53 protein-coding genes, 1 tRNA gene, 2 pseudogenes and 1 riboswitch (2 of these 57 running past the window's edge) are annotated in these 57,671 nt (G+C 24.7%); of the genes and pseudogenes, 28 read left to right on the plus strand and 28 right to left on the minus strand.

Annotated elements, in window-relative coordinates:
* The 3 genes from KYD98_RS05345 to KYD98_RS05355 form a co-directional block, all read left to right on the plus strand.
* Positions 1 to 614 carry the 3' end of a heme NO-binding domain-containing protein gene (locus KYD98_RS05345; RefSeq protein WP_219778565.1) on the plus strand. It extends 1,186 nt beyond the left edge of the window, so the window shows 614 of its 1,800 coding nt (coding positions 1,187-1,800); its start codon lies off the left edge, out of view; it ends in the stop codon at positions 612 to 614.
* A 163-nt stretch (positions 615 to 777) separates the two neighbouring features.
* Positions 778 to 934, plus strand: a riboswitch (SAM riboswitch).
* Between the two features lie 95 nt (positions 935 to 1,029).
* Positions 1,030 to 2,340, plus strand: a complete 1,311-nt coding sequence (locus KYD98_RS05350) for a Na+/H+ antiporter NhaC family protein (protein ID WP_219778566.1) — start codon at positions 1,030 to 1,032, stop codon at positions 2,338 to 2,340.
* Positions 2,341 to 2,650: 310 nt separating this feature from the next.
* Positions 2,651 to 3,565 (plus strand): MBL fold metallo-hydrolase, encoded by a 915-nt coding sequence (locus tag KYD98_RS05355; protein ID WP_219778567.1) that lies wholly within the window; start codon positions 2,651 to 2,653, stop codon positions 3,563 to 3,565.
* 124 nt (positions 3,566 to 3,689) lie between these two features.
* Here the strand turns inward: KYD98_RS05355 and KYD98_RS05360 are convergent.
* A tRNA-Cys gene (locus tag KYD98_RS05360) sits at positions 3,690 to 3,764 on the minus strand.
* A gap of 260 nt (positions 3,765 to 4,024) precedes the next feature.
* Between KYD98_RS05360 and KYD98_RS05365 the strand changes: the two genes are divergently transcribed.
* A complete protein-coding gene (locus KYD98_RS05365; protein WP_219778568.1) occupies positions 4,025 to 4,528 on the plus strand; it encodes an ATP-binding protein in 504 nt (167 codons plus the stop codon).
* 47 nt (positions 4,529 to 4,575) lie between these two features.
* Here KYD98_RS05365 and KYD98_RS05370 read toward each other — a convergent pair whose 3' ends face one another.
* Positions 4,576 to 4,938: a YccF domain-containing protein gene (locus KYD98_RS05370; RefSeq protein ID WP_219778569.1), complete on the minus strand. Its 363-nt coding sequence runs from the start codon at positions 4,936 to 4,938 to the stop codon at positions 4,576 to 4,578.
* A gap of 460 nt (positions 4,939 to 5,398) precedes the next feature.
* Between KYD98_RS05370 and KYD98_RS05375 the strand changes: the two genes are divergently transcribed.
* From KYD98_RS05375 to KYD98_RS05385, 3 genes are all read left to right on the plus strand, one after another.
* Positions 5,399 to 6,487, plus strand: coding sequence for an HD-GYP domain-containing protein (locus tag KYD98_RS05375; protein ID WP_219778570.1), 1,089 nt, complete (start codon positions 5,399 to 5,401; stop codon positions 6,485 to 6,487).
* A 166-nt stretch (positions 6,488 to 6,653) separates the two neighbouring features.
* Positions 6,654 to 7,085, plus strand: a complete 432-nt coding sequence (locus KYD98_RS05380) for a DUF4489 domain-containing protein (protein ID WP_219778571.1) — start codon at positions 6,654 to 6,656, stop codon at positions 7,083 to 7,085.
* A 104-nt stretch (positions 7,086 to 7,189) separates the two neighbouring features.
* Positions 7,190 to 7,774, plus strand: coding sequence for a DUF4489 domain-containing protein (locus tag KYD98_RS05385; RefSeq protein ID WP_219778572.1), 585 nt, complete (start codon positions 7,190 to 7,192; stop codon positions 7,772 to 7,774).
* A gap of 96 nt (positions 7,775 to 7,870) precedes the next feature.
* Here KYD98_RS05385 and KYD98_RS05390 read toward each other — a convergent pair whose 3' ends face one another.
* Both KYD98_RS05390 and KYD98_RS05395 read right to left on the minus strand, forming a co-directional pair.
* The gene (locus KYD98_RS05390; protein ID WP_219778573.1) at positions 7,871 to 8,983 is read right to left on the minus strand and encodes an amidase domain-containing protein; all 1,113 of its coding nucleotides are present in this window, start codon (positions 8,981 to 8,983) and stop codon (positions 7,871 to 7,873) included.
* A gap of 30 nt (positions 8,984 to 9,013) precedes the next feature.
* Entirely contained in the window at positions 9,014 to 9,925 is a 912-nt protein-coding gene (locus KYD98_RS05395) for a M15 family metallopeptidase (protein ID WP_219778574.1), read from the minus strand.
* Between the two features lie 354 nt (positions 9,926 to 10,279).
* Here KYD98_RS05395 and KYD98_RS05400 point away from each other — a divergent pair, with 354 nt between their 5' ends.
* The gene (locus KYD98_RS05400; RefSeq protein ID WP_219778575.1) at positions 10,280 to 11,443 is read left to right on the plus strand and encodes a class I SAM-dependent methyltransferase; all 1,164 of its coding nucleotides are present in this window, start codon (positions 10,280 to 10,282) and stop codon (positions 11,441 to 11,443) included.
* Positions 11,444 to 11,579: 136 nt separating this feature from the next.
* Here the strand turns inward: KYD98_RS05400 and KYD98_RS05405 are convergent, their stop codons facing one another.
* A complete protein-coding gene (locus KYD98_RS05405; protein ID WP_219778576.1) occupies positions 11,580 to 13,079 on the minus strand; it encodes a phytoene desaturase family protein in 1,500 nt (499 codons plus the stop codon).
* A gap of 265 nt (positions 13,080 to 13,344) precedes the next feature.
* Here KYD98_RS05405 and KYD98_RS05410 point away from each other — a divergent pair, with 265 nt between their 5' ends.
* Positions 13,345 to 13,764 (plus strand): hypothetical protein, encoded by a 420-nt coding sequence (locus KYD98_RS05410; RefSeq protein ID WP_219778577.1) that lies wholly within the window; start codon positions 13,345 to 13,347, stop codon positions 13,762 to 13,764.
* Between the two features lie 122 nt (positions 13,765 to 13,886).
* Here KYD98_RS05410 and KYD98_RS05415 read toward each other — a convergent pair whose 3' ends face one another.
* Entirely contained in the window at positions 13,887 to 14,849 is a 963-nt protein-coding gene (locus KYD98_RS05415) for a glycoside hydrolase family 73 protein (protein ID WP_219778578.1), read from the minus strand.
* Between the two features lie 410 nt (positions 14,850 to 15,259).
* Here KYD98_RS05415 and KYD98_RS05420 point away from each other — a divergent pair, with 410 nt between their 5' ends.
* The 16 genes and pseudogenes from KYD98_RS05420 to KYD98_RS05490 all read left to right on the plus strand — a co-directional run bounded on the left by KYD98_RS05420 (position 15,260) and on the right by KYD98_RS05490 (position 33,644).
* Positions 15,260 to 17,209: an ABC transporter ATP-binding protein gene (locus KYD98_RS05420; RefSeq protein ID WP_219778579.1), complete on the plus strand. Its 1,950-nt coding sequence runs from the start codon at positions 15,260 to 15,262 to the stop codon at positions 17,207 to 17,209.
* 52 nt (positions 17,210 to 17,261) lie between these two features.
* A complete protein-coding gene (locus tag KYD98_RS05425) occupies positions 17,262 to 17,450 on the plus strand; it encodes a hypothetical protein (protein WP_219778580.1) in 189 nt (62 codons plus the stop codon).
* Positions 17,451 to 17,542: 92 nt separating this feature from the next.
* The gene (locus KYD98_RS05430) at positions 17,543 to 20,806 is read left to right on the plus strand and encodes a DEAD/DEAH box helicase (RefSeq protein WP_219778581.1); all 3,264 of its coding nucleotides are present in this window, start codon (positions 17,543 to 17,545) and stop codon (positions 20,804 to 20,806) included.
* A 34-nt stretch (positions 20,807 to 20,840) separates the two neighbouring features.
* Positions 20,841 to 21,539, plus strand: coding sequence for an MgtC/SapB family protein (locus KYD98_RS05435; protein WP_219778582.1), 699 nt, complete (start codon positions 20,841 to 20,843; stop codon positions 21,537 to 21,539).
* Between the two features lie 183 nt (positions 21,540 to 21,722).
* Positions 21,723 to 22,151 carry a hypothetical protein gene (locus KYD98_RS05440; protein WP_219778583.1) on the plus strand — a complete coding sequence of 143 codons (429 nt, stop codon included), beginning with the start codon at positions 21,723 to 21,725 and terminating at the stop codon, positions 22,149 to 22,151.
* Positions 22,152 to 22,231: 80 nt separating this feature from the next.
* On the plus strand, positions 22,232 to 22,402 hold the full coding sequence (locus KYD98_RS05445) for a hypothetical protein (protein WP_219778584.1): 171 nt from the start codon (positions 22,232 to 22,234) through the stop codon (positions 22,400 to 22,402).
* A gap of 190 nt (positions 22,403 to 22,592) precedes the next feature.
* Positions 22,593 to 23,543, plus strand: a complete 951-nt coding sequence (locus KYD98_RS05450) for a Rossmann-like and DUF2520 domain-containing protein (protein WP_219778585.1) — start codon at positions 22,593 to 22,595, stop codon at positions 23,541 to 23,543.
* Entirely contained in the window at positions 23,543 to 24,370 is an 828-nt protein-coding gene (gene panB, locus KYD98_RS05455; protein WP_219778586.1) for a 3-methyl-2-oxobutanoate hydroxymethyltransferase, read from the plus strand. The genes KYD98_RS05450 and panB overlap by 1 nt, the downstream gene beginning before the upstream one ends.
* A gap of 19 nt (positions 24,371 to 24,389) precedes the next feature.
* Complete coding sequence (gene panC / locus KYD98_RS05460) at positions 24,390 to 25,232, plus strand: pantoate--beta-alanine ligase (RefSeq protein WP_219778587.1); 843 nt, start codon at positions 24,390 to 24,392, stop codon at positions 25,230 to 25,232.
* A 36-nt stretch (positions 25,233 to 25,268) separates the two neighbouring features.
* A complete protein-coding gene (gene panD, locus KYD98_RS05465; RefSeq protein ID WP_219778588.1) occupies positions 25,269 to 25,643 on the plus strand; it encodes an aspartate 1-decarboxylase in 375 nt (124 codons plus the stop codon).
* A 415-nt stretch (positions 25,644 to 26,058) separates the two neighbouring features.
* Positions 26,059 to 28,531 (plus strand): annotated as a pseudogene (gene mutS, locus KYD98_RS05470) (DNA mismatch repair protein MutS); the annotation flags it as partial.
* A gap of 110 nt (positions 28,532 to 28,641) precedes the next feature.
* Positions 28,642 to 28,821 (plus strand): annotated as a pseudogene (locus KYD98_RS18490) (hypothetical protein); the annotation flags it as partial.
* Positions 28,822 to 28,978: 157 nt separating this feature from the next.
* On the plus strand, positions 28,979 to 31,030 hold the full coding sequence (mutL, locus tag KYD98_RS05475) for a DNA mismatch repair endonuclease MutL (protein ID WP_219778590.1): 2,052 nt from the start codon (positions 28,979 to 28,981) through the stop codon (positions 31,028 to 31,030).
* A 32-nt stretch (positions 31,031 to 31,062) separates the two neighbouring features.
* Positions 31,063 to 31,992, plus strand: coding sequence for a tRNA (adenosine(37)-N6)-dimethylallyltransferase MiaA (gene miaA, locus KYD98_RS05480; protein WP_219778591.1), 930 nt, complete (start codon positions 31,063 to 31,065; stop codon positions 31,990 to 31,992).
* Positions 31,993 to 32,046: 54 nt separating this feature from the next.
* Complete coding sequence (gene hfq, locus KYD98_RS05485) at positions 32,047 to 32,280, plus strand: RNA chaperone Hfq (RefSeq protein ID WP_219778733.1); 234 nt, start codon at positions 32,047 to 32,049, stop codon at positions 32,278 to 32,280.
* 74 nt (positions 32,281 to 32,354) lie between these two features.
* On the plus strand, positions 32,355 to 33,644 hold the full coding sequence (locus tag KYD98_RS05490; protein ID WP_219778592.1) for a methionine gamma-lyase family protein: 1,290 nt from the start codon (positions 32,355 to 32,357) through the stop codon (positions 33,642 to 33,644).
* 62 nt (positions 33,645 to 33,706) lie between these two features.
* Here the strand turns inward: KYD98_RS05490 and lexA are convergent, their stop codons facing one another.
* Positions 33,707 to 34,312 (minus strand): transcriptional repressor LexA, encoded by a 606-nt coding sequence (gene lexA, locus KYD98_RS05495; RefSeq protein ID WP_219778593.1) that lies wholly within the window; start codon positions 34,310 to 34,312, stop codon positions 33,707 to 33,709.
* A gap of 161 nt (positions 34,313 to 34,473) precedes the next feature.
* On the opposite strand from lexA, the gene KYD98_RS05500 reads away from it, so the two are divergent.
* Complete coding sequence (locus KYD98_RS05500; RefSeq protein WP_219778594.1) at positions 34,474 to 34,905, plus strand: hypothetical protein; 432 nt, start codon at positions 34,474 to 34,476, stop codon at positions 34,903 to 34,905.
* A 193-nt stretch (positions 34,906 to 35,098) separates the two neighbouring features.
* Positions 35,099 to 35,614 carry a YtxH domain-containing protein gene (locus KYD98_RS05505; protein WP_219778595.1) on the plus strand — a complete coding sequence of 172 codons (516 nt, stop codon included), beginning with the start codon at positions 35,099 to 35,101 and terminating at the stop codon, positions 35,612 to 35,614.
* Between the two features lie 197 nt (positions 35,615 to 35,811).
* Here the strand turns inward: KYD98_RS05505 and KYD98_RS05510 are convergent, their stop codons facing one another.
* Positions 35,812 to 36,801, minus strand: a complete 990-nt coding sequence (locus tag KYD98_RS05510; RefSeq protein ID WP_219778596.1) for a tyrosine recombinase XerC — start codon at positions 36,799 to 36,801, stop codon at positions 35,812 to 35,814.
* A gap of 705 nt (positions 36,802 to 37,506) precedes the next feature.
* Here KYD98_RS05510 and ybaK point away from each other — a divergent pair.
* Positions 37,507 to 37,983: a Cys-tRNA(Pro) deacylase gene (gene ybaK / locus KYD98_RS05515; protein ID WP_219778597.1), complete on the plus strand. Its 477-nt coding sequence runs from the start codon at positions 37,507 to 37,509 to the stop codon at positions 37,981 to 37,983.
* Positions 37,984 to 38,104: 121 nt separating this feature from the next.
* Here ybaK and miaB read toward each other — a convergent pair whose 3' ends face one another.
* From miaB to KYD98_RS05615, 20 genes are all read right to left on the minus strand, one after another.
* On the minus strand, positions 38,105 to 39,460 hold the full coding sequence (gene miaB, locus KYD98_RS05520) for a tRNA (N6-isopentenyl adenosine(37)-C2)-methylthiotransferase MiaB (protein ID WP_219778598.1): 1,356 nt from the start codon (positions 39,458 to 39,460) through the stop codon (positions 38,105 to 38,107).
* Between the two features lie 185 nt (positions 39,461 to 39,645).
* The gene (locus KYD98_RS05525; RefSeq protein ID WP_219778599.1) at positions 39,646 to 39,813 is read right to left on the minus strand and encodes a hypothetical protein; all 168 of its coding nucleotides are present in this window, start codon (positions 39,811 to 39,813) and stop codon (positions 39,646 to 39,648) included.
* Between the two features lie 347 nt (positions 39,814 to 40,160).
* Positions 40,161 to 40,484 (minus strand): DUF5661 family protein, encoded by a 324-nt coding sequence (locus KYD98_RS05530; RefSeq protein WP_219778600.1) that lies wholly within the window; start codon positions 40,482 to 40,484, stop codon positions 40,161 to 40,163.
* A 68-nt stretch (positions 40,485 to 40,552) separates the two neighbouring features.
* Positions 40,553 to 40,831 carry a hypothetical protein gene (locus tag KYD98_RS05535; RefSeq protein WP_219778601.1) on the minus strand — a complete coding sequence of 93 codons (279 nt, stop codon included), beginning with the start codon at positions 40,829 to 40,831 and terminating at the stop codon, positions 40,553 to 40,555.
* Positions 40,832 to 40,875: 44 nt separating this feature from the next.
* Positions 40,876 to 41,724 carry a GNAT family N-acetyltransferase gene (locus tag KYD98_RS05540; protein WP_219778602.1) on the minus strand — a complete coding sequence of 283 codons (849 nt, stop codon included), beginning with the start codon at positions 41,722 to 41,724 and terminating at the stop codon, positions 40,876 to 40,878.
* Between the two features lie 151 nt (positions 41,725 to 41,875).
* Entirely contained in the window at positions 41,876 to 43,783 is a 1,908-nt protein-coding gene (locus KYD98_RS05545) for a bifunctional 4-hydroxy-3-methylbut-2-enyl diphosphate reductase/30S ribosomal protein S1 (protein ID WP_219778603.1), read from the minus strand.
* A gap of 22 nt (positions 43,784 to 43,805) precedes the next feature.
* A complete protein-coding gene (gene cmk / locus KYD98_RS05550; RefSeq protein WP_219778604.1) occupies positions 43,806 to 44,465 on the minus strand; it encodes a (d)CMP kinase in 660 nt (219 codons plus the stop codon).
* Positions 44,466 to 44,574: 109 nt separating this feature from the next.
* Positions 44,575 to 45,792 (minus strand): BaiN/RdsA family NAD(P)/FAD-dependent oxidoreductase, encoded by a 1,218-nt coding sequence (locus tag KYD98_RS05555; protein ID WP_219778605.1) that lies wholly within the window; start codon positions 45,790 to 45,792, stop codon positions 44,575 to 44,577.
* A 354-nt stretch (positions 45,793 to 46,146) separates the two neighbouring features.
* Entirely contained in the window at positions 46,147 to 46,374 is a 228-nt protein-coding gene (locus KYD98_RS05560) for a DUF1653 domain-containing protein (RefSeq protein ID WP_219778606.1), read from the minus strand.
* A gap of 46 nt (positions 46,375 to 46,420) precedes the next feature.
* Positions 46,421 to 47,065 (minus strand): pentapeptide repeat-containing protein, encoded by a 645-nt coding sequence (locus tag KYD98_RS05565; RefSeq protein ID WP_219778607.1) that lies wholly within the window; start codon positions 47,063 to 47,065, stop codon positions 46,421 to 46,423.
* A 152-nt stretch (positions 47,066 to 47,217) separates the two neighbouring features.
* Positions 47,218 to 48,588: a DUF3829 domain-containing protein gene (locus KYD98_RS05570; RefSeq protein ID WP_219778608.1), complete on the minus strand. Its 1,371-nt coding sequence runs from the start codon at positions 48,586 to 48,588 to the stop codon at positions 47,218 to 47,220.
* A 159-nt stretch (positions 48,589 to 48,747) separates the two neighbouring features.
* On the minus strand, positions 48,748 to 49,938 hold the full coding sequence (locus KYD98_RS05575; protein WP_219778609.1) for an Mbeg1-like protein: 1,191 nt from the start codon (positions 49,936 to 49,938) through the stop codon (positions 48,748 to 48,750).
* A 68-nt stretch (positions 49,939 to 50,006) separates the two neighbouring features.
* On the minus strand, positions 50,007 to 52,034 hold the full coding sequence (locus KYD98_RS05580; protein ID WP_219778610.1) for a methyl-accepting chemotaxis protein: 2,028 nt from the start codon (positions 52,032 to 52,034) through the stop codon (positions 50,007 to 50,009).
* Positions 52,035 to 52,409: 375 nt separating this feature from the next.
* On the minus strand, positions 52,410 to 52,829 hold the full coding sequence (locus tag KYD98_RS05585; RefSeq protein WP_219778611.1) for a bacteriohemerythrin: 420 nt from the start codon (positions 52,827 to 52,829) through the stop codon (positions 52,410 to 52,412).
* A gap of 216 nt (positions 52,830 to 53,045) precedes the next feature.
* The gene (locus tag KYD98_RS05590; protein WP_219778612.1) at positions 53,046 to 53,648 is read right to left on the minus strand and encodes an NUDIX hydrolase; all 603 of its coding nucleotides are present in this window, start codon (positions 53,646 to 53,648) and stop codon (positions 53,046 to 53,048) included.
* Positions 53,649 to 53,877: 229 nt separating this feature from the next.
* Positions 53,878 to 54,363: a L,D-transpeptidase gene (locus KYD98_RS05595; RefSeq protein ID WP_219778613.1), complete on the minus strand. Its 486-nt coding sequence runs from the start codon at positions 54,361 to 54,363 to the stop codon at positions 53,878 to 53,880.
* A gap of 105 nt (positions 54,364 to 54,468) precedes the next feature.
* Positions 54,469 to 55,248 carry a PHP-associated domain-containing protein gene (locus tag KYD98_RS05600; protein ID WP_219778614.1) on the minus strand — a complete coding sequence of 260 codons (780 nt, stop codon included), beginning with the start codon at positions 55,246 to 55,248 and terminating at the stop codon, positions 54,469 to 54,471.
* Positions 55,249 to 55,327: 79 nt separating this feature from the next.
* Positions 55,328 to 55,816: a DNA-deoxyinosine glycosylase gene (locus KYD98_RS05605; RefSeq protein ID WP_219778615.1), complete on the minus strand. Its 489-nt coding sequence runs from the start codon at positions 55,814 to 55,816 to the stop codon at positions 55,328 to 55,330.
* Positions 55,817 to 55,851: 35 nt separating this feature from the next.
* Positions 55,852 to 56,466 carry a DUF488 domain-containing protein gene (locus KYD98_RS05610; protein WP_219778616.1) on the minus strand — a complete coding sequence of 205 codons (615 nt, stop codon included), beginning with the start codon at positions 56,464 to 56,466 and terminating at the stop codon, positions 55,852 to 55,854.
* Between the two features lie 175 nt (positions 56,467 to 56,641).
* Positions 56,642 to 57,671: the 3' portion of a lipase family alpha/beta hydrolase gene (locus KYD98_RS05615; RefSeq protein ID WP_219778617.1), read on the minus strand. 416 nt of this gene lie beyond the right edge of the window; only the last 1,030 of its 1,446 coding nucleotides appear in the window; its start codon lies off the right edge, out of view — the gene reads right to left on this strand; the stop codon is at positions 56,642 to 56,644.

Below are 57,671 nucleotides of genomic sequence, written 5' to 3' on the forward strand. Positions count from 1 at the left end.
ATACATTTAATAAAGTTAAAGATAAAGGTACACGCCTTGAAATAAAGGCAAAAGATATAACTAGTATAGTGTCTATAGTTTCTGGAATATCTGAACAAACTAATTTACTTGCTTTAAATGCATCTATTGAAGCAGCAAGAGCTGGAGAACAAGGAAGAGGATTTGCAGTTGTAGCTGAATCAATAAGAAATTTAGCAGAACAGTCAAAAGATGCAGTAGAAGAAATAAATTCTAATTTAAAACAATTTGTAAATGAGATAAAAGCATTGGTAGGAGATATAGAAGTGCAATATGATTTGTTAGAAAAACAAACAGATAGCTTAGGTATTGTAAGAAACATAAGTTTCGAAGCAAATAAATCAGTACAAAGTGTAGCTACTTCTATGATAGAAACTATAAATAAATTAAATACTGAATCACATTCTATAGCTAATGTTTATGATAGCATAGAGTCATTAGCTGCTATTGCACAAGAAAATTCAGCATCTTCAGAGGAAGTAAGTGCTAATGTAATAAATTATACTAATGAAATAAAAAAACTTATAGATAATATACATGATTTTAAAGGAATTACTGAAAACTTTAAAAATGATTTAGAAAAATATAAAATTTAATTATTTATAAAGTTAGTTATATTGTATAAATAATAATATATAAGTTTTGCTTAAATTATTATTTTAGTTAATAAACATAAAGATTAATAAAATAATATTAGCAAAGTAATATTATTTTATATTGACATTGCTTAATTATATTGTTAAAATTATAAAAAAGAATAGCTTATCGAGAGTGGTGGAGGGACTGGCCCTATGAAGCCCAGCAACCTACTTTAATTTAGTAGTTAAATTATTATTACTATTAAGTAATAATTTGTTTTTTAATATTTAAAATTACTTAAATTAGAAGCGTGGTGCCAAATCCTGTTAGATAAGAAGTTTAATATAATATATGAATATATAAATAAAGCTTCACTATGGGTTGAGGCTTTTCTTTTTTGCTTAAAATTAATAGTACAAGGAGAGAATATCAATGAAGAAAGATGTAAATATAAAAGCACTATTACCATTATTAATTTTTTTAATAGTATATGTTGGTGTATCTTTGGTAGCTGGTGATATGTATGCTGTATCAGTAATAATTCCTTTTTTAGCTTCAGCAGTTACTGCATTAATAATGAACAAAGAAAAAAACTTAAATCAAAAATTAGATATATTTTGTAAAGGCGCAGGAGATAATAATGTTATTCTAATGATATTAATATTTATACTAGCAGGAGCATTTGCTCAAGTTGCAAAAGATATGGGTGCAGTAGATTCTACTGTAAACTTAGGATTATCAATATTACCAAGTAATTTATTAATTGTTGGTTTATTTTTAATAGGATGCTTTATAGCACTTTCAGTTGGAACATCTATGGGGACTATAGTTGCCTTAGTCCCAATTGCTGTTGGTATAGCAGATAAAACTGGAGTAGCAGTAGCAATTGCAGTAGGGTCTGTTGTTAGTGGAGCAATGTTTGGGGATAATTTATCAATAATTTCTGATACAACTATAGCTGCAACAAGAACTCAAGGATGTAATATGAGAGATAAATTTAAAATGAATTTTAGAATTGTACTTCCAGCTGCAATAATAACAACTATAATTTTTGGTATATTAACAAAAAATGCATCAGCTGGTGATATACAAAAATTAGAATATAGTTTAATTAAAATTATACCATATATTGCAGTTATAGCATCAGCATTAATGGGATTAAATGTTGTAGTAGTCTTATTTGGTGGAATAGTTATTGCAGCAGTTATCGGATTTGCTTACGGTACATTTAATGTTATAGGATTATGTAGTTCAATTTCAAACGGAATAGCTGGAATGAGTGAATTAATAATTATATCGTTATTAATAGCTGGAACAATAGCTTTAATTAAAGAGAATGGTGGAATAGAATATATATTGACTAAAGGATTAAAGAAATTTAAGAATAAAAGAAATGCAGAGTTTGGAATAGCTACTTTAGTTAGCTTAGTAGATATATGTACTGCAAATAATACTATAGCAATAGTAACTGTAGGACCAATAGCTAAAAATATTTCAGATGAATTTGATTTAGAACCTAAAAGAGTTGCAGGAATAATGGATATGTTTTCTTGTGTTTTTCAAGGAATAATTCCATATGGAGCCCAATTAATTTCTGCAGCAGGTTTAGCAGCAATATCACCTTTTGCTATAATGCAATATTTATTTTATCCTTATCTAATGGGCGTATGTGCAATAATATCAATAGTATGGTATCACAGAAATGAGTCTGAAAATTTAACATTAAAAGAAGAAATATCTTAAATTTAAAAATATACAATGTACAGCTAGTAAGCAAGAGTAAAATCTTAAGCTTACTAGCTTTTTTAGTGTGGATATGAAAGTAGAATTTGAATAACGTGTTATCTTTTTAATAAGTTAGAGTATAATTTTTTTTGTATAAATAATTTATTGGTTAATATATATAAGTACTTAATATAGTACTTTTTCTAGTAATTAAGTTATAATTATACTTATAAACTAAATTTAATATAAATTTATCTTGTAATATATTTAGGAAAGGAGCATTTAGTATTTTAGTGTTATTTAGCTTGTAAAATACTAAAGATAATTTATGAACATAAAAAGAGTAAAAGGAAATACATTTTGTATAGATACAGGAATGACAAATATTCCTTTTTACAAAATTACTGAAGAAAAAATAATTATGTTAGATTCAGGATGGATAAAAGAAAGAGAAGGTATTGAACAAATTTTGAGTGAAAACAATTTTAAAGTGGAAAGTATATTATGTACTCATGCTCATATCGACCATATAGGTAATAATACATATTTAAAAGAAAAATACAATTGCATTATTTCTATGCCAGCATATGAAGCGCTTGTATGTACGTCTAATGTTAATTTAAAACTTTATTATAATAGCCCAACATTATTAGAGGCAGAAAAACATTTTGGACATATGGTCTGTGAAACTGATATTATAATTTCTAATGAAATGAATGAAATTTGTATTAATGATGTTAAATTTAAAATTATTCATACTCCAGGTCATAGTCCTGAACATATATGTATTATAACTCCTGATAATGTAGCATATTTAGGAGATGCTCTTATAAGTTATGAAGTTATGAAAAGTGCAAAAATGCCATATGCACTTATATTAAGCGAGGATTTAAAAAGTAAAGAAAAACTTTATACTCTTAAGTGCAGTCATTACATAGTATCACATAAAGGAATATATAAACATAATGAAGTTAAAAAACTTATAAGTGATAATATAGATTTTTATGAAAATAGAGCAGAAAGTATATATAAAATTATATATGGAAAAATGACATTTGAAGAAATTTTTAAAACAGTAGTTAAAAAGTTTAATATTCCAGTAAGAACGCAATATAAGTATTTTATATTGGAAAGGATGCTTAAATCATATGTTGAATATTTAAATGAAAGAGGATATTTAGAACTTAATATTGAAGATGGATTTCTTAAATACTCAAAATCTATAAAAGAAGAAGGGATCTAAAGAATATCAAATTAAAATTTTTTTATAATAGCACTTAGTTGTATATTAAATTAATAAGTAAATTATACAAAAATCAAAAAGTTAGTAAACAAGGTGAAATCCCCAAGTTTACTAACTTTTATTATGGAGGCACCACCCAGATTTGAACTGGGGAATAAAGGTTTTGCAGACCTCTGCCTTACCACTTGGCTATAGTGCCAGATAATTATATTCACTAATATAATTGAATTTCTCTATATAATTATATTAGCAATTTTATTAAAAATTGTTACAAAAATATTAATAATATACATTTTTAAAATTCTTTTAATCTTAACTTTACATTACCCAAAATAAAAAATAAAATATAGTTATAATAAATTAGATAAAATAATAAATGAAAAAATTGAATATATTTTAAAATAAAATTTATTATATATATATTTAAAGTTGAGTATGTTAATGTAAGGGGGGTGAATTATGATTAAGAAACTTATAATAATAAATGGAACTATGGGAGTTGGAAAAACTACTGTAAGTAAAAGTTTATATAAAGCTTTGCCTAATTCAGCTTGGCTTGATGGTGATTGGTGTTGGATGATTAATCCTTTTACTGTAAATGAAGAAAATAAAGAAATGGTTATAAAAAATATATCTTATATGTTAAATAGCTTTCTAGAAAATTCATCTATTCAATATATAGTGTTTAACTGGGTTATTGATACTGATGAAATTATGAATTTAATATTAGACAATTTGTTTACAAAATCATTTTATCTTTACAAAATCACTTTAATATGTTCTAAGAATGAACTCATAAGAAGAGTTGGTTTAGATATATTAGATGGAAAAAGGGAAAAAGATAGTCTTAATAGAAGTTTAGAAAGATTAACATTATATTCTAAAATGGATACAATTAAATTAGATACTACATTAAAAAATATAAATAAAATTGTAAATGAAATTAAAAGTTTAATAGAATAAGTGTATGAAAGTGCAAATTTATATTGTACTTTTATACACTTATTTATTTATCTAACTTCTTTTCCAAATGGCATTAGTGATAATTTAGCAAGTTTTAAAGATTGGACAGCAAATGGTATTCCAATTATTGTAATACATAAGAAAAATGCACTTATAAGATTAGCTATACAAAGAGCTAATCCTCCAAATATAATCCACAATATATTTAATAAAAAACTAGTAGCACTATTATCTGTTTCTACAATCTCTTTTCCAAAAGGAGCAAGCTGTAATCCAGCCATTTTAAAACATTGAAGACCAATAGGGATACCTACTATAGTTATGCACCAAACGATTCCTGTAAAAAACCATCCAATAGCATTAATAAAGCCTCCAAAAATAAACCAAATAATATTCCCTAAACAACTCATTAATAATACCTCAAATCTATTTATATATTTTTCTAGTATATTATACTAAAATTTTATAAAAATAGTATCTTAAATTATATTATTTAAGATTAACTTAAGATAAAAAAATATCTTCCTTATTGATTAGTACAGAAAAAGTGAGTTACTGATAGTAGTTGAAGTAAATTTAATATATTAAACGTTAATTGCAAATACGTTTAAAAATAAAAAACAACAAAATAAAATAAAATCTATAACACATATATTTATTTTATGACATAATATTTCAAATTAATGCAAGTTTTTGTTATAATAGAATTATAATTTTAAAATTATATATTATTTAAATTTTTTACAAAATAAATAAATATTAAGAGAAAAACTAAAAATTATTTATAAATTATAGAAATAAAAATCGTGTAAAAATGTTATGAATGCTAACTATTGGATAAAAATTAATAATTTTAGGAGATAGAAAAATATGAGATTAGTTCCAATTGAATGTGTAAGACCAAATACAGTGCTAGGAAAAACATTATATGATATTGAAGGTAGAGTTTTATTAAAATCAGGAGTAATATTAGGAGAAAAAGTTATTTCAAAAATAAGAGAACTTAATATTTTATCATTATATATAATTGATGAATATAGTTCAGATGAAATTGAAGATATTATTAAACCAGAATTAAGACAAAAAGCAATTATAACTATAAAAGAAGCTTTTTCAGATATAAATAAATTTACCGTTGCAGATAAGTATTCTAAAAAAGAAGAACAATATTATGAAAATATTGGGAATATGACAGAAGATTTAATTGATGAAATATTAAATAATAAAGAAGTAACTTTATCTTTAGTAGATATAAGAAGTATGGATAATTATATTTATGCCCATTCAGTAAATGTTGCTATAATATCACTTATTCTTGGAATAAAGTTAAAACTTCCTAAAAGTAAATTAAAAGCACTTTGTATGGGGGCATTATTGCATGATATTGGAAAATCATTTATTCCAAAAGAAATTTTAAATAAAAGTGATCAATTTACATTGGAAGAAATTGAAGTTATAAAAAAACATAGTAGTTTAGGGTATAGATATTTATCTGATTCATATAATTTAAGTTCACATAGTAAAATGATAGTACTTCAACATCATGAAAGAATAGATGGAAGAGGATATCCAGATAATCTATCAAGTGATAAAATAAATGTTTTAAGCAAGATTGTAAGTATTGCAAATATATATGATTATTTATCAACAGATAGTCCTAATAAAAGAGCTATGTTTCCAAATGATGTTTTAGAATATTTAATGTCTAATGCAGGAATTATATTCGATTATGATATGGTTAATATTTTTTGTAAAATAGTGGTTCCATTTACCAAAGGTACATTGGTCAATCTTAGTAATGGTGATAAGGCAATAGTAGAAGAGAACACACCAAATCTTCCATTAAGACCAGCTATAAAAATACTAGATAGCCATGATAAAAACAGGGTAGGACTTAAAATTAATCTTTCTAATGATCCATCACTTATAATAGACGAAATATGTTACCAAATAGACTAAAATAATTTTATTTAAATTAAAAGATAACAACTATAAAAAATAGGAGTTATCTTTTTTTGTTTTATGAAAATCTACTAAAGCTATAACCATGTATTGTAACAATATATAATTTATTAGAATATATTATATTATAACGACACAAATGATAAAAAGGAGGAAAACATTAATGGGGAAAGCAATTTTAAAAGCTAATACTGGTGGAGTAGGTCCATTACCAGTATTAACAACACAATTAATAAAGGATTTACCAGTAACAAGTGTTACTATAGATACTTCAAAATTAAAAGATCCTTCAGTACTTTTAACTTTTACTTCACAAATAAATATGACAGCAGAGCTTAATGTAAATTTAGTATTTACTGTTAAAAAATATGTAGAAAATGGATCTGAGCAAACAGTTGGAGGTTCTTGGGTATTTTCATCAATAGCAGAGGTATTTGAAGCAGAAACATTTGCATTTCAATTTTATGATATAGCTGCTAATCCAGGAAAATTCACTTATACTGTTCAAATTTCATCGAATTCATTTATAGGTGTTGCAGCAGGATTAACTATAAGTAATGCTACTTTAAGTGTTTTGGCAGTAGATCAAGATTAGATTTAAAGTAATAATTATAAGAATATTATCATTTATAATTATTATATACGATAAATATATTTATTTAATTAAAGCAAAAGATAAAAAAAGGAGGATGAACGAATTTGAAACCTTTATATTGTGGAGCAAATCAAAATAGAAATGCTCAAACAAGAACGGCAGAAGAAAGAAATTTTGAAAGATATTTACAAGAAGTTTCAGCTCAAGCATGTTCTAATCAAAATGTGCAAAGAACTTGCAGAGTAAAAAGGGAAGAAAGAAATAATGTCATTTTAAAAGCTAATACTGGTGGTGTAGGCCCATTACCAGTATTAACAACACAATTAATAAACGATTTACCAGTAGCAAGTGTTACTATAGATACTTCAAAGTTAAAAGATCCTTCGGTACTTTTAACTTTTACTTCACAAATAAATATGACAGCAGAGCTTAATGTAAATTTAGTATTTACTGTTAAAAAATATGTGGAAAATGGTTCTGAACAATTAGTTGGAGGTTCTTGGGTATTTTCATCAATAGCAGAGATATTTGAAGCAGAAACATTTGCATTTCAATTTTATGATGGGCATGCTAATCCAGGAAAATTCACTTATACTGTCCAAGTTTCTTCAAATTCATTTGTAGGAGTTGCAGCAGGTCTTAGTATAACAAATGCTACTTTAAGTGTTTTAGCTGTAGATGAAAATTAAAAGTATAATATAAATTATATTATAAATGATCTGCCCCAAATTTATTATTTTAGTTAAAATCAAAATATAAATAAATTTTGAGGCAGTGATTTTATATTAATAATGTACTCTTATTAACCAAAATTTAATTTTTTTATTACTCCAGCCTAAATCCCAAGGAACATTATTTCTATCAGTATTATGGCAAGTGACTAAAGTATAGCCTTTTGAATCAGCTCCAGTAACAACAGAAATATGTGTTATATCTCCTTTTTTTTCGTAAGCTACAATATCTCCTGGAAGAAGTTTGTAAGATAATTTATATACTTTTTCATAACTTCCTCTTGCTATAACAGAAGCCCTTCCACTATTTAAAATATAATTAGTAAATTTATCTGCATTTACCCATTCTCCTGTAGCACTCCCTTTTTCATAATTCCATGCAGAATTTTTTTTGAATTTTCCACCTTCATGTAATATTTGTGAAGCAAAATTTGCACAATCTCCTCCTTCACAATTAAAATTTTTATACTTTTTATTGTATTTAAATTCATTTTCTTCATCATTTGATAATCCACAAAATTTTTCAGCATATTGTAGTGCATTTTTTCTTTTTTCATTAATATTAGAAAAATCTCTTCTAGGTTGTACTTTTATAAACTCTTTTATATCATCTACTTTAATATTTTCCAAATTTAGAGAATCTGCAAAAGGATCAGTATACCATTCTTTTACTATTTTTAATTCATCATTTTTATTAACTACTTGTAAACAATGATATGTTCCTATCTTTGATGTATTAATTAAATCAGGTTGATCTGGATATATATATTGATATTCTGTACTACAGAGTATGTTAAAAGATGATAGCTTTTCTCCAACTTTAGATTTTGTAATTTTAGTTTTAGGTTTTATATTTATAAATTTAACACCTTGCTTTTCAGCCCAATTATTTATATACTTTATTTTCTTTTCTTCATATTGATAAGCCCATTGTCCAAGTTTTCCTTCAGTATTATATATATTTTTTAAACATTCTAAATCTTGAGTTAATATTGCTTTACTTTTTATATGAAATACATTTTCTACATAATTTTTAATATCATCATCACTAATTGTATATGCTGAAACTTTTTTATAATTATAAGTATTAATACATAAACCTATTATTATAATTGTAACAATACGTATAGTTATTATTGAGGCTCTTTTTAATTTAGATATTAACATAATTACTACCTCTTTCTAATAATTAATATTTTAATTTAATGTTTTTTCAATAATATCAATATAGTTTTTAGTAGTTTCTTCTTCAACAGGAGCACCTTCATACCATTTATTATTCTTATTAAAAGCAGTAAAATATCTAGCTTTCAATATTATTTCAGGCCTATATTCAAAATGTAAAATATCAAAATGTCCCCATTTTCCACCCCAAATAAAATTATTTTTTTCAAATGCATCAACCAATTCTTTAGGATATTCTGAAACTCTTTTTGAACCATCTTCTTGTGAACACCATTTCCAATAATCTTTTCTATCACTTTTTAAATCAATTGCTATACCATAAGAATGAGGGCTGAGTCTTCCAGTACCAGAAATAACTCTATAATTATAAGTTCCACTAGGTGGATAAAGTATTGAAGCTATATCACCTCTATTTTTTGAAAGTGGTATAAGTTCTTTTAATACCTCTTCTAAACATGTATTAGCATTATTTTTTTTATTAAATTGATAATTTTTATATCCATATTTTAAATGAGTTAAATTTGATTCTATAGCTTTTTTAGAGTTCCCATAAACTTCTCCTAAAAGATCATACTGTCTAGCTCTTCCTGGATCAAAAGTTTTATCCATAACATTAGTATTTTTTTCAAAAGGATAATATTGTTCTAACATATCTTGAAGATCTGGATTTTCTAATTTTTGTTCATGAGTTTTATTTAATTTATCATCGTATAAAATTTTTTTACCAGATTTCATAATTATATATACTTTATCATTATCTTTTTTTTCAACTCCTACTATATATTCTGGATAAGCTAACATAAGAGTTAAAATATCTTGTTTCATTTGTATAACATAATCCATATTATCATTTGCATTTGATTTGACAGATATGTTGAAAATAACTAAAAAGCATATTATAAAAATATTTAGTTTTTTTATCATTATCTTCATCACCACCATTTAAAACTATATATAAATATAGTTTATCCAAATAAGCATTGAATATGTGTTTTAGAAATAGAGACTATATATTAAATATACTAGTATTTTTTAATAATGCTATAAAAAGATATTATATATAAATTCTTATAAAAAAGTTTAAATTACTTAAGTTACAATATATAATATTGTTATTACATATAAAGATACCTTTAAGTTTTTATTTTAAATTTATAATATCTGATATATATGTAATTATTAAATAACAATAAGTTAAATTTATTAAATTCAAAAAATAAAGTTTAGTGAATCTATTAGATAAATTTGCTTATAAAATAAACGATAAGGTGTGGAAAAATGGAAGAATTAAAAAAAGCAATTAATGAGATTGCAGAGCAAAATATTATAAAAGTAGTAATTAGCAATAAAATTAACAAAGATGTTAAATATAACAAAATAACATTTATATTAAAAGAAAACAATAAAGAACAATATTATCAAATAGAAAAATATACTGATAAGCAAGTATTTCATGAAAATATCAATATAAATATGTTTAAAAATAAGCTTTTAGAATATGTATTTTCTAACTATAAACAACTTTCAGCTTGGGCAGATAAATATACATTTGATTTGAAAATATCTAAAAAAGGTAAAGTTCATTTAGGTAAAAAGAAGAGTGATAATGCAAAGCTTGTTAATAAAAACCATAATAAAGAAAAAAATTATATTCTTAAAGAGGGTATGCTAATTCAACCTCTTATTGATTTAGGTGTCTTCACTAAAGAAGGTAAGGTTATTAATTCAAAATATGATAAGTATAAACAGATTAATAGATTTATAGAGATTATAGATGATGAAATCAAAAAAAATGAATATAAAGAACTTACTATATTAGATTTTGGATGTGGAAAATCATATTTAACATTTGTATTATATTATTATTTTGTAGAAATTAAAAAAATTAATGTAAAAATGATAGGTTTAGATCTTAAATCAGATGTCATTAGAAAATGTAATGAAATAGCTAAAAGATATAATTATGCAAACTTACATTTTGAACTAGGGGATATAAATGGATTCAAATATAATAATAAAGTCGATATGGTAATAACGTTACATGCATGTGATACAGCTACAGATTATGCTTTATATAATGCAATAAAATGGAATAGTAAAATGATATTTTCAGTTCCATGTTGTCAACATGAATTTAATAGTCAAATGAAATCTGAAAAATTTTCTATACTAACAAACTATGGAATAGTACAAGAAAGAATAGCAGCACTTATGACTGATTCAGTTCGTGCAAATCTTTTAGAATGTGCTGGATATAAAACTCAACTTCTTGAATTTATAGATATAGCACATTCTCCTAAAAATATATTAATTAGAGCATCAAAAATGAAACTATCTAAGGATAAAAAAGAAAAATCTTTAAATGAGGTTAAAAATTTAATAAATGAATTTAATTTTAATCCAACATTATTTAACTTATTAAAAGAAGATAATTTAATATAAGATTTATGTTTTTAATAAACGTCTATTCCAGATCTAAAGTTTATCTTGAGTTAATGGGATAGACGTTTTATATAAATACAAAAATTTTATAATACATATATTTTGCTAACAATAAAGAGAATTATAATAATATTTATTATAATTTATATAAATCACATATTCTATCACAACAAATTTTAGAAGATTTAAGAACCATAGAAATTCCATTGCCAGGATGTGTAGATGCTCCTGTGAAAAATAAATTTTTAATACCTTTTATTTCAGATTGTGGTCTGAAAATATTAGTTTGATTTAAAGTATGACTTAAACCAAAAGCACATCCATTGTAAGTATTAAAAGTATCATAAAAATCAAGAGGTGTTAGATATTTTTCTAATACTATATGATCTCTTATATCATTAAGAGTATCTATTGATGATAAGAGATTTAAAATTTGATTTTTAATATTAGCTATAGTTTTAAAATTCCAATTTATTTTATTGTAAAGCAGATTAGGAACTCTTACCATAATATTGATTATTTCGTAACCATTAGGACAAACACTATTATCTATAGAACTAGGACAATAAATATATAATGATGGATTTTTTGAAAGCAATCCTTTAAAAGGGGCATTTATATTTTTTTTGAAATTTTTATTTATATATATATTATTTACATTAAGTATTGGATATTTTTTATTTAGTCCCAAGTATAAAATAAATGTTGAACAAGAATATTTTAACTTGTCTATTGGTTTAAATAATTTTTTAATATCATTATTTTCTATAAGTTTATCTATAGTATAAGAATAATCACTATTACAAATGATTAAATCAGCAAATTTTTTTTCATTATTAACTAAAACACCAATCGCATTATTATTTTTATCAAATAATATTTTCTTAACTTCATGTTTAGTTTTAATTATTCCATTTTGATTTAGTATAAGTTTTTCTAATGCTTTTATATATGAATATATGCCTCCTTTTATATGATATAATCCTTCTATTTGTGTTACTGCTGGTATAGAATTGTATATATTAGATGCATCATAAGGAGATACCCCTATATACATACTTTGAAACAAAAGATAATCTATAAGTTTTTTATTTTTAATATGTTTTTTACAATCTTTATAACAAGAGGGAAGTGTTCGTAAATCTAGTGTTTTATAAATTATATTTGGATTGATAAAATCATTAGTTTTAAAGAAAGCTCTATTTAAAAAATATTTATTAGAAATAAGATATTTTTGATAATTATAAGATATAAAATTAAAGTATCCATATATGTCATTAATATTTCCTTCAGTTATGTTATATATTTTTTTAGACAAAGATGATAATTCACTATCAAAATTATAAGTAGTATTATCATAATAAAATACTTTATAAAGTGTTTTTAAAGGTATAAGAGAAAAGTAATCCTTATAATTTTTATTACAATACTTAAATATTTCAATGTAATCTGTATAAAACATTAGTAAAGACGCAGTTAAATTAAATTTAAAGCCACCATATTCTAGTAAGTTAGTTTTACCTCCAATAGTTAAATTTTTTTCAAGTATTTCAACTTCAAAACCCTTAGATAGAAGTCGTGCACCAAGTGAAAGACCTCCAACACCTGCTCCAATAATAATTGCTTTTTTATTCATAATTATTACTCCATAAAAATAAAATTAAATTTATAATTAGTATTGTCAAATACTAAGCAAATAAATCAGAATAAGTATTTATTAATAAGTTCTTTTAAATTTGTTATATAAAACAGTTTGCAAGTGTTAAAAAATGTATACTTTAATTATGGGATGAAATTTATTTAAATAGAGAATTTAATTTAAAGATTTTAAAATTAATGTTATAATAAACTATCTTAATAAGATTTAATTATTAAATAAAATAGAAAAGTGAGAATAGAAAATGAAATTTGAAAAACTAGAAAAAACAATAAATAAATTGGATGCTGATATTGAAGCACTAAGAAGAGTTAAACACTATTTATCAAATGTAGATGAGATTAATGAAATTTCAGATCTTTTAAATAAAGAAAGACAAGTGTATGCAGATGAGCTATATTTAGAAGATGCAATAGCTTATAATGAGTGTTGTGAAAAAATAAAAGAATTATTAGATAAAGAATTAACCCAAAATCAACAAATAGAATTATTAGAATTTATAAAAGAACAACATGGAAGAAAGTCACCTAATGTTAGTAAAAAAAGTCATGGCCTTAATGCTTGGCTTAAATTTCTTGATATTGAATGTAAATGGATTGAAAATTTAGAAACAGATTGGTCTATCTTAATAATAACTGGTATTGGAGTACATAATCAAAAATAATTATTGTATATTAGTATTAATTTAATGTATGCAATAATGTATATAATTATTAACAATAAAGCTAATAGTATATAATATTATTAGCTTTATTGTTAAATTTAATTTTTCTGTACAGTATAGTTTTATTTTTGACTTTGTACATTACTGTCAATAATTTGTAAATCATTTTCTCTTATTATATCAGTTAATAAATCAGCATATATGTTATTTCCATTTTTATCTTGCTTTGTGCTATATCCTGCATTTTCAATTGATTGAGCTTGTTCTATATATTGAGAAGATTTAAAAACACCATGTTCTTTATAGCGTTTATTATTTAAAAGGAATTTACCATAATCTTCTAAAGAATCTGCTTTATTTTCATAGCTTCTAAAACTATCCTTTATAACAGAGTTGTAATACTCTGATGTAGTCATAGTTATTATTTTCCCTTTCCAACTACTATCAGCTTTTATTCCAAATAAATTATTTGCTTTAATACTAAGATCTGATTTTCCCCAATTAGATTCTAAAATAGCTTGAGATATTGTAATAGACGGAAGAATTCCATACTTATTATATAATTCAATTGCTTTTGGAGAAAGTTCAGTAATGAACTCTTTGGTAGATGAACCTTGCATTAAATTATTTGGCACCAATCCTATAAATTCTAATTGTTTTAGATATTTATAAGTTTGTTTTTTTTGAGAATCACTAAATGATAATTTGTTAAGCACACTTTCTAAATTTATAAGTTCATACTTATTTTTTTTATTATCTTTTTGTAAAAATGTTTGTCCTAATTTTAATATCTCTTGATCATTTGAGTTTGAAATGTTTTTATCATATCTAACATAATCAATTGCAGCAAGATGTTTCCAATTAACTTGTAACTTTCCTTTACTTACACTATCGGCTGAATTTATATAACGTTTTATTTCTGTATAATTTAATTTTATATTATCCTCTTTATGAAAGAAATATAATAATGTAAATCCAATACATATAAGAATAAATATACTAAATACCATTTTTAATATTTTGCTTATTGCTTCTTGTATTTTTTTAGATATTGTATTTTTTCTTTTGCTTTTGTTAGTTATCATTTCTATTTTATACCGCCCTTTTTATTTTTATAAGTTGTAGGTTTATAAATTAGTATTTATTATTAAATTAAGGTTTACATTTATATCAATAATCTATATTAACATAATATTTCTTTATTTTTATAATATTATAGTAATATTAAGTTTTTTTTAAGCAATAGATATACTTGGATCAAATATGAATTAAAGTTTCTGCTTTTATACAATTAAATAGTAAAAAGAGGACTATTAAAAGACGAACTAGCAAAATTAGAATGTCATAGAGGTATAAATTTAAGAGAAGCTTAGAATCATTTATTTACATTAGTTTATATGTGATTTTTCTTTTATAAGGTACTATTTTTAAAAATGTGTTAAAATAATAGGTAGATTATTATTATGAAGAAATACATAAAGGAGTTTTAATTTTAATGAATATAATTACATTAGAGAATATACATAAAAGTTATAGTGAAAAGACACTACTTAATAATATATCATTAGGTATTAATGATGGTGATAAAATTGGACTTATAGGAATTAATGGTACAGGGAAATCAACTTTTTTAAAAGTTGTTGCTGGGAAAGATGAATTTTTTGATGGAAATATAACAAAAGGGAAAAATGTAAGAATAGAATATCTTTCGCAAAATCCACAGTTTAAAAGCGGAGCTACTGTATTAGAACAAATTTTTAGAGGCGACACAAGAGAAATGAAACTTCTTATGGAATATGAAGATTTATTAGAAAAAATAAATTCTTGCAATAGTGAAGATTTTGATGAGTTAAATAATAAGCTTATAAAACTTCAAGGAGAAATTGATTCTCTTAATTTGTGGGATTTAGAAAGTGAAGCTAAAAGTATTTTAAATAAACTTGGAATATCTAATTATAATGAAAAAATTGATAATTTATCAGGTGGACAAAAAAAGAGAGTTGCCCTTGCATCTGCATTAATAACTCCATGCGAATTACTTATATTAGATGAGCCTACAAATCATTTGGATGCAAAGTCTATAGAATGGCTTGAAGAATTTCTTAATGCAAGAAAAGGTGCTTTGTTAATCATTACTCATGATAGATATTTTTTAGATAGAGTGGCTAACAGAATAATAGAATTAGATAGAGGAAATCTTTATTCATATCCAGGAAACTATACAGCTTTTTTAGAGAAAAAGGTTGAAAGACTTGAAACAGAGCAAGTTCAAGAAGAAAAAAGAGAAGCTTTAATAAGAAATGAATTAAAATGGGTAAGAAGAGGTGCTAAAGCTAGAACAACTAAACAAAAAGCTAGACTTCAAAGATTTGACGATCTTGTAAATACTAAAAGTATTGAGAGACAGGAAGATGTACATATGTCTTTTGTTGGAACAAGACTTGGTAAAAAAGTAGTTGAATTATATGATGTGTGCAAATCTTTCGATAAAAAAGAGCTTATTAAAGATTTTAATTATATATTTTTAAGAGATGATAGAATCGGAATAATTGGGGAAAATGGTGCTGGTAAAACTACATTGGTGAATTTAATTAGAGGGGTATTACCTTTAGATAGTGGAACAATAGAAATAGGTGATACTGTTAAAATAGGTTGCTTTGCTCAAGATAATTCTAATATAGATCATAGTTTAAGAGTTATTGATTATGTTAAAGAAGGTGGAGAATACATTCCAACTGAAGATGGGACTAAAATAACAGCCTCTTCAATGTGTGAAAGATTTTTATTTGATAGCATAATGCAGTATACACCAATTGAAAAATTATCAGGTGGAGAAAGAAGAAGACTTCATCTCTTAAGAGTTTTGATGGAATCTCCAAACTTTTTAATTTTAGATGAGCCTACTAATGATTTAGATATTGAAACATTAAAAATTTTAGAAGCATTTTTAGATGATTTTATTGGAGTTGTAATTGTTGTATCTCATGATAGATATTTTTTAGATAGAATTTGTAATAAGATATTCTCTTATGAAGCAAATGGAAAGATTAAAGAATATAACGGAAATTATAGTGATTTTTTAATTGCAAAAGAAATTGAAAAATTTGAAGAGTCAAATCAAAATTCAATATCTGATAAATCAAGTAATGGTTCTAAAAAGCAAGGAAAAGAAAGAATTAAAAGTAAAGATGATAGACCAAAGTTTACATTTAAGGAACAAAAAGAATTTGAAACTATAGATAATGATATTGCTAATCTTGAACAAAATATGGAAGATGTTGAAAAACAATTAGAAAAAAATGCTACTAATTATGGGAAACTTAATGAATTAATTAAAGAGAAAGAACAAATCCAACAAGAATTAGAGCATAAATATGAAAGATGGGAATATTTAAATGAAATAGCTGCAGCCATTGAAGAATATAACTTAAATAAAAATAAATAAATTTAAAGATATTTATTTAAGTAAACTTTTAACTATTTAGGAGGATGAAATTATGGAGTTACACGTGTATTTAAAAGGTAAAAAAGAACCTACAGTATTTAAAGGTGATAGAATAGATGTTTTAGATATAGAACTTCAAGGAAAGAAGTATAAACAAATTAGATATTTTAGAAAAGGATTTTCAAAGTCAGAATATATAGATGCTTCTTTAATAACAAGATTTAAAGAACTAAATAGCTAAATTAATAAGTAGTATACAGTACTTGATAAATGTTTATATTATAGTATTTATTAGGTACTGTAAATTATTATATTTTATTGTAGGTGATATTATTGATAAAACAAATTTTACTAGAAGGATTTAATAAGAGTATAAGTGGTAGAAATAGATTAAAAGCAGAAAACATATTAAAAAATGACTTGATAAAAGATATTAATGTAAATGTTGATAAACATATGATAGATATAGTATCTTCTGTTATCTCAGAAAGTCTTTTTAGTGAATATTCATGTAAAATAGAAATTGATAGTAAAACAAAAGAAGTTATAGGTACCTATTGTAGTTGCTTGGACTTTGAAAAAAAAGAATTTTCTAAGGATAATTATTGTTGTAAGCATTTAGTTGCTTCGTTTTATTATCTATTAAATAAAATAGATAATGATGAAGAATTAACGAAAAAGTTTATATTTTTAGAAGATACAAATAATAAAGATGGTGAAATATTTTCTTCATCTACTAATAAAGGTCAGGATACTTTAGCATTATTGTTAGATTCTAATAAAGAAAAAGTTAAGTTTGAAGTAACATTAAATAGAAATAGTTGGTCTTCAAAACTTCAAGCTGAATTTAAGATAGGACTTAAAAATCAAAGCAATAAAATGTATATTTTAAAAGATATAAATCAGTTTTTAACTTATATGTATAACAAAATGCCAATTAAGTATGGTAAAGAATTTATTTTTGATATAAGAAATCAAAATCTTTCTTTTGAGGATAGAAGATTAATTAAATTTCTATATAGAATTAATGAAATGGAAGGATTACAAAGCAGTTTTAGAAGAAGCCAAGATAAATTAATTAGTGGAAAAACATTAACTATTCCAGATATATTGGTTAAACCTTTTTTAGAAATAATAAAAAATCATAGAATTTGTCTTGGCGATGGATTTTTTTGTAGAATAATTGATTCGGAAATATTATATGAGGATATTCCTATTCCTTTTTCGCTTTTAGAAAAGAATAATAATATTATATTAGAAGCACCAAATGGCATGCCAGAGGCGCTTACTCAAAATGAAGATGTATTTTTATATGGTACGTCAATTTATATACCATCTGTAGAGCAATGTGAAAGATTAACTCCTTATCTTAAAGTATTTAATGCAACTTCAGGTATTACATTTAATAAAAGTGATGAAAAAAGAATATTAAAAGAATTAATACCGTCAATACAGCAGTTAACAAATGGATTAATATTATCTAAATCAATTAAAAATAAAGTAATAATAGCACCTGTTACATTCAAATTTTATTTTGATAAGGAAAGAGAAAATGTATATTTAACTTTAAAAGTATCTTATGCTGGACATGAATTTAATTATTTTGAAGAATTTAAAGATAAAGTTATATATAGAGATGCTCAAAAGGAAAAAGAAGTTTATGGATTAATAAAGAGACTAGGGTTTGAAGAAATAAATAATAAGTTTATTTTTTTTAAAGATGATGATGATATATTTAAATTTTTTAGATATGAAGTAGAAAAATTACAAGATTATGGTGAGGTATTTTATTCTGAGCGTTTTAAGGGTATAAAGAAGATATCTAAATCAGATTTCAAAGGAGAAATTAGAAAAGGAAAATATGATTATTTTAATTTTGAATTTGTTTTAGGGGATATTTCTAAGGAAGAAACATCAAATATACTTCGAAGTTTTAGAGATAATTTGAAATATTATAAACTTGAAAATGGAGAACTTTTAGATTTAGAAGAGCAAAATTTAAAAGAAGCTTTAACATTATTAGATAATTTGCTTTTGGAAGAAACTTTAAATAATAATTTTATTGAGGTTAATAAAAATAGAGCCGTTTATTTAGAACAATATTTAGATGATAAAGATTTGAGGTTTATAACTGGAAGAGATGAATTAAAAGAACTTAAAGGAAGACTAAGAAATATTAAAAATAAGGCATTTCAACCACCATTTGGTCTTCAAGCTAAATTACGTGAGTATCAAAGGGACGGATATAATTGGTTCAGAACACTTGATTATTTAGGATTTGGTGGAATACTTGGAGATGAAATGGGACTTGGTAAAACTCTTCAAGCAATAACATTTTTATTATCAAAACCTAATTCATATTCGCTTATAGTAGCACCAACTTCATTAGTATATAATTGGTTTAATGAGTTTAAAAAGTTTGCTCCTTCTATGAAAGTATGTATAGTAAATGGAAATAAAGAGGATAGGGAAAGTTTAATTAAATCTTATAATGATTATGATGTAATAATAACAACATATAATCTTTTAAAAAGGGATTTAGATCTTTATACAATGGAATTTAGTTATTGTATTTTAGATGAAGCTCAAAACATTAAAAATCCCTCTTCACAAAGTGCAAAAGCTGTAAAAATGATCAATGCTAATGGAAGATTTGCATTAACAGGTACTCCAATAGAAAATTCTTTAATGGAGCTTTGGTCAATATTTGATTTTATAATGCCAGGATATCTTTTTAATGAAAAGAGATTTACAACAAGATATTATAGAAGACTTGAAGAGGAAAAAGAAATATTGGAAGAACTTAATAGACTTGTAAAACCATTTATATTAAGAAGATATAAGAAAAATGTAATTAAAGAATTACCAGATAAAATCGAAAAGCGTTTATTAATACCATTAAGTGACGAACAAAAATTAGTTTATAAAACTTATTCTGATTATGCTAAAGAATTAATATCAAAAAAAGTAGAAGATGATGAGTTTAAAAATAGCAAAATAGAAATACTATCTTATATAACAAAATTAAGACAAATATGTTTAGATCCATCCATAGTAATGGAAAATTACTCAGGAGGAAGCGGCAAAATAGAAGCACTTATAGAATTATTAGATCAAAGTATCGGTGAAGGACATAAAATATTAGTATTCTCACAATTCACTTCTGTGCTTAAAAATATAGCTAACATCTTAAAGCAAAATAATATTTTATTTTCATACTTAGATGGTTCAGTTTCATCTATTAATAGAATGAAAATGGTAGAAGAATTTAATGAAGGAGAAAATTCAGTATTTTTAGTATCACTAAAAGCAGGTGGTACAGGACTTAATTTAACTAGTGCTGATATAGTAATACACTTTGATCCTTGGTGGAATCCAGCCGTTGAAGATCAAGCTACAGATAGAGCACATAGAATAGGTCAACAAAATACTGTTGAAGTTATAAAACTTATATCACAGGGAACTATAGAAGAGAAAATAGTTGAACTTCAAGATGTTAAAAGAGAACTTATTGATAAAATTTTAAGTGATGATTTAAGTGTAGGTTCATTAATAAGTACATTGAAAGAAGAAGATATTTTAAGTTTATTTAATTAGACATTTAAAAGTATCACTAAAGGTAGGTGATAGTATGCATGAATTAATACTCTATTTAAGAGAGATTAATACTATATCAATTATTTTAAGACTTACATTAGCAACAATTTGTGCTGGCATCATTGGTGCTGAAAGAGGTAGAAAAAATAGACCAGCTGGATTTAGAACACACATTTTAGTATGCATTGGAGCAACTATTATTATGATAACAAGTCAATATATGACTGATATACTTAAATTATCAGGTGATGCTAGTAGAATGGGAGCTCAAGTTATAAGTGGAATAGGTTTTTTAGGTGCAGGAACTATAATGGTTGTTGGTAAAAATCAAGTTAAAGGTCTTACAACAGCAGCAGGACTTTGGGCATGTGCTTGTATGGGGTTAGCAATAGGAATAGGCTTTTATGAAGGTGCAATTATATCGTGCATATATTTATTGGGAGTCGTAACAGGACTACATAAACTAGATAATTATATGCAAACTCACTCTAAAATGATGGATATATATGTGAAATTTGAAGATATTAATGGGGTAGCTAATTTTATGTCTTCTGTTAAAAAAGATGGAACTAAGATATCAAATATTGAATTAAGGAAAACAATTGATGAGGAAAACAAAAAAATTATTGGCTTAGTAATGACATTAAAACTTATTAAAACGTGGGACCATATGGAATATATATTATCTATTCATAATATTGATGGAGTTTGTTCTGTAGAAGAAATAATATAAAATTTTATTAATAATAAAAATTATGCAAGGCACTTACAGAAATGTAGGTGTCTTTTCTTATACAAAAATTGGAAATAAGATTAATTTTAGGATAGCGTTTAATTAAATTCCTTTTTATATTAACACTAAGAATAGTTATAAAATATTTTGTATACACTATGTTTAAAAAGGAGTGTAACAATTATGAATGGAAATGCAGAACTGTTAAATTTTATATATCAAAATTCACAAATGGGAGTAGACACTATTAATAAATTAATGGAGTTAGTTGAAGATAAAAATTTTAAAGAACATTTAGATGAAGAATTAAAAACTTATAAAGAAATACATACTAAAGCTAAAGAGCTTCTTAATTTTAATGGTTATGATGAAAAAGGTATAAGTGCAGTTGAAAAAATAAGAACTTACATTATGATTAATATTCAAACGTTGAGGAATAAGACGACATCTCATATTGCTGAAATGCTTATACTAGGAAGTAATATGGGGATTATAGATGCGATAAAAAATATTAGAAAATATAATCAGGGTGAAAAAGATATCTTAAATTTAATGAAACAATTACAGAAGTTTGAAGAAAATAATGTAGAAAAATTAAAAATGTTTTTATAATAAAGTTTATATGGCATATTTTAGAAAAAATTAAATATAATATTTAAGAAGTTATTAATATTATAGGAGTATTATATAGTATGCCAATTAAAAAAAAGGTAATAATAGATAGAACACAAAAAAATAAAAAAGATAATATTCTAATAGAAGTTACTAAAGATCAAGAAATTGGAGATTTTATTAATGGTTTTGAGGTAATAAAACCAGTTAAAAGATACGGAAAATACTATGTATTAGTAAAAAATAAGTGATTATATCAACATAAAATAGAAGTTATAATTAATTTATAATTTCTATTTTTTTATAAAAAATTATAATTGTTAAATCTATAATATGATGTTAAAATAATTTTGGGTGGTATCTTATGGAACCTCACCAGAAATTTTTAATAATTAATAATATATAGCAACTCATATCTATAGGAATGAGATTGAAATTAGGATGTTGTATCACTATGGAGGTGATACTATTAGAGTAGGATTTATTGGCCCTGGGAAGGTAAGTGTATCTTTAGCGCACTACTTTACTCATAAAGGGATAAAATTAACTGGCTTTTATGGAAATACTGTTTTAAATACACAAGAAGCAGCTAATATTACTAAATCAAAACTTTATTATAATTTAGAAGATCTTGTTAAAAAAAGTGACATATTATTTATTACAACACCTGATGACATCATTTCAACTATAGATAAACAGCTATCAAAATTTGATCTTAATAACAAATCTATTTGCCACACGAGTGGTTCATTATCATCAAATGTATTAATTAATGCAAAATGTTATGGTGCATTAACCTATTCCATACACCCAATATTCGCATTTTCAAGTAAAAATACCGATTTAAAAGAGTTAGAAAAAATATTTTTTTCAGTGGAAGGAGAAATAACAAATAAAAATTCAGAAATTATTAAACTTCTTACTAAGTTAGGTAATAAATATTTTATTAGATCATCTGACACTTCATCAATTTACCATTTGGCAAACGTTTTAGTTTCTAATTTAGTTTTGTCATTGTTAGAAATAGGTACTGAATATTTTATTAATTTAGGATTAAATGAAAAAGAAGCATTAGAAGCTATTTACCCTCTTGTTAAAGGTAATATTCAAAGTATTTTTGATAAAGGTTTTGTTAAATCTTTAACAGGACCTGTAGTAAGAGGGGATATTATGACAGTGAAAAACCATATCTTAATGCTAAAAGAAGAACATAAAGATATTTATAAAGTACTATCTCTAAATTTATTAAAACTCACTTCGTTAAAAGAATGTAGAGATTATTCTACTACGAATAACTCAGTAGATTTTTATCAAGAAAATGTATTAAACAATTTATTTAGTCATTCTAAAAAACACAAAGATATTTATGAAGTTTTAGGGGGAATAGAGTAATGAGAAACTCAGTATCAACTTTTCAAAAATTAAAAAATGAAGGCAAAAAAATAAGTATGCTTACTGCATATGATTATTCAATGGCAAAAATTATTGACGAAAGTGGTGTTAACGGAATTTTAGTAGGGGATTCTCTGGGAATGGTTATAAAAGGTGAAGATAATACTTTATCTGTTACTGTTGATGAAATTATATATCATACAAAAGCAGTAAAAAAAGGTGCTAAAAATTCACTTATAGTAAGTGATATGCCATTTCTTTCTTATCATATTTCAAATGAAAAAGCTATTGAAAATGCAGGTAGAATTATTAAAGAAGGTGGAGCAAATGCAGTTAAACTTGAAGGTGGAGCAAATGTAATAAATCAGCTCAAAGCTATTGTAGATGCTCAAATTCCAGTTATGGGGCATTTAGGATTAACTCCTCAATCAATTAATGCTTTGGGTGGATTTAAAATACAGGGAAAAAATGAAGATGCTGCAAGAAAACTTATAGAGGATGCTAAATTGATTGAAAAAGCAGGTGCATTTGCAATTGTACTTGAATGTATTCCTAAAGAAGTAGCTGAACTTATAACAAAAGAGATATCTATTCCAACAATAGGAATAGGTGCTGGCAATAAGTGTGATGGACAAATTTTAGTTTATCAAGATATGCTTGGAATGTTTGATGATTTTGTTCCTAAATTTGTTAAGCAATATGCTAATGTAGGAAATACTATGAGAGAATCAATAAAAACTTATATTGGTGAAGTTGAAGAAGGCTTTTTCCCACAAGATAAACATAGCTTTAAAATAAATGAAACTGAATTAAAAAAATTATATTAATTAAAGGTGGTTAAATTCAATGTTATTAAAAGAAATTAAGGATATTAGAAGTATAATCAAGGACTGGAAAAAAGATGGTTTAACAATAGGCTATGTACCAACAATGGGTTGTCTTCATGAAGGTCATAAAAGTTTAATTGAAAAAGCTGTATCTGAAAATGATAAGGTAGTTGTCAGTGTATTCGTAAATCCAACACAATTTGGTCCTAATGAGGATTATGACAGTTATCCCAAAAATATAGATGAGGACTTAGAGATTTGTAAAAAATCTGGAGCAAGTATAGTATTTAATCCTGATAAAGAAGAAATGTATTTTAATAATAAATCCACAACAGTTTCTGTTTCGGAACTTACAAATGTACTTTGTGGAGCAAAAAGACCTGGACATTTTGATGGAGTTTGTTTAGTTCTCTCTAAATTTTTTAATATAATTACTCCAGATAAAGCTTATTTTGGAGAAAAAGATTTTCAACAAATAGCTGTTGTAAAGAGGATGGTTAGGGATCTAAACATAAATATAGAAATACTATCATGCCCTATAGTACGTGAAAAAGATGGACTAGCTAAGAGCTCTAGAAATGTATATCTTTCTAAAGAAGAAAGAAAAGCTGCATTAGTATTAAATAGAAGTCTTTCATTAGCTAAAGAAGAATTAAAGCATGGTGAAAGAAATTCTAAAATAATTAAAGATATTATAGTAAATGAATTAAACAAAGAACCTTTAGCCAAAATAGACTATGTTGAAATAGTAGATAGTGAATCATTAAATGATCTAGAGATAGTAAACACTACTGCTTTAATACCAATAGCAGTTTATATAGGTAAAACAAGATTAATAGATAATTTCATATTTAATATTTAGAGTATATAAAAAACATATAAAGGAAGGAATTTAAATATGATACTTACAATGTTAAAAGGAAAGATACACAGAGCAACAATAACACAAGCAGAATTAAATTATGTAGGAAGTATTACAATAGATAAAACCTTAATGGAAGAAGCAAATATATTAGAAAATGAAAAAGTTCAAATTGTGGATATAAATAATGGAACAAGACTTGAAACGTATGTAATTCCAGGAAAAAGAGATTCAGGAGTTATTTGTTTAAATGGAGCTGCTGCAAGACTTGTACAACCTGGAGATAAAGTTATTATAATAGCGTATTGTCAAATGGATGAAGAAGAAGCTAAAAAACATAAACCTAAAGTTGTATTTATCAATGAGGATAATACAATAAAAGAAGTAACAAATTATGAGTCTAATGAATAATTTATTGTAAGAACTCAAAATATATAATGAGTTTTAAAACCTACTGTAATTTATATTACTAATTAACCTCTATGATTTTTTAAGGACTATCTCAAAAACATATTTAGCTGTTTGAGATAGTTCTTTGTTTTAGCTTTTAAATAAATGTTAGCTTAAATTATATTTTTTTAATTAATTTTAAATATTTAATCTTTATCAAAAAATATTAAATAAAATCTTAGTTTTGCTTACTACTTCCCCCTATGATAAAATAAAACTGGATTTATTATTTAAATATAGTAATTAATTATTAATAAAGCTATTTATATATTGTAATGGACAAAAGATATAATTAATTTTTATATTAAATATGTTATAAAATTTTTAAATAATTTTATTTATTTAGTAAGGTTATTGATAAAGGAGGATATTTATTATGGCTTTAACGCCAATGATGGTAGAATACATGAAAACTAAGGAAGAATATAGTGATTGTATTTTATTTTATAGATTAGGTGATTTTTATGAAATGTTTTTTGAAGATGCTATTACTGTTTCTCGTGAACTTGAATTAGTACTTACAGGGAAAAATTGTGGTCTTGAAGAGAGAGCTCCTATGTGTGGAATACCACATCATGCAGCAGCAGCTTATATTCCAAGGCTTATAAATAAAGGGTATAAGGTTGCTATATGTGAGCAGCTTGAAGATCCTAAAAAGTGTAAAGGAATTGTTAAAAGAGGTGTTGTTAAAATAGTTACACCAGGTACTTTTATAGATGCTAATAGTACATTAGAAAATGATAATACTTATTTAATGTCTATATATATAAATGATAATAGAATAGGATTAGCTATTTCTGATATAAGTACTGGAGAATTTAAAGTAACTTCATTTGACAATATAAAGATAAGTTTATTAGATGAAATTTCAAAGGTAGCTCCTAAAGAAATTTTAGTAGACGAAACCTTAAATGAGGAACTTATAGAAGATATAAAAGGAGTAAGTTCTGCACTTATATCAAAGAAAAATTTTAATGAATTTTTAGTTAGCAAAGAAGAACTTATAAAGCAATTTTCTGATATGGAAGTTGTCGGATTAACTGAAGAAAGAGAAATTACTAGCAGAGTATTACTTAAGTACATATATGAAACTCAAAAAATGAGTTTAACTAATATAAATTTATTAGAACAATATGAAATAGTAAACTACATGAGTATAGATGGTAATTCAAGAAGAAACTTAGAACTTACTGAAAGTATAAGGGAAAAAAGTAAAAAAGGTTCTCTTTTATGGGTACTTGATAAAAGTGCAACATCTATGGGCGGAAGAACTTTAAGAAAATGGATAGAAGAACCTTTGATAATTAAATCTGAAATCGAAAAAAGATTGACAGGTGTTGAAGAGATATTTAACTCAATAAGTTTTAATGAAGATTTAAGGAGTTCTCTTAAAGAAATATATGATATAGAAAGAATTGTTGGTAAAATATCTAACAGAAATGTAAATGCTAAAGATATGCTTTCTCTTAAAGCTTCTTTAGAAAGAATACCTTCTCTTAAAGAACTATTAAAATATGCTAATTCAGGACTTTTAAAGGAATATTATAATAATTTAGATGAATTATCTGATATCAGAAGCTTGTTAGAGAATTCTATAAAAGAAGATCCTGCTTTAAGTATAAAAGAAGGTAATATAATAAAAGATGGATATAATGATGTTGTTGATGAATTGCGTCAAAGTAAACTTCATGGTAAAGAGTGGATTGTAGCACTTGAAAATCGTGAAAGAGAGTTTACAGGAATTAAATCATTAAAAGTTGGATATAACAAAGTATTTGGATATTACATTGAAATTTCTAAATCAAATTATAGCTCTATTCCAGAAGGAAGATATATAAGAAAGCAGACATTAGCTAATGCTGAAAGATATATAACAGAAGAACTTAAAGTAATGGAAGACAAAATTTTAGGTGCAGAAGAAAAGCTTATGAACTTAGAATATGATTTATTTTCAGAAATTCGTGATAAAGTAGAAAAAGAGATTGCAAGACTTAAGAAAAGTGCTAGGATAATATCAAGCTTAGATGGAATTTCTACGTTAGCATTAGTGGCACTTGAAAATGATTATGTTAAACCTAAAATTAATGAAGAGGGAGTAATTAACATACAAGAAGGACGTCATCCAGTTGTTGAAAAGGTAATTGGACGTGGAGAGTTTGTTTCTAATAATACTACATTAAATCAAACTGATAAAGAACTTCTATTAATTACTGGTCCTAATATGGCAGGAAAATCAACATATATGAGACAGGTTGCACTTATTACATTAATGGCTCAAATAGGTTCATTTGTACCAGCCTCTTCAGCTAATATATCAATATGTGATAAAATATTTACTAGAATAGGTGCATCTGATGATTTAGCAGGTGGGAAGTCAACATTTATGGTAGAAATGTGGGAAGTGTCCAATATTTTAAAAAATGCAACATCTAAAAGTTTAGTATTATTAGATGAAGTAGGACGTGGGACTTCAACATATGACGGACTTTCAATAGCTTGGTCAGTTATAGAATATATAACAGGAAATAAAAACTTAAAATGCAAAACATTATTTGCAACACATTATCATGAATTAACAAAACTAGAAGGAATAATTCCAGGAGTTAAGAACTATTCTGTAGCAGTTAAGAAAATGAAAGATAGTGTAATATTTTTAAGAAAGATTGTTGAAGGTGGCGCAGATGAATCTTATGGTATAGAGGTAGCAAAACTTGCAGGTCTTCCAGATACAGTTATATCTAGAGCTAGAGAAATTCTTAATGGATTAGAAAAGGAAAATACATTTGATATAAATGATATACATAATATATCAGAAACAGAAGCTAATAAAAAAGAAGTAGCTTGTGATTTTATATATGAGAGAGAAGTTACAACTTCAATTACAAATGAAAAAATAGAGGATTCAACGTCAACTAAGGAAGAAGAGAATTTTATTCACTTAGAAGATTTAAAAGATAATACTCATAATAAGAAGAAAAAGAAATCTAATTCAGATACTATACAACTTGATTTTGCATTTATGGAAAAAGAAGCACTTCTTAAAGAGTTAAGCAGTGTTGATATATTAACATTAAATCCAATGGAAGCCATGAATATACTATATAAATTAGTTGGTGAAGCTAAGAAATTTAATAATTAAAAGATTAATTATTATGAAATTAAGTTTCAAAATAAGAATAATTTTTTAGTATACAGCTTATAGATTTTAGTATAAAAATTGATATTAGAATTTATCTAAGTAAACTAATATCTTTAGAATAGATTATATGAAATACAAATGAAAGGAGGATAATTAGATGAAAAGAATTAATATTTTAAATGAAGATACTGCAAATAAAATTGCAGCGGGTGAAGTTGTTGAAAGACCATGTTCAGTTGTAAAAGAATTAGTTGAAAATTCTATAGATGCTAATTCTAAAAATATATTAATTGAAATAGAAGAAGGCGGAATTAATCTTATAAGAATAGTAGATGATGGAGATGGCATTTATAAAGATGATATATCTAAAGCTTTTTTGCCTCATGCTACTAGTAAAATAAAATTGTCAGAAGATATATATAGCATAAGTACTTTAGGCTTTAGAGGGGAGGCGCTTCCATCAATAGCTTCTGTATCTAAAGTTAATCTAAAATCAAAACAACAAACAGAAGAATATGGATATGAAATTTCTATTGAAGGTGGCACTTTTTCAGAAGTAACAGAATGTGGAATAAATAAAGGTACAATACTTGAAGTAAGAGACTTATTCTTTAATGTACCAGCGAGAAAGAAGTTTTTAAAAACAACCTCAAAGGAAACTTCTTTAATTACAGACATTATAACTAGAATAGCATTATCTCATCCTAATATAAGTTTTAAATTATTTAATAATGGTAAGAAGATACTTCATACTTATGGTAATGGAAATATTAAAGATGTTATAAGAACAATATATAATAAAAGTATATCTGATAACATAGTATATTTTGAAGATACTTCTGATCTTGTTACGATATATGGATATGTAGGTAAAGAAGAAATAGCAAGAGGATCTAGAAATAATCAAAGTATTTTTGTAAATAATAGATATATAAAAAATAGATCTCTTGGAATTGCTATAGAACAAGCATTCAAATCTTTTTCAACTTCAAATAAATTTCCTTTCTTTATATTATTTGTTGATATATATCCAGAATATATTGATGTTAATATACATCCAACAAAAGCAGAAATTAAATTTAATGATGAGAGATTTATATTTAAAAAAATATTTGGGGCAGTTCATACAGCTTTAAAAGAAGAGATATTTGATACATTTGCTATTCCAGAAGAAAAGGAAATTAAAACTAAAAAAAATGATTTAACTATTGAAGAAATAACTTTTAAGATAGAAGAAGAGAAGGAAAAAGTTCAAGCGAACAAATGTTCTTTTACTAATAAAACATCATTCGATATAGTAAATACCTCAATTATAGAAAATAATAAAGGAATTTATTCTCCAAATGAAGAAAAAAGTATTTGTAGTATTCCTATTGACTTAAAAAGTGACCATAATGATTTAGAATTAGAAATCAATAACAAGAACATGTGTTCTAAAGTGCAAAAAAGTACACTTATTAGTGAAGAATCTTCAATAATAAGTGGCAATAAAGAAACTAGTTTAAGCATGGATAATACAATAGTTCAGAATTGCGATAATATAAATATTGAAAGTAATATGCAAAATTCAATAAAGGAAAATACAAATAGTTATATAACCAAACCTGATAATATAATAAAAAATCCTAAATTTCCTGCAATAAGAATAATTGGTCAATATAATAAAACTTATGTACTAGGAGAACATAATGGAACTTTATATATGATTGATCAGCATGCAGCACATGAAAAGATATTATTTGAAAAATACTTAAAAGAGATAAGTCAGGGAGAGATTATAATACAACCATTAATGGTCCCAACACTTATTGATTTAAGCATTGATGATTATTCTTATTTTGAAGAAAACAAAGATGTATTTAAAAGTGCCGGCTTTACAATAGATGAGTTTGGTGGAACATCTATTGCATTAAAAGAAGTTCCTTATTTCTTAGGAAAGCTTAATCCTAAAAGTTTATTTTTAGATATAATAGATAATCTTAAAAATTTAGGAAGTGGAAAAACAACTGAAGTTAAGTATAATACAATAGCAACTAAGGCTTGTAAGTCAGCTGTTAAAGGAAATGATTCTTTAGATGAGCTTGAAATGGCTAAATTAATTGAAGAACTAAGATATATAGATGATCCATTTCACTGTCCACATGGAAGACCTACGATAATTCAATTTACTAGTACAGATATAGATAAAAAATTTAGGCGTATAGTTTAAAATTTATAATTAATTATAGAAGGAATGATTCAATGAAACAGAAAATACTAGTTCTAGGAGGGCCTACAGCTGTAGGCAAAACAGAACTTTCTATAAAACTTGCTGAGAAATTAAATGGTGAAATTATATCAGCGGATTCGATGCAAATATATAAGCAAATGGATATAGGTTCTGCTAAAATCACAAAAGAAGAGATGAGAGATGTTAAGCATCATATGATAGATATAATCTCTCCAGAACAAGAGTTTTCAGTAGCTGATTTTAAAGAATTAGGAGAAAAATCACTAAAGGAAATTATAAATAAAGGAAAGCTTCCTATGATAGTTGGAGGAACTGGACTTTATATAAACTCTTTAACTTGTAATGTAACATTTACTGAATCTGAAAAAGATGAAGAATATAGAGCTCATTTAGAAAATCTAGCTAATGAGAATGGAAATAATTATATTCATGCTATGCTTAAAGAAATTGATTCTATAAGTTTTAATTCTATTCATCCTAATAATAGAAAAAGAGTTATAAGAGCATTAGAAGTTTTTAAAACTACTGGAAAGCCATTTAGTTCATATAATGCTGGAGATGAATTCTATAGAACAGATTATGATGTGTTTTATTATGTATTAACAATGGATAGGGAAAAGCTTTATAATAGAATAAATCAAAGAGTTGATATTATGATAAATAGAGGATTGATAGATGAGTGCATAGAACTTAAAAAACTTGGATATACTTCAGATATGCAATCTATGCAAGGAATTGGATATAAAGAAATACTTTATTATCTAGAAGAGAAAATATCTTTAGAAGAATCTATAAATTTAATAAAACAAGGCTCTAGGAATTATGCTAAAAGACAATTAACTTGGTTTAGAAGAGATCCAAGATGTATTTTCTTAGATAAAGATAAGTTATCAGATGAGGAAATATTAGCTAAAATTATTGATGACATAAGTAATAAGTAGGGTTATAATATTCTTAAAGAAAAATAATAATTCAATGGAGGTAACTATAGTTTGATGAATAAGCAACAAAATAATTTACAAGATATTTTTTTAAATGGTGCAAGAAAAAATAAAATCCCTGTTGTAATATATCTTTCAAATGGATTTCAACTAAAAGGGTTTGTAAAAGGCTTTGACAGTTTTACTGTTATTTTGGATTCAGATGGAAATCAAATGCTTATATATAAACATGCAATAACAACGGTAACTCCAGCTAAACCCATTTTATTTGTAGATAACGAAAGTTAGTAAATAGGCAAAGTTATTGCCTATTTCTTTTTGACGAAATATAGTTACTTGGACCTAGGAGGAGAATAAAACATATGTTAAAGAAAACAGAAGAATTCTTAATTAATAATTATAATGTTAATGAAGAGGCATTCAAATTATATAAACAAGCTATCAAAGATACAGAAGAAATTTTTATAGAATATGATGAAATAAGAGAGTATAATCAACTTAAAGTTCTAAAAGCATTTCAAGATGAAAAAATAAGTGAATCTCATTTTACTAATACAACTGGTTATGGAATTGATGATTTAGGAAGAGATGCATTAGACAGAGTATATGCTAGAATTTTTAAAACTGAAGCCGGATTAGTTAGACCGCATTTTGTTAGTGGTACTCATGCTATTGGAGCTGCTATTATGGGAAATGTTAGACCAGGAGATAAAATATTATGTGTTTCAGGCATGCCTTATGATACACTGCTTGGAGTTTTAGGATTAACCAACAAGAAAAATATAGGTTCTTTAGATGAGTATGGAATACAAACGGATGTAATAGCATTAGATGAACAAGGTAAATTTAAATTTGATGAAATAAAAAATACATTAAAAAATGATAAAGCTATAAAATTAATACATATTCAAAGAAGTACAGGATATGCTTCAAGAAAATCATTTTTAATTGAAGAATTAGAGAAAGTTATTAAATATATAAGAGAAGTTAGAGAAGATGTAATAATATTTGTTGATAACTGTTACGGTGAATTCATAGAAAGTATTGAACCAACAGAAGTTGGAGCAGATCTTATGGCGGGTTCACTTATGAAAAATATAGGTGGTGGAATTGCGCCAGGTGGTGGATATATTGTTGGAAAAAAAGAATATGTTGAGCAAGCTTCCTATAGATTAACTGTTCCTGGAATAGGAGGGGAGTATGGTGCAACTTATGGCTTAATGAGAAGTTTATATCAAGGATTATTCTCTGCACCTCATGTATCTATAGAAGCAGTTAAAACTGCTATATTTTGTGCAAGAGTAATGGAACTTGCAGGATTTAAAGGGTTTCCAGCTTCAACAGATAAAAGGACAGATATTATACAAGCCATTGAATTTGGTGATCCTAAAAGGTTAATTCAATTTTGTAATGGAATCCAAGCTGGATCACCTATTGATGCTTTTGCAGTATGTGAACCGTGGGCAATGCCAGGATATGATAGTGAAATAATAATGGCGGCTGGTGCATTTATTTCAGGTTCAACAATAGAGTTATCAGCTGATGGTCCGATAAGAGAACCATATATTGCGTATATTCAAGGTGGATTAAACTTTGATCATGGTAAAATAGGTGTTTTATTAGGATTAAGTAAAGTTTTAGATATAAAATAATAAAAATGTAGGGCTATCTCAAAAATATCTTGAATTTGAGATAGCCCCTTTATGTGAGTTTTTTAATACGCTCTAAATATTCCAACTAATTTACCAAGGATTTTGCAATCATTAACTATAATTGGATCCATCGAATCATTTTCAGGTTGTAATCTAATATGATCAGCTTCTTTATAAAATCTTTTAATAGTTGCTTCTTCATCTATTAATGCAACTACAATATCACCATTTAGTGCATTGTTACAACTTTCTATAATAGCAAGATCATTATTTCTAATTCCTGCATTAACCATACTTTCACCAGATACTCTTAACATAAATAATTCATTATTATGTTTTATATAATCAAGTGGTATAGGAAATGAATCTTCTATATTTTCTGTTGCAAGTATTGGTAGACCAGCTGTTATTTTCCCAACGATAGGGATATTAATCATTTCTTTTTTTGAACTGGCAAGTTCTACTATCTCTAATGCTCTTGGTTTTGTTGGATCCCTTTTAATAAGACCTTTTTTTTCTAATCTTTTAAGATGACCATGTACAGTAGAAGTTGATTTCAATGAAACAGCTTCACATATTTCTCTTACTGAAGGTGGGTATCCTTTATTTTCTGTATATGTTTTTAAAAACTCATATATTTCTGATTGCCTGTCTTTACTCTCTATCATCGTTACGTTACACCTCACTATCTTATAGTTATTATATCATAGCTTTTCTTATATAACAAACTTATGTTCTATATTGAAATTTATAAACTAAAATTTGCGTAAAATGAGTGGGTTTGATATAATATAATGACGATTTCAGAATAGAAATAGAGGTGTTATAAATGATAAATAAATATACTGATGATGATTATTGTGATATATATCAAAATAAATTATGTGATAATTGTGGTAAATGCTTAGAAATGGATGGTATAGATACTAAAGCGATAAAAATAGAAGATATTGCAAAAACAAAAGAAGAAAATAAAATATTAGAAGAAGAATTTTTAAATAATTTGAAATCATCTTTAGATGATGAACAATTAAAAGAATTTGAAGAAAGTAATGTTGATTTGAAAGCTTTATATTCTAAATTTATTGATTCAACAGATTTGAAAGTAAATGAAATTGAAACAAATGAAAATGTGGGATATGAAGATGCTTTTGAGCATATTGAATATTTAGATGATACTGATTTATTTGATGAAGAAAGTATAGATGAATTAACAGAAGAAGTATATCCAGGGGTTAGAAGATTTAAAAGTAAAAAATAATATTTATTAAAATATATCTAGATAAAAAAGGTGAAATAAATTTAATTTATCACACCTTTTTTATTTTTTTAATTTTCAATTAGTTTTCAGTATAAATGTTATGTAAAGTAATTGAACATTTAATAATTAAGTATATATTAAAATTTTAAACACAAACTATTATAGAACTATAATTAAAGGATGGTGTATTAATATGAAAAAAAACTCTGTTTTAGCATTAGCTTTACTAGTTATGTTATCATCTTCAGCAATTGTTAGTTGTAAAAATTCAACAACAGATAATATTAAAAATAATACAGAGAAAACCAGTGAAGATGTTAAAAAAGTTGGAGAAGATATTAAAGAAGAAGCTAAAGATGTAGGCGAGAATATAAAATATACTGCAATAAATTTTAAAGATGATATAGTTAATGCAGGTTATGATATTAAAGAATATGCTGAAGGAAAAAAAGCATATTTTACTGGAAAAGAAACAAATTATAAAGTGGGGAATGATTCAGTTTATGTTTATGAATATGATTCTGCTGATAAAATAGAAGAAGATATAAAAAATATATCTGAAAATGGACTAACTATAAATGGTAAAACAACAAACTTTACAACTAAACCATATTATTATAGAAAAGGGAATACACTTATAATGTACGAGGGAAATGAGTCTAAATATATTGATAATTTTAAAAAGCTTTACGGAGATTCAATAAGATAATAATACTATAATTAATTTTATTAAGAAAAATTGACTATATAAATATAAATATAAGAATTGTTTTTATTTTAAATTTATATCTATTAAAAAATAACTACAGTATAAATATTATGTAAAGTAATTTAGATAAAACATTACCTACATAAATAAATTTAATTATTTATGTAGGTAATGTTTATTATAACAGGAGAGTAGCACTATAATTTTGATAATGGATTTGATTTTACAGCTTCTCTTAATGTATCATCATCAACGTGAGTATAAATTTGAGTTGTTGATATATTTTCATGTCCTAAAATATTTTGAAGACTCCTTATATCTACTTGTCCATATTTATACATAAGAGTAGCAGCAGTATGTCTTAATTTATGTGGGGTATATTTAGCATCCGTTAAACCAGCATTGGTTATATGTTTCTTTATCATTATTTCAACAGTTCTTTGATTTATGGGAGCATTCCTAGAAGATAAAAATAAGAATTTTTTATTTTCTAATAAAGCTTTAGAATCATCTCTAACTTGTTTATAATTATTTATTGCTCTTAAGCAAGCTTCATTTAAATAAACAGTTCGTTCTTTATTTCCTTTACCTATGATTGTTAGTGTATCATTTCTAATCTTATCTATCTTTATACCGCATAATTCTGAAAGGCGCATTCCGCAATTTAAAAATAAAGTTAAAATACAATAATCTCGAGCATAATTTTTATTTTTTTTATCTAAAGATTCAAGTAAATGTAAGCTTTGTTCTAATGTAAGATAAACGGGATGTCTTTTATTTATTTTAGGTGATTCAAGCTCAATAGTCGGATTATCTGTTATTATTTTTGCTTTTCCTTGAAGAAATTTAAAGAAAGACTTTAATGTAGCTACTTTTCTAGCTCTAGCATAGCTACTATTTTCTCTATATTTTTCAGCAAAAGACATAAAAGCATACAAATCTCTAAGTTTTATAGATTTTAAAAATTCATCGTCAATTGATGTTATATCTATTTCATCAAAATCAGTTTTGCTATTTTTAACCATTCCTTTATATAGCATCATAAATCTAAAAAATATAGTTAAATCTTTTTTATATGCACTAATTGTATTTTCAGATTTGTTTTTAATAGTTTCTAGATAGTTTAGAAAATCTATAACCGAATCTGGTAGATCATTATTTTTAAACATATTAATATCGTAATTCATTTTTTTATCTCCATAATTGAAATATATTTAAATCTTATTATTATTTACAAGATTTAAATATATTATAACAATAAATGAATTTTTTATCAATTATTTCGGGAAATGTATATTTCCCGAAATAATTTTACGCTTTTTTATTAATATTATATCCAAATTTTATATAAATTATACTATTTAATTGTTTTTAGCTTGATTATTACATTCATTAAACCAACTATTTTTTATTATAAAGTGATTTAATTTAAGTAAGTTATTTAAATTACTTTATATTTTATTTTGTAATTTAAATCTATTCTAACTGTTTGTTGATTTAGGATTAAGTTTATATATTAAAAAATATATAATTTTAAATATCTTTTAAAATAATGTTTTTATTTTAGTTATCAATAAATTTATATAGATTAAAACTTTTATAATATCCTAAAATTGCTAAAATTAATCTTAATTAGTTTAAAATACAGATATCGATTCTGATGTTTTTTGGGATTTAACTTTTTTAAAAAGCACATAAAACTACTTTTAAAATATATTCAAATTCATAATATATAAACACATGAGGGGTATTTTTTTGCTTATAAATTTCATAAAAAATCAAAAATTTGATTAAAAAAGCAATTATAATGTATAATTTATTCAAGGATAAAATATTAATTAAATCTAAAATATGATTTATAATATTTTTTAAGTTCAAAGGAGGAAAAATCTATGGCTCAAACAAAAACTAATGCTATGAGAATTTTGGATACTAATAATATAATATATCAAACTTACAATTATGAAAATAAGGATGGTAAAATAGATGGCGTTGCAGTTGCACATAAAATAAATAAAGATGTTAATCAGGTTTTTAAAACTTTAGTAACTAAAGGTAATTCTAAAGAAGTCTATGTTTTCGTAATTCCAGTTGCCGAAGAATTGGATATGAAAAAAGCTAGTAAAGTTGCCAGTGAAAAAAATATAGAAATGATTCACGTTAAAGATATAAATAAAATAACTGGTTATATAAGGGGTGGCTGTTCCCCGCTTGGTATGAAAAAACAATTTAAAACTTTTGTTCAAGAAGAAGCTTTATGTTTTGAAACAATAGTATTTAGTGGTGGTAAAATAGGTCATCAAATTGAGATGAATCCCTACGATCTTCAAAAAATTATAAATTGTTCTTTTGAAGATATAATTAAGTAAATGTCTATGCTCTAATAGATTTGTAATTGTATATTGCTAATATTATATAATATTTTTCTTAATGAGTATAAAAATAAGATAGTATATAATTTTTAATATACCATCTTATTTTTTAATTACTCTACTCTACTATTTCTCCAATTAATGAGAATGAATTAGCCTTAGTAATTTTTACATTAACTAACTTCCCTATCAATTCTGTGCATCCATCAAAATTTACCAATCTTGCATTTCTAGTTCTTCCAGTCAATTTATTTTCATCATTCTTACTTACACCTTCAACTAGAACTTCATAAATTTTACCTTCTGCTGCTTTATTTCCTTTTGCAATACATTCATTAACTACTTTAACTAATTTATTGAATCTTTCATGCTTAACTTCTTCTGGTATTTGATTTTCCATCTTATCTGCTGGTGTATGATTTCTTCTTGAATATAAATATGTGAACGCTGCATCATATTGAATTTCTTTAACTAATTCTATAGTTTCTTCAACATCTTCTTCTGTTTCTCCTGGGAATCCAATTATTATATCAGTTGAAAATGTTACGTCTGGTATTTCCTTTCTTATAGTTTTAGCTAATTCTAAATATTGCTCTCTTGTATAATTTCTATTCATTTCTTTAAGTAATCTATTTGATCCACTTTGTACAGGTAAATGAATTTGTTCACAAATCTTATCACATTCTTTAATAGCCATAATTACATCTAAATTTAAATCTTTAGGATGAGATGTCATAAATCTAATTCTTTCAAGCCCTTCAATTTTATTAATTCTTCTTAGAAGATCAGCAAAGGTAATTTCATTTTCTAATCCCTTACCATATGAATTGACATTTTGACCTAATAAAGTTACTTCTTTATAACCTTTAGATACTAATTCTTTAATTTCATTTTCTATATCTTCAGGATTTCTACTTCTTTCTCTTCCTCTAACATATGGGACTATACAATATGTACAAAAATTATTGCAACCATACATTATAGTAACGAAAGCTTTTACACTACTTTTTCTATCTATAGGAAGACCTTCTACTATTTTTTCTTCTTTATTTAAAATTTCTTTAACTTGTACTCCTTCAGTTTGTACTCTATTTAAGTATTCTGGAAATTTATGAGAATTATGTGTTCCAAAAATTATGTCAACAAAAGGGAACCTTTTTAAGATTTCATCAGCCATTCCCTTTTGTTGCATCATACAGCCACATATTCCAATAATTAATTCTGGATTTTTTTCTTTTAATTTTTTTAACATCCCAAGGTTACCATATACTTTATTTTCAGCATTTTCTCTAACACAACAAGTATTAAATAATATTATCGAAGCATCTTCTCTAACTTCAGTGTTAGTATAGCCGATTCGTTTTAACATCCCTGATAGTTTTTCTGAATCTTCTTCATTCATTTGGCAACCCCAAGTTTCAATATAATATTTTAAACTATTATTCTTTTCTAATTCATTTATATTAAAAGTCATTTTTGTTCCTCCAATTTTTTAAATCATCTTGTTGTATTATAACAAATATATTATAGAAATTAAAGCTTATCAGGATTAATCATTATGTTTTTTAATAAATTCTTTTTAGAAATAGTTCATTAAAGTATATATTTTTGTAAATTAAAAGTAGATTAAACATAAGTTTAACCTACTTTTAAAAATAATCAATGAGATTGCAAGAAGCATTCATAACTTTCTATTTTATCCTCTCTATTAGTTTGTTTTAACCATCTATTATATCGTAAAATATGCTTCTCTAACATTTCTATATTTACTGTTCTATTTTTCTTTCTTTTTTCTGCATACATAGCAATTTTTATTAAATTTCCCAATACAGCATTCATCCTTTCTTAACTTAATAATATAACGATACTTTTTCATCACCTGAAACTGTTTACATATACAGTATATCTAATTTTGAACTTTTAGTAAACCTATATAATTGTCTATGTTTTTTCAACGTATTACATATAATACTATTTTTAAAATAGATATTACATAATAGTTTATAATTTATTGTCCTATGTTGTATAAATTTGTAAAAATAAATTTAATATTTTAATTAAAGTAAAAAGGTAACAAATAAGATTTACTTACTTTGTTACCTTTTTACTTTATTCAGATTCTATAGATAAAATATATCTTTAAATAAGATATATTTTTATTATTATTCTATCCTTTATACATTAGTATAATCCCAAAATGTTTTAGCTTCATCTTCTAACTTTTTTAGCCTTGTATAATAATCAGGAAATTCCATTAAATGTGCTAATGCTATTTTCCCAGTTAATATTGGATCATTTTGAGTAACATTAGTTTCTGGAAATTTACTACCATGCTCAAGTTCTACATTTACCCCTAAAGTGAATTCTTCTAAATCAAATTTTTCTTTAGAAAAATCAATTTTTAAATTTCTAGCTATTTCAGCTGCTTCATCCATAGTAAATGATACCTTTTCTCGATTTCCTCTTAGTTTCATTATTATCCAATCACTATGTTTCATATTAATACCAACCTAATATTATTTTTACATTTATTATATGCTTTTTATATACAATATGACACAATAAATTAATTTCCACTTAATCCTTCCATACTTGCAAAGTTTCCACTATACATAGTAACTATTTTTATATCAGTATCAGAAATAGGTACAATACTATTTGCATTTATACCTTTTTTAGTAATTATATAAACTTGCAATTTCAAATTATCTACATAACAATCATATTTATTGATTTTTTTATGTTCAGCTTTTACATATTGAATAAATTCTAGTTTATTATTAAAATTACTTTTTTCACCATAAACTATATTAGAATTATTATCCCAAATTATTTTACTTTCCATTAATATTGTATCCCCCTAATTAAACATTGCTTATGTTCTTTGAATTATTTGCTCCAAGTTGTTATTTTTCCATATTCACTGAATCCAACTTTTTTATATAATGCTATTGCATTATAGTTGTTAGAATCTACATTTATAGCTACTACACTTATATTTTCATTATAACATAAATATAATAAATATCTTATTAACATTTCTCCATAACCGTTGCCCCTATATTTTTCTAATATTCCTACATTAACTATAGTATATAAATCATTTCGTAGAATAACTTGACCGTAGCCTACTGCATTATTTCTTTCCATTATAAATACACATAGATTATCTATGTAGTAGTCTTCTTGTTCTTCTAGTTTTATATCATATGGAACTAATGGAATTCTATCATTTTCATGGAATACAGAATTTTGAATAAAGCATCTTAATTTTTCATCTTCTTTTTTAGTAAAAATTTTAAAATTAGATTTATTACCTAAATAAGATTTATGTTGATTTGATATTTTAATTTTCATCAATGAAGTTACCTTTAATTCTTTAAAACCTAATTTTTTCATTATATCATAATTCAACTCATTATCAATTACATCAAAAACTAATAATTTATTCTTAAATATTTTTATGATTTCTTCTTTTACTATATTTATATATAAATCATTTATATATAGTGCTAAAATTTTATTTGTACTATCTATAGGAGAATCTATCCATATATATCCTATATACTCATTATTATATTTAAACAACTTTACTTCTTTTCTTTTTAAATACTGAATAATAAACGATTGAGTATTGTAATCTTTAAAAAAATCTTTATTATATATATTTTTGCTTTGTTTTTGTAATTTTTTTAAGTGTTTTATATTCATTAATGATAATCTTTCTATTATAAGCATAAAAAATTCCTCACTTTTATAATAAGTAAAGTATATTATTTTTATTTATTCTAGTCAATTTCAAATATACTAAAGAAGTTTTTTATTTACAAGTTAAACAAAAAAGAACCTCTATATAAATATATTAGGTTCTTTTTTATTTAGTACAAATTTAGATATCTTTTATACTTAAGCTTACTCTCTTATTTTCTTCATCTACTTCTAAAATTTTAGCTTTAACTTCTTCACCTACAGTTAAAACTTCTGATGGATGTTGAATTCTATTATGTGAAATTTTTGAAATATGGACTAAGCCATCTACTCCTGGTTCTAATTCTATAAATGCACCAAAATCATTTATTCTTACTACTTTTCCTAATACAATAGAGCCCTCAGGATATTTCTCTTTTGCATTATCCCATGGTTTTGGAAGTAATTCTTTTCTACTTAAAGATAATTTTTTATTTTCTTTATCTAAATCAATAATTTTAACTTCAATAACTTGCCCTTTTGTTAGTACATCTTCAATATTTTTAACATGATTCCATGAAATTTGGGATAAATGTAATAAACCATCTATGCCATCAACGTTTAAAAATGCTCCAAATGAAGTAAATCTTTTAACTTCACCTTTAACTACATCTCCAATATTTAATACTTCCCATGCTTTAGCCTCTTCTTCAGCTCTAACACCTTCTAATAAAACTCTTCTTGAAGCTATTACTTTTGTATGATTATCGATAGAATAATCTATTAATTTAACTTCTAAAGTTTTGTTAAGATATTGTTCTTTATCTTTAGTAAATTTAGTATCAATTTGTGAAGCAGGTATAAATATTCTTACACCATTATAATATGCAACAAGTCCTTTTTCTCTAGCTTCTTTAACAGTTACATTAAAAGTTTTTTCTTCATTAAATAAAACTTCAAGTTCTTTATAAGTCTCTTCTTTTTCATATTCAAGTCTTGATAAAACAACATATCCATCAGAATTTTGTAATTTTATAACTTTTGCTTTTATTTTATCTCCAATATTAAAGTTTCTTACTATATCTGCAGATTCCTCTTTTAATGTTAATTCATTAAAAGGAATAACTCCATCTATTTTATATCCTACTAATGAAACTATTATAGAGTCATTAGTTTTTGAAAGAATTTCCCCTTCTACTTCATCACCAATTACAAACCTTCTATCAAGTTCATTCATCAATGATAATTGATCATCACAGTTAATATTTTGTTCGTTATTCATAATTTCAATTACCTCCTTAATAATCCAATCTGGTGTAGATGCACCAGCAGTTATTCCTATTCTATTTATATTATTTTTCATAAAATCTTTAGTTAACTCTTTAGCATTTTCTATGTGTATTGTATTTTTACAATTATTTTTAGAAATTTGATAAAGTTTAGTTGTATTCGAACTTTCTTTACCTCCAATAACAATCATAAAATCTACTTCTTTTGAAACTTTATTTGTACTTCTCTGTCTAACCTCTGTAGCAGCACATATTGTATTAAATGCTAATAGTTCCTTAACTTTTGTAGAAAGACTCTTAATTAACTTTTCCCAATTTTCAACTTTTTCTGTTGTTTGTGATACTACGCATACCTTATGAGGAATATCACCTTCTAATTCACCATTTTTAGAAATAATAGCCTTATTATTACACCAACCATTTATACCTATGACTTCAGGGTGATTAGAATCACCAAGTATTATTATAGTATACCCCAATTGTGAATATTTCTTTACTTTTTTTTGAATATTGGTTACAAAAGGACAAGTAGCATTTACAACTTTTAATTGAAGTTTATTTAAAGAATTTATAACTTCCTCTGATACTCCATGAGATCTTATAACAATGATATCATCAGGATTTAACATATTTATATTTTCTAGTTCTATAGAGTAAATATTATTTTGTTTTAATAAGTTTACTACATCATTATTATGTATTAAAGGACCAAGTGTATAAATTTTTTTTCCTTCTTGTTTTTGTATTTTTAATGCTTCATCTACAGCTCTTTGTACTCCAAAACAAAAACCAGCATTTTTTGCTAAAATTATTTCACTCATTAATATATTCTCCTTAGCATTTTTATGCTTTAATTTTTTGTCTTATATAAGAATTTATTTTTTCTGTCACCTCAGATATATTAAGTCCTGTAGTATCAACTTCAATAGCATCATCTGCTTTTTTTAGTGGATCTACTTCTCTATGAGTATCTTTATAATCTCTATCTATAATATCTTTTAATATATCATCATATGAACACTCAATATTTCTAAGTTGTAATTCCTTATATCTTCTATTTGCTCTTTCTTCTGCTGTAGCTGTTAGGAAAAACTTAAAGTTTGAATTTTTCAGAACAACCGTTCCTATATCTCTTCCATCCATTATAACATCAAATTTATTAGACATATCTCTTTGAAGTTTAACAAGTTTAACTCTTACTTCTGATATTGAAGCATAAGAAGATACTATATTACTTATTTCAGGAAGAGTTATTTTATCCTGAATATTTTCACCATTCAAAATTAAATCATCATTTTCAAAGTGCATTTCCATAGTACTTATTAAATCACATATTTTATTAACATCACTTGGAACCAGCCCTTTTTCATTAGCTTTTAATGCTACTGCTCTATACATTGCTCCAGTATTTATGTACATAAGATTAAATTCATTACCTACTAATTTAGCTATTGTACTTTTACCTGCACCTGCTGGTCCATCTATTGCTACTGATATTCTCAAAATCTGTTCCTCTTTTCTAATTTTTATATAATATTTTGATTTTAAACCTTTAATACGATTATATAATTTTTTATTATCTCAAACAAGGTAATATTTTCTTAATTAATTATTAAAGATTGTTACCCGCTATATATCCTGTTGATAATGCAATTTGAACATTATACCCTCCAGTAAAAGCATCAACATCTATAACTTCCCCTGCAAAAGAAAGATTATCAATAATTTTAGATTTCATTGTTGAAGGATCTATTTCTTTTGTACTTATCCCACCTGCTGTGACAATAGCCTCAGCAATTGGTCTAAGACCTTTAATTTCTAGCTCGATACCTTTTATAGTATCAACTAACTTTCTTCTTTCTTCTTTCGTAATTTCATTTACTTTTTTATCTTCATAAATACCTGTTAAATTAATAATAAAAGGAATTAACTTTTTAGGTAGTAATTCATCTAATGAATTTTTAAAATCTTTATTTAAATATTTTTTAAAATCTTTTTGTATCCTTTTATCAAGTTCTCCAATATTTAATGCTGGTTTTAAATCAATATAAATTTTGTAGGATTTATTATTATTTTTTATAAATCTACTTCCACTTAATATAAGAGGTCCAGATAAACCAAAATGAGTAAATAGCATCTCTCCAAAATTAGTATATACATTTTTACCATTTTCTTTTATTGTTACTTCAACATTTTTTAAAGATAATCCCATAAGTTCTTTAGTTATATGATCTTTTATTTCTATCGGAACTAATGACGGAACTAATTTAACTATTTTATGTCCTAGTTTTTTAGCAAATTCCTGTCCTTCTCCTCTTGAACCAGTTAAAGGATAGGATGCTCCACCAGTTGCAATAATAAACTGATCACCTTTAATTATTTCTTCATTATTTATTTCAACACATGTTATTTTATTATTTTCATACTTTATATCTGTTACTTTTGAGTTGAGTCTAATTTTTACATTAGATCTGCTTAATGCATTAGACAACCCTCTAATTATATCTGAAGATTTATCTGAGTCAGGAAATACTCTATCCCCTCTTTCAACCTTTAGTTTAATTCCTTCATTTTCAAAAAATTTCATTGTATCATCATTAGTGAAAGTATATAATGAGCTGTAAAGAAAGTGAGGATTTCCAGGTATATAATCAAAAAAGTCAGATATATCCTTTGCATTAGTTACATTACATCTTCCTTTTCCAGTTATAAAAAGTTTTTTCCCTATTCTTTCATTACCATCTAATAATATTACTTCATGTTTTTTCCCTGCTGTTATTGCAGCCATCATTCCTGCTGGTCCAGCTCCAATAACAATAACTTTACTCATTAAAAAAATCAGCTCCTTAGTTTTTCTACTTAACATTAAACTTTCTTATGTTTAACTTATTCATATGTACATATTATTTAAATATTACCATATTAATTATATCAGATTTAATTATACATTATAAAATCTATATATTATATATAATTATCTACTCTGTTAATTAGTTATCTAAAGTTTTTATAATAATTCTATACATAGATACACACGTTATAAATCTAAAACATATGATTATATTTAAATTATAATTAATACTAAATAGTTTTCAAAAAAAGAAAACATATATAAATGCTAGTATAAAATATATAGTTCCAAACATATACTACACTATTATATTTCATGATAAACATCTAATTATTACTTATCAATATATTCAAATCTATACTCTTGAGTAACATCTGGGTACTTATTCTTATCAACCTTACTCATAAACATATCGTAAGGTCTAATAAAAGTATTAAAATCTCCATATAGAGCCTTATACACCACAAATCTTTCTCTAGTTTCACTATGAATTGCGATATCAATAACTTCATATTCTTTTCCTTTAAAGTGTCTGTATCTACCTGTTTTAAATTCTCGCATATTAAATTCTCCTTTTAAAAGTTTTATAATCAATTATAGTATTATTTTATTTAATAATAATTCCTAATATTTTAGCAAGTTCCATAGCCTGTATTGGTGATACGATAGCACCATTTAATTCTCTACCTGTAAGTATAATCGAAGAAATATCACTGTCTGTAAAATCTATTCCTTTTAGTAGAGTATTAGTAAAATCCCCTAACACTAAATTACAACCACTAAATGCTATTTTATTAAAATTACACTCAAAAAAACTTACATTATTCATGTTACATTTTTCATAATTTATTAATTTCATTTTTGAATATGAAAAATTAGAATACGTACATAAACAATCTTTAAAAAGAACATTTTGCATGCTACATTCACTAAAATTACTTCCTGTTAATTTACAATTTTGAAATTCAACTCTATATATACTTCCTTCTGAAAAATCGATATTAGATAAATCACAATTTTTAAATACACAATCTAATAAATCTATACGTTTAAACAAACATTGGTCAAATATAACATTTTCTAAAATACACCCGTTAATCTCTACACGTTCTTCATTTATACAATCTAATGTACAATTTTCTATTAAACTATTTAAAAGTTCTTTTTCATTAAGAAGTGAATCATAAATATCTATATCTTTTTCTAGAAAATTTACTACTTTAGGTTTTACTACTTTATTTAAATCAGACATATAAATATACCTCTATTTCTTTATAATTTTTATATTAATTATAGTATCATATTTTTAATAAAATTTAGTACATATATTTTCCATAAACTAAAAATATATAAAAAAATAAAAGATGATATTATTTTTATCTCATCTTTTATTTTTTATATCTATTAGTTTATAGAGCTGTTATAATCTGATATCATACGATCTAAATAATAACTTAAATCATCAACTGGTGAAGGCTCTGATTCAGCATATACAATTCCAGGAGTATGAACAATTCCTGCACTCAAATCTTGTTTATCTACTACTTCAAGTATTCTGTTGGCACTTCTAACAAAAGAATCAGAATCTTTCTGTAAAGCTTCTAAATGAATAGAATTCTTTTTATCCTTTGAATAAACTTTATATTTATCATAAGTTTCATTTAAAGTATTTAATAAATTTTTATATTCTGTTAAATCACTTGAGAGTACGTTTGTATCATCAATTTTATTTTCTTTCATATAATTTTTAAGCGATTCACTATCAATTAATAGTTTTAATCTATAATAGTCAAAGTCTTGTCCATTTTTTTTATATGTATTTAAATCTTTACTCATTACTTTAATAGCCATAGGCTCTAAATTTTCTGAAAACTGCATATATTTATAATACCATACTTCTATTTGATCCATATATCTATCATGAAGTTCTTGTGCTCTTAATAGATTATCATTTTTATATTCTTTATCATTATAATATTTACAAACTTCATTAATAATATCATATGTCTTTTTAGTTTCATCAGCTAATGCTATAGCATTTTCATCAACATCTGTTTTAGGTTTTTTACTCGCTGTCTCTTTTACTTTATCTAAATCACTAAAAAATCCTTCAACTACTGGTGTAATTCCTGAAATTTCATTTTTAGGAATTATGATTTTATCATCATTTCCAAATTGCTCTACATAAGGAGTGACTGAAGCATCAAATCTCCACAATATATCATTATTTAACTTTACATATTCTTGATATTTTTCCTCTTCTCTAGCTGAGCTTGTGCCTTCCTTATTCCCAACAAATACAATAATAGGGATTGATATTATAAAAAGTACAGCTAAAAATATAGCATATCTTGTTTTTACAGTTTTAATTTTTTGAGTTTCAGTTTCTACAAAGTTTTGTATATTAAATTCCCTTGATTGCATGTATTCATTATATTGTGAATTTAATTGCATATATAGTTCTACATTCTCAGGATTTTGCTTTCCCATAGATATGGCAAATTTTAAATCTTTTTTTATTTTCTTTTCAAAATCAATTCTTCCTAATTGTTCAGCTTTTTTACTTAAAAATAATCCTAAAATTAAACATATAATAGTAACAACTATAAATATTATTTTATCTGAAAATTCCATATTAATTGAAGCACTATCTATAAAAAATACTCCAATACTTCCTATAAAAAACGTTAAAGCTATTGCTTTAAAGATCCCACTTAATACCGAGAGTACAGTAGCACGTGTACTTCCACTATAAATTTTGTAACTTATTCGCATAATTATTCTCCTTTCATTTTTCAATGCAAATTTAGCTGATATTAATCTTACAATTAAGCTAAATTATATAAAAATATAACTCTTTAAGTAAAATTAATCTAATAAATAAAAAATAATCCATATTATTATCGTTAAATACGGATTATTCTTTACTTGTTACTAAATATTTTTAAATTTATATAATAGTTTATTAGTAGCATCATCGATAAGAATTGCCACCTTTTCTCCTTCTATGCCTAATTTTCTTAGTTTATAAATTATATTATTTTGATAGTTTTTGATTTTTAACAATGTATTTTCTAAGTTTTCTTTAGAATTACTTTCATCTATTTTGATAAAATCATTCCAAAATACAAGTGGGAATGTAATACTTAAAAGTAAATTATACGCTATAGAAAATTCATTTTTTAATTTATAATGTTTTGTATAATCAAATAATAATAATGTTCCTTTTACTATTTCTAGTATATTTTTATTTATGCTATTCCCACATAAAAATAACTCTACTATTACAGTTAAACTATTTATAACAAAGCTTTTATGTGGTTCTGGTAATTCTGAAATCACATAAATTGAAAATTCATTTATAATATTTGAAAAAAAAGCTTGCTCTGTCTCTGCTCTTAAAGTTCCATTACCATCTAGCATTATACCTGCTTTATGATAATAAAATGGATTTTTTTGAAGTTCAGTATATATATATATCTTTTTTTCATCAATTGAATTGAGAAGACAATTAACATAATCGTACTTTGCACTAATGGAAATTATTTTGTTTTTATTCTTTAATATTTCATTTTTATATTTATTAATAAATTCATTAGAAAATCCTTGGCCATCAAATGAAATACACTTATTAACTTTATCAGACAAAAGTGTTACATATTTAGCTTTATTCCCTCCTTTTGAATGTCCTGTAACTACTATATTCTTATATGGAATATTATTTATATAATTTAATGCTTTAATTTGTTCAGATGTATCTATTTTATAAGCTCCCTCACCATTATCTCCCCACTCATGTAAAGTTTTTGTACCTCTAAAAACTACAGTTATACTATCTTTATAAATAAAAGTAGCTGTCTTTACCCCATTAGTATCTGTTTCTATATATTCAATTTTTAGTTTCATTAAATTAGAATCGTTATAAATTTGTTCTATAATTGATATCCATTCACTTTTTTTTACTACCTCTTTACATTCACCATTTGTTAATATAGCTTGATTAAGTTTACCTTTATATAAGATATCATTTATTATTTTTTTTACACTTTTTTCTTTAAAAGTATCCAAATTTAAATATATAAAATTTGATAATAATAATAGTTCACTATCACTTAAAAGATACATAAAAATACTCCTTAAAATAAAATACTTCATTAATATAAATGTATTTATATTTTAAGGAGTTGTTCATATTAGATTAATGTAAATTTATCTATATTATCTTTTAATTGATTAGCTATATCTTGTAACACATTAGCATATTGAGTTAATTCATCCATTGTTTTAGTAACTTCTTCTGATGAAGCCGTAACCTCTTCTGATATTGAAGCTGTTTCTTGTGAAACTGCAGATATACTTTCAACTTGATCTTTAACTTTTTCTTTATCACTCTTCATTTCTTCATTTAAATTTTTTATATGTTTAATACCTTCAGTTAAATTTATTATAGAGTCTACTATATTATTAAAGATTTGCTTAGTTTCTTCTACTGATTTATCTTGCTCTTTAAGCATTTTAGTACTTTCTATCATAGCTTCACTGGCCGCAACTGCTTTATTATTTATTTCATTAATGATCGATTTTATTTGGTCAGTAGAATTTTTAGATTCTTCAGCTAATTTTCTAATCTCTTCAGCAACTACTGCAAAGCCTTTTCCAGCCTCTCCAGCTCTAGCAGCTTCTATACTTGCATTTAATGCCAACAGATTTGTTTGTTCGGTTATACCTGCTATGACATTTGAGATATAATTAATGTTTTCAATACTTTCTGTTACTTCATTTACAATACCTGTAGACTTAATAGAATTTTCAGTTGTTTTTTTAGATTTATTCACCAATTCATTTAATATTTCTAATCCTTCGCAACTCAAATTTTCAGCTTTATTAGATAAATTACTTATAGTGTTAGTACGACTATCTACTTCCTCTATTCTTGTATCTAATTTATCAACACTTTCAGAAACTGTTTGAGCTGCTTGAGCTTGACTAGTAGCTCCAGCAGCAACTTCCTCTATTGCACTTGAAACTTCTGAAACTGAAGAGGTTGTTTCTTCAGACATATTAAATATATTAGAAGAAGCACTTAATAAACTAGATGACGTACTTTCAACATCTTTCATAAGACTGCATACTGTATCTAACATAAAATTGAAGTTATCTCCAAGTTCTCCAAGTTCATTATTCATAGTAACATTTATTCTTTCTGTAAAATCTCCCTTTGCAACTTTCCCTATAGATGTATTTAATTTTTTAATTTCATTAAGCAGAATGTTTATAAGTAAAATTGATGCTATACTTCCTAAAACTATACACAATAATACTGTAATAAATATTGTTGTTTTTATTATCCTTGTATGCTGTAGTATTTCTTCATTATCTATCAATCCAACAAGTTTCCATCCAGTGTTTTCATTACTTTGATGCGTAATATAAACAATTTTTCCACCATTTTTATATTCATAATTTCCTTTTTCTTCTGAATAGATACTATTCCAAATTGTTAATTCACTAAGTTTTTCTTTAATAATATTATTCTTATCATTATTTACTATTATATTTCCATTTTTATCAACCAGTATAACATATCCAGTTTTTAATAATCCTATATCTTTAACATATTCTTCTAAATTATCCACTGATATATCAAAAGCAACTACCCCTATAAATTCTCCGTTATATCCTTTTGCAGCTTGAGCTATTGTAAAAACTAATTTTCCTGTTACACTATCTTTAAAAGGTTCTATATAAACAGTTTTACCATCAGCCTCCTTAGCCTTTGTATACCACTCTTTTGACTTATAATCTAAATCATTTTGATCAACTACAGTTCCATCTGAGACTAATTCACCATATTCTCCTGCAAAATATGCATTTAAAACTTCAGGAGATGTTGTTTTTACTGAGTTTAATAAAGCTTGTACATATTCAGCTATATCTTCATGAGTATCTCCTTCACGTGCATTTTCTAAAGAACTTAAATCTTTTATATCATCATTATATGTAACCATAATTAATTGATTAGTAAGAACGTTCATATATTTGGAAAATCCTTTATCAACTTCATTAAGTGTTTGAGAACTTGTTATGTTTAAGTTTTGTTTTAATATATTTTGTGATTTTTGAATAGAAATTATTCCAACAATACATACAGGTATTGTAATCATTATTATAATAATTGGTATAAGTTTTCTTGAAAGTTTACTATTTTTCTTGTTTTTCATTTAATTATCCCCCCAATGTAAATCAATCTATATTTTAATATGAAAATTATAAGTATAATATTATAATTTCATATAATATATACAAAACATTTTTATAGTTTATTAAAACTACAAAGCTTTAACAGATAAGATTTCTTTTGTAATATACTATCATTTATAAAGAATAAAAAATACTTGTTAAGTAGACCAACTGCTCAACAAGTATAATTCTTATAGTTCATTAAAAATTTTATAATTTTTAACTTAATTTATTAGAAACATCCATAACTCTTAACATTATACTTATTTATATAATATTAAGAGTTATAAAAATATTTATAAATTAATTAAAATTTATTTACAATTTATAAATTTCCTTAAATAAAATAATAGCTATTATATTATACCTTGTTCTTTTAAATATACTGCATATTCTCTATCAGATATCATAATATGAGTACTAATCCATTGAGATAAAAAATCTATAATTTCTAATATAACTTTTCTTTGATTATCATCTATATCTTCTCTAGAAGCTACTTGATCTATTTTATATACATAAAATGAATGTTCTTCTTCTTGACTATGGATATGTTTATAATCATATTTCTTTAACATTTCTTCTTCATATTCAAAATGATATTTTGTATATTCTAAAAGCTCATCAATTATTGTTAATATTTCATCATATCTGTCATAACCATCATCTATTACAGCAATTTCATAAGCTTTTTTTCCTATATCCATAAGCCTTCTATGTTGCTTATCAATTTCGTCAATGTTTAGTTTATATCTTTCTTTCCATTCAAATGCCATTTTAAATCCTCCTTTAATTAAAATTATTTTTTATCAGTATTACATATATATTTATCGTATATATTATAAATATATTAATACATTTTAAATAAATATTAACAAAAAAGGTGCATAAAAACAAGTTAAGTTATTTATACTAATTTTAAAAATTAAAAGTATTATATACTAAACCATTGATAGTTCTAAGTTAAATGAAATTATTAATTAAATTAGTTACTATAATTCATCCAAAAAATTTTTTAATATACCTGCTGTAATTCCCCAAATAACATAATCTTTATATTTATAAAATAAATATCTATAAGGTCCTTCTTTAAATTTATAATTTTCTCCATTTACAATTAAATCATAAGGAAAATCATCTTCCCTTTTAACAATTAGCTTTCCAACAGCTTCTAATGGTTTGTGGTTTAATAAATAATCAACTGGAACATAAAAAACATGATCAACTTCACTTTTATTTATCTTTATATTCTTTATATCTTTTATTATTGATAAAAAGGGGTGAATTATCATACCATCATATCTAACTACTGTATCCAATTCATTTATTATTTCAATATCTTTTATACCTAATTCCTCATAAGTTTCTCTTAATGCTGCCTGTTTTGGAGTTTCTTTAAAATCTATCTTTCCACCTGGAAAGCATATATCTCCAGGTTGACTATTTAATTTTTTTGCTCTTACTTCAAATAAAACATAGAGTTTGTTATTTAACTGTATTAAAGGGACTATGATTGAAGCACGCTTTGCTTGTTTCCATCCATTTATATAAGGTTTTGTTCCTTTTATTTTATTTTTAATATCACTTAAATTCATATGCTTTTATCTCACTTTAATTAAATTAATATTTCTTTTAGTTGATTATATATTTAGTTTAATTATATTATTAAAAAATCATCAATATCATTATAAAGTTATAAATTTCTTATACATCTAACATTTCTAATCTATAAGATGAAAATAGCAAGAAAAACTCATTTATTCTATTTATAATTAAACTAAACTCTATTTTAGTATATTATACTATAAAAATAGAGTTTAGTTTTTAACTTATTACAACCGTAGTATCTCTAGGAATATTATCCCATATCCATTTAGCATTTATTTTTGCTAACCTTATACATCCATCAGATAATGCCATTCCAAGTCTGCCATCCCTAACAGAACCATCCAGATTATATATTATTGAATGAAATAAATAATTTCCTTTAAATTGTGTATAATACCAACATTTATACCCCTTATTTACTCCAAAATATAATCCTTTTATTCCAGTCGTAAACTTTCCCTTAGGAGTAGGTGTTGAAATTTTTCCTATTGTGCAAAGATAACTTTTTAATGATTTCCAGTTGTTTTTACTGCCACTAAAAATATTAACTTTAAAATTTTTAAGATCAACCCATATAAGATATTTAGTTTTGCTCGAAAAATTCTTAGAATTTACGTAATTTTTAGCATTAGTATTATAATCAGTTTTATTTTGTCGTGTATTATCAAACTTATTTTTGAATAATTTTTTTAGAAATTTCATACATATACAACTTTAAAATAATTAATATCAAAATTAATATATGAAAATCTTTTGATATTTGACTCTTACTTAATAAGAATTAAAAGTTTTATTTCAAAATATAATTTAATTATTTTTATTTAATTCCCTTTCTTCTTTCTTTTTTCTTTTTATATAATTTTTAGTTATTTTAGACGTATATACTTTTAGTTTAAGACATTTTGATATTTTTATTTCATAAGCTTTATTTTTAATATTTTCTTTTAAATCTTTTATTGTGTAACATTCATTTTTAAAGCAAGTTTTTACAGTTCCAAGTTGAACTGGGTAATGACTATCACTTCCAGTTACATATGGTATATTAAGAGTTTTAGATAATTCGTTTACTTCTCTTTCAACTATATCCAAACCTCTTTTATATATATCTTTTGTATTCAAATCTAAAGCATCTAGTCTTTTTAATAGTTTCTCTGGTTGAAGATATAATTTATGATTTTCTCTATAAGGATGGCTACCAATCATTAAACAATTATACTTTTCTCCCAAATCTAACAACTTCTCAAAAAAAATAAAATTATCTTTTTTTATATTAGGTTCTAATTCTTCTCTGATTTTTAATATAGATTCTCTATTCCCACTTACAATAACGTGTCCACCATATCGTATATCTACTTCCATTCCTATAAATATTGAAAAACCATTTACTATATATCTGTCCCCTTGATAAATATAATTATCTTTTAGATAGGAATAAGCAGATTTTAAGTCAACTGCATTAAAATGTTCACATAAAATAAATCCATCTAATCCATTTTCTTTTGCATATTCTATACCTTGCAAAAATAATTCTGGATCAAACTTTAATTTTTTACTTAGTATTCCATGTACATGAAAATCAATATTCATATTTCCTCCTAAATTATTATCCATTTAATTCATACTATTCTCATGCACTTATAAAATTCCGATAAATTAACAATATATTTTAAGATTCGTTTATAGTTTTAATTATTTTCCACTGTTCTAGTTTTTTTTCAAAAGAAATTGCATGTGCAGGACTCGTAGAACATAATTTATGAAAACTTACTCCTTCAAAACAGAATCCTACTTTCTTTTTAAAACTATCATAAGCCTTAGAACCATTAAAGAACACATGTTCTATGTTGGGAAATTCTTTAAATAAAGCATTAAAATCATTTATTTCTTCAAATTTAATATCTGAATCTAAACTTCCTTTTCTCTCACAAGTATGTAGTACATCCCATAAGCCTATATTATGTCTTTTTAAAAATGATTTTTTATATTCATAATCTTCATTATAATCCTCATTAAATAAAGTGTATAATATTCTCCAAAATACATTTCTAGGATGAGCATAATATTGCTGTCTATTAAGTGATTCAACACCTGGCATAGAACCTAGAATTAGTATTTTACTATTCTTATCTATTAAATAAGGAAATGATTTTATCATACTTTTTATCTCTCCTTTCTAAAAAGTAATATATTTTATTTAATTTTCTCTATTCTATAACCTATTTCTCGATTAGCTAATCTATAACCCTCTTCTATCATTTCTTGTTCATTAATATTATTTCCAAGTAAACTATCTATAGTAATTTGTGCTCTATCATAAAAATACTTATTCAAGAGTTTTTCTTCTATATCATCTTGATTTGCAATAGAATAATTATCTAATATATGTTTTACATTAAAACCATTATCTATTAATGATTTTCCAACAAGTATGCTTCTATGACATCTTATAGGGTCTTGCATTGCTCCTAGCAACGCTATTTTGTATCCTTTTTCACAACCTTTTTTTAATCTTTCAATTCCTTTTAAAAAATCAGGTTCTTCTATAACTTTCTTAAAATCAGCGTATCCTTCCTTATTATAAGATGTTTTGATGATTCTATTTGCTGCAAACTCTTTAGCCATATAAATATATGTAAATCCTTTATCGGTTAAAGTTCTCTTTATTATCTCTTTATTAAATTGAACATTATATTTAGAATAGGGAATCCCTCTAATATCAACAACACAGTTAATATTATAATGTCTTAACATGTCAATCAACTTCTCTACAGAATAATTAGAGTGACCTATAGTATATATATCCATGTAACTCCTCCTATTCATTTAGCTATATTAATTTTTTATATAAGAGCATAATTTATATGTTATTATACTTTAACATTTTTATATTATTTATTATATACAATAAAAAAATAAAGTAGTTAGTAAAATTTTACTAATTACTTTATTTTATCAAATAATTATTTTTTATAAAAATATTTTAATATCCTTTATTTTTAAGTTCCGATACAATTTCTATGTATTTTTCTATAACATCAAATCCTTTATAATCATCTCTTCTTAAATCTATAATATCTCCATGAGAAATTCCTCGTCTATATTTGTTTTTTAATATTCCTTTGAATTCTCCCCATTTAGCAGAATCAACTGCGACTAGTCCATCATTAGCACCTTCTGTTAATTTTACTAAAATGTAAGGAATTGCTACAACATAATCACTAAATATATTTCTTATTACAGTTGCATAACTTTGATAATAAACCTGTGATACATCTTTTACTTCCTCATTAAATATTCTACTATGATTAGTTGAAAATTGTCTACTTGCTGTATAAAAGTCAGGATTTTTATCTCCTAACATTCTATAATATCTATCAAATAATTTTGCAATAATCTTATAAATTTTATCGGGTATCTTACAAGCAATATCAACAAATTTACATCCTCTATGTGGTGATGAAATCATTGTCAACGATGCAACATAATCTCCCATTTCTAATTTACTAATCATATAACGTGCATCTAAGCCACCCTTTGAATGTGCAATGATATTTACTTTTTCAGCTCCTGTTTCTTTTAAGACATCAAAAATTTTACTTTTAATATTCTGCGCATTATAAGCAACTGTTCCCCATGCCTCTTGATTACCATAATAAATTGTTGCACCATTACGAATTAATTCTTTAGGTATTCTTCCCCAATAATTAATATATTTTAAATCTCTAAACCCAACACCGTGTACTAATATAATGGGATATTTTGTTTTACATATTTGTGAATCAATACGAGCGTCATTTTTAATTACTTTATAGCATTCATGATCATATTCTATTTTTGCAATATGACATATATAAAGTATTATAAAAATATTTATAATTGGAACAAAAACCAAAAAAGCTATTACAAATCTTTTTAATACCTTTAATCTTCTTGAAGTACATAAAACTTTCAAAATTCCATTTATAAATAACGTAATAATATTTAAGCCTGTAATAATAGTATCTATTATA

Source organism: Clostridium weizhouense (assembly GCF_019431045.1).
Classification (GTDB): Bacteria; Bacillota; Clostridia; order Clostridiales; family Clostridiaceae; genus Clostridium; species Clostridium weizhouense.

Bases quoted from the DNA above. Each gene is read 5' to 3' on its own strand.
- KYD98_RS05350 (WP_219778566.1), top strand. From the start codon at position 1,030: ATGAAGAAAGATGTAAATATAAAAGCACTATTACCATTATTAATTTTT.
- KYD98_RS05355 (WP_219778567.1), top strand. From the start codon at position 2,651: ATGAACATAAAAAGAGTAAAAGGAAATACATTTTGTATAGATACAGGA.
- KYD98_RS05365 (WP_219778568.1), top strand. From the start codon at position 4,025: ATGATTAAGAAACTTATAATAATAAATGGAACTATGGGAGTTGGAAAA.
- KYD98_RS05370 (WP_219778569.1), bottom strand. From the start codon at position 4,938: ATGAGTTGTTTAGGGAATATTATTTGGTTTATTTTTGGAGGCTTTATT.
- KYD98_RS05375 (WP_219778570.1), top strand. From the start codon at position 5,399: ATGAGATTAGTTCCAATTGAATGTGTAAGACCAAATACAGTGCTAGGA.
- KYD98_RS05380 (WP_219778571.1), top strand. From the start codon at position 6,654: ATGGGGAAAGCAATTTTAAAAGCTAATACTGGTGGAGTAGGTCCATTA.
- KYD98_RS05390 (WP_219778573.1), bottom strand. From the start codon at position 8,983: ATGTTAATATCTAAATTAAAAAGAGCCTCAATAATAACTATACGTATT.
- KYD98_RS05395 (WP_219778574.1), bottom strand. From the start codon at position 9,925: ATGATAAAAAAACTAAATATTTTTATAATATGCTTTTTAGTTATTTTC.
- KYD98_RS05400 (WP_219778575.1), top strand. From the start codon at position 10,280: ATGGAAGAATTAAAAAAAGCAATTAATGAGATTGCAGAGCAAAATATT.
- KYD98_RS05405 (WP_219778576.1), bottom strand. From the start codon at position 13,079: ATGAATAAAAAAGCAATTATTATTGGAGCAGGTGTTGGAGGTCTTTCA.
- KYD98_RS05410 (WP_219778577.1), top strand. From the start codon at position 13,345: ATGAAATTTGAAAAACTAGAAAAAACAATAAATAAATTGGATGCTGAT.
- KYD98_RS05415 (WP_219778578.1), bottom strand. From the start codon at position 14,849: ATGATAACTAACAAAAGCAAAAGAAAAAATACAATATCTAAAAAAATA.
- KYD98_RS05420 (WP_219778579.1), top strand. From the start codon at position 15,260: ATGAATATAATTACATTAGAGAATATACATAAAAGTTATAGTGAAAAG.
- KYD98_RS05425 (WP_219778580.1), top strand. From the start codon at position 17,262: ATGGAGTTACACGTGTATTTAAAAGGTAAAAAAGAACCTACAGTATTT.
- KYD98_RS05435 (WP_219778582.1), top strand. From the start codon at position 20,841: ATGCATGAATTAATACTCTATTTAAGAGAGATTAATACTATATCAATT.
- KYD98_RS05440 (WP_219778583.1), top strand. From the start codon at position 21,723: ATGAATGGAAATGCAGAACTGTTAAATTTTATATATCAAAATTCACAA.
- KYD98_RS05445 (WP_219778584.1), top strand. From the start codon at position 22,232: ATGCCAATTAAAAAAAAGGTAATAATAGATAGAACACAAAAAAATAAA.
- KYD98_RS05450 (WP_219778585.1), top strand. From the start codon at position 22,593: ATGTTGTATCACTATGGAGGTGATACTATTAGAGTAGGATTTATTGGC.
- panB (WP_219778586.1), top strand. From the start codon at position 23,543: ATGAGAAACTCAGTATCAACTTTTCAAAAATTAAAAAATGAAGGCAAA.
- panC (WP_219778587.1), top strand. From the start codon at position 24,390: ATGTTATTAAAAGAAATTAAGGATATTAGAAGTATAATCAAGGACTGG.
- panD (WP_219778588.1), top strand. From the start codon at position 25,269: ATGATACTTACAATGTTAAAAGGAAAGATACACAGAGCAACAATAACA.
- mutL (WP_219778590.1), top strand. From the start codon at position 28,979: ATGAAAAGAATTAATATTTTAAATGAAGATACTGCAAATAAAATTGCA.
- miaA (WP_219778591.1), top strand. From the start codon at position 31,063: ATGAAACAGAAAATACTAGTTCTAGGAGGGCCTACAGCTGTAGGCAAA.
- hfq (WP_219778733.1), top strand. From the start codon at position 32,047: ATGAATAAGCAACAAAATAATTTACAAGATATTTTTTTAAATGGTGCA.
- KYD98_RS05490 (WP_219778592.1), top strand. From the start codon at position 32,355: ATGTTAAAGAAAACAGAAGAATTCTTAATTAATAATTATAATGTTAAT.
- lexA (WP_219778593.1), bottom strand. From the start codon at position 34,312: ATGATAGAGAGTAAAGACAGGCAATCAGAAATATATGAGTTTTTAAAA.
- KYD98_RS05500 (WP_219778594.1), top strand. From the start codon at position 34,474: ATGATAAATAAATATACTGATGATGATTATTGTGATATATATCAAAAT.
- KYD98_RS05505 (WP_219778595.1), top strand. From the start codon at position 35,099: ATGAAAAAAAACTCTGTTTTAGCATTAGCTTTACTAGTTATGTTATCA.
- KYD98_RS05510 (WP_219778596.1), bottom strand. From the start codon at position 36,801: ATGAATTACGATATTAATATGTTTAAAAATAATGATCTACCAGATTCG.
- ybaK (WP_219778597.1), top strand. From the start codon at position 37,507: ATGGCTCAAACAAAAACTAATGCTATGAGAATTTTGGATACTAATAAT.
- miaB (WP_219778598.1), bottom strand. From the start codon at position 39,460: ATGACTTTTAATATAAATGAATTAGAAAAGAATAATAGTTTAAAATAT.
- KYD98_RS05530 (WP_219778600.1), bottom strand. From the start codon at position 40,484: ATGAAACATAGTGATTGGATAATAATGAAACTAAGAGGAAATCGAGAA.
- KYD98_RS05535 (WP_219778601.1), bottom strand. From the start codon at position 40,831: ATGGAAAGTAAAATAATTTGGGATAATAATTCTAATATAGTTTATGGT.
- KYD98_RS05540 (WP_219778602.1), bottom strand. From the start codon at position 41,724: ATGCTTATAATAGAAAGATTATCATTAATGAATATAAAACACTTAAAA.
- KYD98_RS05545 (WP_219778603.1), bottom strand. From the start codon at position 43,783: ATGAGTGAAATAATTTTAGCAAAAAATGCTGGTTTTTGTTTTGGAGTA.
- KYD98_RS05555 (WP_219778605.1), bottom strand. From the start codon at position 45,792: ATGAGTAAAGTTATTGTTATTGGAGCTGGACCAGCAGGAATGATGGCT.
- KYD98_RS05560 (WP_219778606.1), bottom strand. From the start codon at position 46,374: ATGCGAGAATTTAAAACAGGTAGATACAGACACTTTAAAGGAAAAGAA.
- KYD98_RS05565 (WP_219778607.1), bottom strand. From the start codon at position 47,065: ATGTCTGATTTAAATAAAGTAGTAAAACCTAAAGTAGTAAATTTTCTA.
- KYD98_RS05570 (WP_219778608.1), bottom strand. From the start codon at position 48,588: ATGCGAATAAGTTACAAAATTTATAGTGGAAGTACACGTGCTACTGTA.
- KYD98_RS05575 (WP_219778609.1), bottom strand. From the start codon at position 49,938: ATGTATCTTTTAAGTGATAGTGAACTATTATTATTATCAAATTTTATA.
- KYD98_RS05580 (WP_219778610.1), bottom strand. From the start codon at position 52,034: ATGAAAAACAAGAAAAATAGTAAACTTTCAAGAAAACTTATACCAATT.
- KYD98_RS05585 (WP_219778611.1), bottom strand. From the start codon at position 52,829: ATGGCATTTGAATGGAAAGAAAGATATAAACTAAACATTGACGAAATT.
- KYD98_RS05590 (WP_219778612.1), bottom strand. From the start codon at position 53,648: ATGAATTTAAGTGATATTAAAAATAAAATAAAAGGAACAAAACCTTAT.
- KYD98_RS05595 (WP_219778613.1), bottom strand. From the start codon at position 54,363: ATGAAATTTCTAAAAAAATTATTCAAAAATAAGTTTGATAATACACGA.
- KYD98_RS05600 (WP_219778614.1), bottom strand. From the start codon at position 55,248: ATGAATATTGATTTTCATGTACATGGAATACTAAGTAAAAAATTAAAG.
- KYD98_RS05605 (WP_219778615.1), bottom strand. From the start codon at position 55,816: ATGATAAAATCATTTCCTTATTTAATAGATAAGAATAGTAAAATACTA.
- KYD98_RS05610 (WP_219778616.1), bottom strand. From the start codon at position 56,466: ATGGATATATATACTATAGGTCACTCTAATTATTCTGTAGAGAAGTTG.